At 69.6% G+C, this 56,926-nt stretch carries 50 protein-coding genes and 2 pseudogenes (2 of these 52 cut by a window edge); 22 read left to right on the plus strand and 30 right to left on the minus strand.

What is annotated here, in order from left to right:
• On the minus strand, positions 1–1,311 hold the 5' portion of the coding sequence (locus tag WS92_RS10160) for a VRR-NUC domain-containing protein (RefSeq protein WP_059930085.1). It extends 384 nt beyond the left edge of the window; only the first 1,311 of its 1,695 coding nucleotides appear in the window; the start codon lies at positions 1,309–1,311; the stop codon falls past the left edge of the window.
• A 567-nt stretch (positions 1,312–1,878) separates the two neighbouring features.
• Between WS92_RS10160 and rbsK the strand changes: the two genes are divergently transcribed.
• Positions 1,879–2,811, plus strand: a complete 933-nt coding sequence (gene rbsK / locus WS92_RS10170; RefSeq protein WP_059930089.1) for a ribokinase — start codon at positions 1,879–1,881, stop codon at positions 2,809–2,811.
• A gap of 25 nt (positions 2,812–2,836) precedes the next feature.
• On the opposite strand, the gene WS92_RS10175 is transcribed toward rbsK, so the two are convergent.
• The 3 genes from WS92_RS10175 to WS92_RS10185 form a co-directional block, all read right to left on the minus strand.
• Positions 2,837–3,808 carry a nucleoside hydrolase gene (locus WS92_RS10175; RefSeq protein WP_059930091.1) on the minus strand — a complete coding sequence of 324 codons (972 nt, stop codon included), beginning with the start codon at positions 3,806–3,808 and terminating at the stop codon, positions 2,837–2,839.
• 188 nt (positions 3,809–3,996) lie between these two features.
• Positions 3,997–5,343: an LLM class flavin-dependent oxidoreductase gene (locus WS92_RS10180; protein WP_059930094.1), complete on the minus strand. Its 1,347-nt coding sequence runs from the start codon at positions 5,341–5,343 to the stop codon at positions 3,997–3,999.
• Between the two features lie 96 nt (positions 5,344–5,439).
• Positions 5,440–5,784, minus strand: coding sequence for a DUF3088 domain-containing protein (locus WS92_RS10185; RefSeq protein ID WP_006027474.1), 345 nt, complete (start codon positions 5,782–5,784; stop codon positions 5,440–5,442).
• A 600-nt stretch (positions 5,785–6,384) separates the two neighbouring features.
• Here WS92_RS10185 and WS92_RS10190 point away from each other — a divergent pair.
• The 3 genes from WS92_RS10190 (at position 6,385) to WS92_RS10200 (ending at position 9,321) form a co-directional block, all read left to right on the plus strand.
• The gene (locus WS92_RS10190) at positions 6,385–7,269 is read left to right on the plus strand and encodes a metal-dependent hydrolase (RefSeq protein WP_009914778.1); all 885 of its coding nucleotides are present in this window, start codon (positions 6,385–6,387) and stop codon (positions 7,267–7,269) included.
• A 77-nt stretch (positions 7,270–7,346) separates the two neighbouring features.
• A complete protein-coding gene (locus tag WS92_RS10195; RefSeq protein ID WP_059930095.1) occupies positions 7,347–7,850 on the plus strand; it encodes a DUF6632 domain-containing protein in 504 nt (167 codons plus the stop codon).
• Between the two features lie 169 nt (positions 7,851–8,019).
• Complete coding sequence (locus tag WS92_RS10200; RefSeq protein ID WP_059930097.1) at positions 8,020–9,321, plus strand: acyl-CoA dehydrogenase family protein; 1,302 nt, start codon at positions 8,020–8,022, stop codon at positions 9,319–9,321.
• 33 nt (positions 9,322–9,354) lie between these two features.
• Here the strand turns inward: WS92_RS10200 and WS92_RS10205 are convergent, their stop codons facing one another.
• Positions 9,355–9,645 carry an H-NS histone family protein gene (locus WS92_RS10205; RefSeq protein WP_043282781.1) on the minus strand — a complete coding sequence of 97 codons (291 nt, stop codon included), beginning with the start codon at positions 9,643–9,645 and terminating at the stop codon, positions 9,355–9,357.
• 150 nt (positions 9,646–9,795) lie between these two features.
• Here WS92_RS10205 and WS92_RS10210 point away from each other — a divergent pair, with 150 nt between their 5' ends.
• On the plus strand, positions 9,796–10,038 hold the full coding sequence (locus WS92_RS10210; protein ID WP_009914773.1) for a helix-turn-helix domain-containing protein: 243 nt from the start codon (positions 9,796–9,798) through the stop codon (positions 10,036–10,038).
• Between the two features lie 581 nt (positions 10,039–10,619).
• Here WS92_RS10210 and WS92_RS10215 read toward each other — a convergent pair.
• The 5 genes from WS92_RS10215 to WS92_RS10235 form a co-directional block, all read right to left on the minus strand.
• Entirely contained in the window at positions 10,620–11,489 is an 870-nt protein-coding gene (locus WS92_RS10215; protein ID WP_059930099.1) for a CmcJ/NvfI family oxidoreductase, read from the minus strand.
• 15 nt (positions 11,490–11,504) lie between these two features.
• On the minus strand, positions 11,505–12,266 hold the full coding sequence (locus tag WS92_RS10220; protein ID WP_059930101.1) for an SDR family NAD(P)-dependent oxidoreductase: 762 nt from the start codon (positions 12,264–12,266) through the stop codon (positions 11,505–11,507).
• Positions 12,267–12,489: 223 nt separating this feature from the next.
• Complete coding sequence (locus WS92_RS10225; protein WP_015603542.1) at positions 12,490–13,698, minus strand: MFS transporter; 1,209 nt, start codon at positions 13,696–13,698, stop codon at positions 12,490–12,492.
• Positions 13,699–13,877: 179 nt separating this feature from the next.
• On the minus strand, positions 13,878–14,903 hold the full coding sequence (locus WS92_RS10230; protein ID WP_059930322.1) for a VTT domain-containing protein: 1,026 nt from the start codon (positions 14,901–14,903) through the stop codon (positions 13,878–13,880).
• 190 nt (positions 14,904–15,093) lie between these two features.
• Positions 15,094–16,134: a zinc-dependent alcohol dehydrogenase family protein gene (locus tag WS92_RS10235; protein WP_015603004.1), complete on the minus strand. Its 1,041-nt coding sequence runs from the start codon at positions 16,132–16,134 to the stop codon at positions 15,094–15,096.
• 249 nt (positions 16,135–16,383) lie between these two features.
• Between WS92_RS10235 and WS92_RS10240 the strand changes: the two genes are divergently transcribed.
• From WS92_RS10240 to WS92_RS10250, 3 genes are all read left to right on the plus strand, one after another.
• Positions 16,384–17,223, plus strand: a complete 840-nt coding sequence (locus WS92_RS10240; protein WP_059930103.1) for a universal stress protein — start codon at positions 16,384–16,386, stop codon at positions 17,221–17,223.
• Positions 17,224–17,342: 119 nt separating this feature from the next.
• Complete coding sequence (locus WS92_RS10245; protein ID WP_006027487.1) at positions 17,343–17,837, plus strand: universal stress protein; 495 nt, start codon at positions 17,343–17,345, stop codon at positions 17,835–17,837.
• Positions 17,837–18,673, plus strand: coding sequence for a universal stress protein (locus WS92_RS10250; protein ID WP_006027488.1), 837 nt, complete (start codon positions 17,837–17,839; stop codon positions 18,671–18,673). Before WS92_RS10245 ends, WS92_RS10250 begins: the two co-directional genes overlap by 1 nt.
• 267 nt (positions 18,674–18,940) lie before the next feature.
• Here the strand turns inward: WS92_RS10250 and WS92_RS10255 are convergent, their stop codons facing one another.
• Positions 18,941–19,399: a universal stress protein gene (locus tag WS92_RS10255; protein WP_015603350.1), complete on the minus strand. Its 459-nt coding sequence runs from the start codon at positions 19,397–19,399 to the stop codon at positions 18,941–18,943.
• Between the two features lie 463 nt (positions 19,400–19,862).
• Here WS92_RS10255 and WS92_RS10260 point away from each other — a divergent pair, with 463 nt between their 5' ends.
• On the plus strand, positions 19,863–20,510 hold the full coding sequence (locus tag WS92_RS10260; protein ID WP_006027491.1) for a response regulator: 648 nt from the start codon (positions 19,863–19,865) through the stop codon (positions 20,508–20,510).
• 77 nt (positions 20,511–20,587) lie between these two features.
• Here WS92_RS10260 and WS92_RS10265 read toward each other — a convergent pair whose 3' ends face one another.
• Both WS92_RS10265 and WS92_RS10270 read right to left on the minus strand, forming a co-directional pair.
• Positions 20,588–20,827 (minus strand): hypothetical protein, encoded by a 240-nt coding sequence (locus WS92_RS10265; protein WP_009914763.1) that lies wholly within the window; start codon positions 20,825–20,827, stop codon positions 20,588–20,590.
• Positions 20,828–20,887: 60 nt separating this feature from the next.
• On the minus strand, positions 20,888–21,178 hold the full coding sequence (locus WS92_RS10270) for a DUF1488 family protein (protein WP_009914761.1): 291 nt from the start codon (positions 21,176–21,178) through the stop codon (positions 20,888–20,890).
• Between the two features lie 221 nt (positions 21,179–21,399).
• Between WS92_RS10270 and WS92_RS10275 the strand changes: the two genes are divergently transcribed.
• A complete protein-coding gene (locus WS92_RS10275) occupies positions 21,400–21,849 on the plus strand; it encodes a hypothetical protein (RefSeq protein ID WP_006027494.1) in 450 nt (149 codons plus the stop codon).
• A gap of 127 nt (positions 21,850–21,976) precedes the next feature.
• Here the strand turns inward: WS92_RS10275 and WS92_RS10280 are convergent, their stop codons facing one another.
• Positions 21,977–22,165 (minus strand): DUF2964 family protein, encoded by a 189-nt coding sequence (locus tag WS92_RS10280; RefSeq protein ID WP_009914759.1) that lies wholly within the window; start codon positions 22,163–22,165, stop codon positions 21,977–21,979.
• 351 nt (positions 22,166–22,516) lie between these two features.
• Between WS92_RS10280 and WS92_RS10285 the strand changes: the two genes are divergently transcribed.
• From WS92_RS10285 to WS92_RS10295, 3 genes are all read left to right on the plus strand, one after another.
• The gene (locus WS92_RS10285) at positions 22,517–23,254 is read left to right on the plus strand and encodes a helix-turn-helix domain-containing protein (RefSeq protein ID WP_059930105.1); all 738 of its coding nucleotides are present in this window, start codon (positions 22,517–22,519) and stop codon (positions 23,252–23,254) included.
• 425 nt (positions 23,255–23,679) lie between these two features.
• Positions 23,680–24,846: an FAD-dependent monooxygenase gene (locus WS92_RS10290; RefSeq protein ID WP_059930107.1), complete on the plus strand. Its 1,167-nt coding sequence runs from the start codon at positions 23,680–23,682 to the stop codon at positions 24,844–24,846.
• Positions 24,847–25,149: 303 nt separating this feature from the next.
• Entirely contained in the window at positions 25,150–25,464 is a 315-nt protein-coding gene (locus WS92_RS10295) for a DUF4148 domain-containing protein (protein WP_059930323.1), read from the plus strand.
• A gap of 152 nt (positions 25,465–25,616) precedes the next feature.
• Here the strand turns inward: WS92_RS10295 and WS92_RS10300 are convergent, their stop codons facing one another.
• The 3 genes from WS92_RS10300 to WS92_RS10310 all read right to left on the minus strand — a co-directional run bounded on the left by WS92_RS10300 (position 25,617) and on the right by WS92_RS10310 (position 29,656).
• Positions 25,617–27,551, minus strand: coding sequence for a collagenase (locus tag WS92_RS10300; RefSeq protein ID WP_059930109.1), 1,935 nt, complete (start codon positions 27,549–27,551; stop codon positions 25,617–25,619).
• Between the two features lie 411 nt (positions 27,552–27,962).
• Complete coding sequence (locus tag WS92_RS35700) at positions 27,963–28,259, minus strand: hypothetical protein (protein ID WP_059930111.1); 297 nt, start codon at positions 28,257–28,259, stop codon at positions 27,963–27,965.
• 239 nt (positions 28,260–28,498) lie between these two features.
• Positions 28,499–29,656: an aminotransferase class V-fold PLP-dependent enzyme gene (locus WS92_RS10310; protein WP_059930113.1), complete on the minus strand. Its 1,158-nt coding sequence runs from the start codon at positions 29,654–29,656 to the stop codon at positions 28,499–28,501.
• An 11-nt stretch (positions 29,657–29,667) separates the two neighbouring features.
• Here WS92_RS10310 and WS92_RS10315 point away from each other — a divergent pair, with 11 nt between their 5' ends.
• Entirely contained in the window at positions 29,668–30,375 is a 708-nt protein-coding gene (locus WS92_RS10315) for a class I SAM-dependent methyltransferase (RefSeq protein WP_059930114.1), read from the plus strand.
• Here WS92_RS10315 and WS92_RS10320 read toward each other — a convergent pair.
• The 8 genes from WS92_RS10320 to WS92_RS10355 all read right to left on the minus strand — a co-directional run bounded on the left by WS92_RS10320 (position 30,339) and on the right by WS92_RS10355 (position 38,662).
• Positions 30,339–31,232 (minus strand): TauD/TfdA dioxygenase family protein, encoded by an 894-nt coding sequence (locus WS92_RS10320; protein ID WP_006027502.1) that lies wholly within the window; start codon positions 31,230–31,232, stop codon positions 30,339–30,341. The genes WS92_RS10315 and WS92_RS10320 overlap by 37 nt on opposite strands.
• On the minus strand, positions 31,225–32,838 hold the full coding sequence (locus tag WS92_RS10325; RefSeq protein WP_059930116.1) for a hypothetical protein: 1,614 nt from the start codon (positions 32,836–32,838) through the stop codon (positions 31,225–31,227). The genes WS92_RS10320 and WS92_RS10325 overlap by 8 nt, the downstream gene beginning before the upstream one ends.
• Positions 32,835–33,746, minus strand: a complete 912-nt coding sequence (locus tag WS92_RS10330; RefSeq protein WP_171845205.1) for a diiron oxygenase — start codon at positions 33,744–33,746, stop codon at positions 32,835–32,837. Before WS92_RS10330 ends, WS92_RS10325 begins: the two co-directional genes overlap by 4 nt.
• A complete protein-coding gene (locus tag WS92_RS10335) occupies positions 33,743–34,666 on the minus strand; it encodes an O-methyltransferase (RefSeq protein WP_059930119.1) in 924 nt (307 codons plus the stop codon). The genes WS92_RS10330 and WS92_RS10335 overlap by 4 nt, the downstream gene beginning before the upstream one ends.
• Positions 34,663–36,849: a class I tRNA ligase family protein gene (locus tag WS92_RS10340; RefSeq protein ID WP_059930121.1), complete on the minus strand. Its 2,187-nt coding sequence runs from the start codon at positions 36,847–36,849 to the stop codon at positions 34,663–34,665. The genes WS92_RS10335 and WS92_RS10340 overlap by 4 nt, the downstream gene beginning before the upstream one ends.
• Entirely contained in the window at positions 36,846–37,316 is a 471-nt protein-coding gene (locus WS92_RS10345; protein WP_006027507.1) for a gamma-glutamylcyclotransferase family protein, read from the minus strand. Before WS92_RS10345 ends, WS92_RS10340 begins: the two co-directional genes overlap by 4 nt.
• Before the next feature lie 98 nt (positions 37,317–37,414).
• Complete coding sequence (locus WS92_RS10350; RefSeq protein ID WP_059930123.1) at positions 37,415–37,972, minus strand: hypothetical protein; 558 nt, start codon at positions 37,970–37,972, stop codon at positions 37,415–37,417.
• A gap of 135 nt (positions 37,973–38,107) precedes the next feature.
• A complete protein-coding gene (locus WS92_RS10355; RefSeq protein ID WP_061083840.1) occupies positions 38,108–38,662 on the minus strand; it encodes a GNAT family N-acetyltransferase in 555 nt (184 codons plus the stop codon).
• Positions 38,663–39,055: 393 nt separating this feature from the next.
• Here WS92_RS10355 and WS92_RS10360 point away from each other — a divergent pair, with 393 nt between their 5' ends.
• The 3 genes from WS92_RS10360 (at position 39,056) to WS92_RS10370 (ending at position 48,809) form a co-directional block, all read left to right on the plus strand.
• The gene (locus tag WS92_RS10360; protein WP_059930127.1) at positions 39,056–45,082 is read left to right on the plus strand and encodes an alpha-2-macroglobulin family protein; all 6,027 of its coding nucleotides are present in this window, start codon (positions 39,056–39,058) and stop codon (positions 45,080–45,082) included.
• Positions 45,083–45,089: 7 nt separating this feature from the next.
• A complete protein-coding gene (locus WS92_RS10365; RefSeq protein WP_059930128.1) occupies positions 45,090–47,480 on the plus strand; it encodes a transglycosylase domain-containing protein in 2,391 nt (796 codons plus the stop codon).
• 93 nt (positions 47,481–47,573) lie between these two features.
• Positions 47,574–48,809 carry an MFS transporter gene (locus WS92_RS10370; protein WP_059930130.1) on the plus strand — a complete coding sequence of 412 codons (1,236 nt, stop codon included), beginning with the start codon at positions 47,574–47,576 and terminating at the stop codon, positions 48,807–48,809.
• 227 nt (positions 48,810–49,036) lie between these two features.
• Here WS92_RS10370 and WS92_RS35705 read toward each other — a convergent pair whose 3' ends face one another.
• A complete protein-coding gene (locus WS92_RS35705; protein ID WP_171845213.1) occupies positions 49,037–49,192 on the minus strand; it encodes a response regulator in 156 nt (51 codons plus the stop codon).
• A gap of 33 nt (positions 49,193–49,225) precedes the next feature.
• Positions 49,226–50,037 (minus strand): annotated as a pseudogene (locus tag WS92_RS10380) (ATP-binding protein); the annotation flags it as partial.
• 245 nt (positions 50,038–50,282) lie between these two features.
• Here WS92_RS10380 and WS92_RS10385 point away from each other — a divergent pair.
• The 5 genes from WS92_RS10385 to WS92_RS10405 are packed head-to-tail and all read left to right on the plus strand — an operon-like array spanning position 50,283 to position 55,546.
• Positions 50,283–50,978 carry a TetR/AcrR family transcriptional regulator gene (locus tag WS92_RS10385; protein WP_015603517.1) on the plus strand — a complete coding sequence of 232 codons (696 nt, stop codon included), beginning with the start codon at positions 50,283–50,285 and terminating at the stop codon, positions 50,976–50,978.
• 10 nt (positions 50,979–50,988) lie between these two features.
• Positions 50,989–51,984: an HlyD family secretion protein gene (locus WS92_RS10390; protein ID WP_006027514.1), complete on the plus strand. Its 996-nt coding sequence runs from the start codon at positions 50,989–50,991 to the stop codon at positions 51,982–51,984.
• Entirely contained in the window at positions 51,981–52,925 is a 945-nt protein-coding gene (locus WS92_RS10395; protein ID WP_059930134.1) for an ABC transporter ATP-binding protein, read from the plus strand. The genes WS92_RS10390 and WS92_RS10395 overlap by 4 nt, the downstream gene beginning before the upstream one ends.
• The gene (locus WS92_RS10400; protein WP_059930136.1) at positions 52,922–54,058 is read left to right on the plus strand and encodes an ABC transporter permease; all 1,137 of its coding nucleotides are present in this window, start codon (positions 52,922–52,924) and stop codon (positions 54,056–54,058) included. Before WS92_RS10395 ends, WS92_RS10400 begins: the two co-directional genes overlap by 4 nt.
• 27 nt (positions 54,059–54,085) lie before the next feature.
• Entirely contained in the window at positions 54,086–55,546 is a 1,461-nt protein-coding gene (locus tag WS92_RS10405) for an efflux transporter outer membrane subunit (RefSeq protein ID WP_059930138.1), read from the plus strand.
• A 118-nt stretch (positions 55,547–55,664) separates the two neighbouring features.
• Here the strand turns inward: WS92_RS10405 and WS92_RS10410 are convergent.
• From WS92_RS10410 to WS92_RS10420, 3 genes and pseudogenes are all read right to left on the minus strand, one after another.
• Positions 55,665–56,286: pseudogene (locus WS92_RS10410) on the minus strand (GNAT family N-acetyltransferase).
• Complete coding sequence (locus WS92_RS36505) at positions 56,241–56,840, minus strand: SDR family NAD(P)-dependent oxidoreductase (RefSeq protein WP_059930142.1); 600 nt, start codon at positions 56,838–56,840, stop codon at positions 56,241–56,243. The pseudogene WS92_RS10410 and the gene WS92_RS36505 overlap by 46 nt, the downstream one beginning before the upstream one ends.
• Positions 56,841–56,880: 40 nt before the next feature.
• A protein-coding gene (locus WS92_RS10420; RefSeq protein WP_006027521.1) for a DUF488 domain-containing protein crosses the window boundary here: on the minus strand, positions 56,881–56,926 show its 3' portion. The gene runs 344 nt beyond the window's last position; only the last 46 of its 390 coding nucleotides appear in the window; the start codon falls outside the window, past its right edge — the gene reads right to left on this strand; its stop codon occupies positions 56,881–56,883.

Below are 56,926 nucleotides of genomic sequence, written 5' to 3' on the forward strand. Positions count from 1 at the left end.
GCCGTCGAGCTGCGCGAGGCATGCGTCGAACTGCGCGGCGCGGCGCGCGCGGAAATCGGGCGCGTGCAGGTCGGCCGGCCCGCGCTGGAACGGATGGAAGAACGCGCCCGGCACCGCGGCGAACACGGGCTCCCAGCACAGCAGCCCGAACAGCGAGTTGATCAGCGCGTTCTCGACGTAGAAGACGGGCGCGTCCGCGCGGCTCAGGTGATCGCGCGCAACGTATTCGACCGGATACGGCACGCCCGGATGCGCGAGCTCGATGCCGTCGCGCGGAATCTCCTGCGCATGCGCGGCGCGCACGGCCGGCAAGCCGACGCGCCGCCGCAGCCGCGGCAGCATCCGCGCGATCTGCTGCGCCTCCGCTTCGTTTTCGGGCGTGCGCGCCGCTTCGTCGGCGAGCGCGAGCGCCGCGCCGAAGCGTTCGCAGCGTTCGAGCACGCGCACGCGCCGCTGCCGGCTGCCGGGCCACGCGCTCGAGGCATACGCGGCGAGCGCGCCGCCCCAGTCCGTGCGGCGCTCGCACGCCTGGCCGATCGCAAACGCCAGCTTCGCGCGGCGCATCGCGAGCCACGCGTTCCCGCAGTCGACCGCGGCCGCCGCGTCGACGAGCGGCGCAAGCGGCGCGTCAACGGGCCAGGCTTCGAGCTGCTCGCGGCATGCGTGCAGTTGCAGATACGCGTCGACGTCGCCGCGCCGCTGGAACGCGCGCGACGACGGCGCGAACGCAACCGTCTCGTACTGCAGCAGCCCAAGGTCGGCGAGCACGAACTCCGACCAGTCCTGATGCAGATTGCCGAAGAACATCAGCCGCAGCCGGTTGCAGAGCGCATCGACCGTCACGCGCAGCACGCGATCGTCGATCGACGGCAGCCATCGCGCCCACGGGCGCTCGCCGTCGTAGCGCGCGCGCAGCGCGTCGAGCCAGTCGGTCTTGCGGATCGCGCCGCTCGCGGGCGCATCGGGAAACGCGTCGCGCAGCTCGGGCTTCGTCGCGAGCGCGAACAGCGCGTCGAGCGAAAGCGCCGGCTCCGGATCGATCCAGCCGAGCGCGACGAGCGGCGCCGCGGCCGCGTGCGGACAGCCGATCTCGTCATAGACGAGCTTGCTCGCACGAAACATCGGCCCCTTGCGCATCAGCATCCGCACGAGCAGCGCGCGCGACGCGCGCGGCAGCGCGCCGAACGCGGCGACGAACGCGTGCTCATCGGCGTCGAGCACGTCGTCGTAGCGCTCGACGAGCCACGCGAGCGCACGCTCGAAGTTCGACAGGTAATAGAACGCGGGAGGAGACGACGGATCGGGCGGCACGGGCTTCGGCGGTCAGGATCGGCCGATGGCGCCGCCCCGATTACGGGGACGGAAAACCTCGGCCAGACGGGGCATCCGCGAATGATAGCGCACGGCCGGCCGCCGGCGCGCGCGTGCAATCGCTTCGCGCCGCGCGGCTTCGCGAAGCGTGCCGCCCGCGCGAGCGCGAAGCGCACCCGCGATGCGGCGCCCGATGCGGCGCGCCGTTCAGAACCCCCGTGCTGCACCCGATCGAACTGTCCGAGCCGCTCGCGCATGTGACGCCCGGCACCGGCTTCTCGATCGCGATGTCCGGCTGGCCCGGCGCGCCAGGCGACACCGTCCGGCTCGGCCATCGGCCACGTCGAGCCGGCGCGCCCCGCTCGCCCAACCGGCCGCCGCACGCGTCTCCGACAGGCGAATGCGAGCGCCCGTATCGATCGCTCCGCGTCGCGTTCGCAAAAACAATTGAGCGCGCGCCGTCGATGTGATTCCATTCGAATGCGACCGCCGCAAGGCGCCCGCCCGACGCGCGTTCGACGCGCGTTCAACAATCACGACAACACTTCCCTTCCGAGGACACGACTGATGGAGACGATCACCGTCATCGGCAGCAACATGGTCGATCTCGTGACCTACGTCACGCGGATGCCCGCCGACGGAGAAACGCTCGAAGCGCCGAACTTCGAGCTCGGCTGCGGCGGCAAGGGTGCGAACCAGGCGGTGGCCGCGTCGAAGCTGGGCGCGCGCGTCGCAATGGTGTCGAAGGTCGGCGACGACCTGTTCGCCGAGGACACGCTGCGCAACTTCGAGCGCTTCGGCGTCGACATCGAGCACGTGCGCCGCGTGCCCGGCGTATCGAGCGGCGTCGCGCCGATCTTCGTGAGCCCCGATTCGCGCAACCGGATCCTGATCGTCAAGGGCGCGAACCGGCACCTGCAACCGGCCGACATCGACGCGGCCGCCGCGCAGATCGAGGCGAGCCGCCTCGTCGTGCTGCAACTCGAGATCGACATCGAGACGGTCTACTACGCAATCGATTTCGCCGCCGCGCGCGGCATCCCGGTGCTGCTGAATCCCGCGCCCGGCGTGCCGGATCTCGACTTCGCGCGGCTGGCGAAGCTCGAGTTCCTCGTGCCGAACGAGACTGAGCTCGCGCTCGTGTCGGGCATGCCGACCGATACGCCCGACGCGATCGAGCGCGCAGCGGGCTCGCTGGTCGAGCGCGGGGTGAAGCACGTGATCGTCACGCTCGGCGAAAAGGGTTCGCTCCTCGTGTCGCGCGCGGGCGTCGTGCGCGTGCCGCCCGTTGCCGTCGACGCGCGCGACACGACAGGCGCGGGCGACGCGTACATCGGCTGCTTCGCACGCCACTACGCGGCGGCGCTCGACGTGCCCGCCGCGATGCGGCTCGCGTCCGCGTATGCCGCGCATTCGGTGACGGGCTTCGGCACGCAGAAGTCGTACGCGGATGCGGCGACGTTCGAGCGCTTTCTGCAGGCGATCGGCTTCGGCACGTGACGGGCGGCGGATCGCGCGCCGCCCGTCAGCCGATTAGCGTCTTGCGGTAGAGCGCGAGCATCGCGTCCGCGTCGACGCCGATGCACACATCGCGCGACGGCCGTCCGTCCCAGTCCGGCGCGGGCACGGTCATCGTCGCCGGCTTCTGGATCGTCTCGCCGGCCGCGATGCCGCTCGTCAGCACGCGCACCGGGCCCGTGCGCGTCCTGTACAACTGAGGCGCGACCACGTATGCAACCGCCGACGAATCGTGCACATAGATCCCGGCGAGCCCCGCGCTCGCGCGATGGAACGCCTCGTAGTGGCGCGACACGTCCCACACGAAGCGGCCGGCGTCGCCCGCTTCGTCGCGCAGCGCGGCCAGATACTCGGTCGTCATGATCGTGGCCTGGGTGACGTCGAGCCCGACGATCGCGAGCGGCCACGACGCCGACATCACGATGTCCGCCGCGTCGGGGTCGCCCGCGATGTTCGCCTCGGCGGCGGGCGACACGTTGCCGAGCACGCCCGCCGTGCCGAACGCGCCGCCCATGATGACGACCTGCTTGACGAGCGTCGCGACTTCCGAATCCTCGGCGAGCACGTGCGCGAGGTTCGTGAGCGGCCCGACCGCGAGCAGCGTGACTTCGTGCGGATGCGCGCGCACCGTGTCGATGATGAAGCGATGCGCGGGCCGGGCGTCGAGGTTCGGCGCGCGCGCGGCGTCGACGGACAGGGCGAGGCCCGTGTTGCCCAGGCCGTCGTCGCCGTGGATGCCGCCGAGCGGCTCGGGCGCCGGCCGCCGCAGCGGCGCGGCCGCGCCGCGCGCGACAGGCACGCCGGGCGCGAAGCGGCCCGCGAGATAGAGCGCGTTGCGGGTCGTCGTGTCGATCGTTGCGTTGCCGAACACGCTCGTCACGCCGAGCAGCTCGATGTCCGGATGAAGCGCCTGGAACACGAGCGCCATCGAATCGTCGACGCCCGGGTCCGTGTCGTAGATGATCTTCTGCAGGCTCATGGGTATCTTGTAGTGAGCGCGGCATGCCGCCGCCGCGCGAGGGTGGGAAGCGTCGAATGATACCCGTGCCGCCGTTTCGCTGCGCGACGGTTTGCGCGCCGCGCGGCGAAACGGCGAAACGGCGAAACGGCGAAACGGCGCACGCGGAAACGGTCAATGAACAAAGGCCCGCCCGGGCGAGCCGAGCATCACGCGCGTTCGCGCGCCCCCGCGTTCACCGGCCGAGAAAGACCGAGATGGTCGCGCAGCGTCGCCCCTTCGTATTCGGCGCGAAAAAGCCCGCGCCGCCGCAGGATCGGCACGACGCCGTCGACGAAATCCTGCAGCCCGCCCGGCAGCACGTCGGGCATCAGGTTGAAGCCGTCGGCCGCGCCGGCGTCGAACCAGTGCGCGATGTCGTCGGCGATCTGCTCGGGCGTGCCGACGATCACCCGATGCCCGCCGCCGCCCGCCATCGCGCGGATCAGCTCGCGCACCGTGTAGCCGTGCCGCTGCGCACTCGCGAGCGTCGCATGAAAGAACGTGTGGTTGCCGTTGCCGCCGTCCGGCAGCACGAGATCGTCGGGCAGCGGCGCATCGGGCGCGAGCCGCTCGACCGGCACGCCGAGCGTGCCCGCGAGCCGGTTCAGGCCGTAGCGCAGCGGAATCAGATCGATGAGCTCGTCGCGGCGGCGCAGCGCATCGGCCTCGGTCGCGCCGACGATCGTCGTCAGGCCCGGCAGCACCTTGATGTCGTCGCGGCCGAACCCGGCCGCCGCCGCCTTCAGCTCGCGCGCGTAGCCGAGCGCCTCGTCGAGCGATTGCGATGCCGAGAACACCGCCTCCGCGTGCCGCGCCGCGAACGCGCGCCCGTCGGCCGAGCCGCCCGCCTGCACGAGCACCGGATGCCCCTGCGGCGGACGCGGCAGGTTCAGTGGCCCCTGCACGCGGAAATGCGCGCCGCGATGCGCGATCGGCCGCACCTTCGCCGTATCGACGAAGCGGCCGCTCGCCTTGTCGCCGACGAGCGCGTCGTCGTCCCAACTGTCCCACAGCGCCTTCACGACATCGACGAACTCGGCCGCGCGCGCATAGCGCGCCGCATGGTCGGGCACCGCGTCGAGGCCGAAATTGCGCGCGGAGCCGGCGTCGGCCGTCGTCACGACGTTCCAGCCGGCGCGTCCGGCGCTCGCATGATCGAGCGACGCGAAGCGGCGCGCGAGATTGAACGGCTCGTTGTAGCTCGTCGACGCGGTGCCGATGAGGCCGATGTGCGTTGTCGCCGCGGCGATCATCGCGAGCAGGATCGTCGGTTCGAGCGCGGTGATCGGGCGGAAGTCGATCTGATCGACGATCGATGCGTTGTCCGCGAGAAACACCGCGTCGAACTTCGCGGCCTCGGCGATCCGCGCAACGCGCACGTAATGCGAGACGTCGACGAACGCGCGCGGATCGGCTTCGTCGGTCCGCCACGCGGACGGCACGAAGCCCGAGTGCAGGATGTTGACGTTCAGATGCAGTTGACGGCGCGGCGGCCGCGTCAGGACGTATGTCATCGATGAAGGCGAGCAGCGGCGCCGGGACGACGGCGCCGTGGCGACACGCGGAGCCGGATGCCGCGACGCCGTCGGACCGCGGCGCGGCGGCGCCGTTCAGTGCAGCTTCGGAAAGCCGTGCCGTTCGGCGAGCAGTTCGAGAATGCGGCGCGAATCGGTGACGAAACGCTTGCCGCCGAGCGCGAGCGCGTCGTCGGGCGGCGGCGCGTCGTCGCCGAGGACGAGCACCGGCAGCCCCTGGTGATCGGCATCGAGCGCAGCGATCGCCGCTTCGCGCGGCCTCGCGAACGGCAGCCGGCGAATGTCGAGGCGTGCCTGCCTCGACGGATCGCTCGCAAGCAGGCCCTCGATCGGCACGCTGCCGGGACAGACGAAACGCTCGCCCGGGTGTTGGGGATCGGCGAATCCGGGTTCCAGCAGGAGCAGCAGATCTCGGCTCATCGGCGGTCGGCCTCGCACGCGAGGCAAGTCGTTGGGAATGCCGGCGATTCTCGGCCGATCGAATGCGCGTCGCCACGAATTTATCCGCAGATCGATATGCGCGGCGGCGCTAAGCGCGCGGCGGCGAGATCGCCTGCAACGGACGACGTGGCGCGACGCCGGGATTCGTCCGGCGCCTCGCGCGGATTCGCGAGGCGCGACGCGACGTCGTGCGCCGCACGCTGCGCTGCCGTGTTGCAACGCAATGCGATGGACCGCGCCTCGCTGCCTGGCGAATGCGGCAACGCACCATGCACCGGCCGCGCGCCGATACGCGCGAGCGTTCTATTTCGCGCCGGCCCACGAGTCGCCCCCGAGCCGGCCACCCGCCCGCCACCGACCGACAGCCTTGCTTCTTCGCCGCAAATAATTACATCGAACACTGATTCAGTTGACAGAGATCAAATCGCAGCGTAGCGTTCGTTGAATAACGATCGTTATTAAAAAGAGCCGCCACGATTCCGCGAACGGAACGTGGACGGCTCTACCGTCCGTGTCCGCCCGCGATGCGCCGCATCGATGCGGACGCGCCGTCGATTCGTATTGATATGGAGAGACCCGATGCCTGCCATTGTCCGTCGTGACGTTCGCTTCGCCCTTCCGCCCGATCGCATTGGCGATTGGCACGTGAACGGCGTGGCCAACACGCATTACTTCAACGCGTTGTCGCTGATGTTCCCCGCGGGCGAGCGCTTTTTCATCGACTCGGTCCGTCACTACCGCGACCGCATTCAGGACCCCGAACTGCTGAAGCAGGTTCAGGGCTTCATCGGGCAGGAAGCGATGCACAGTCGCGAGCACGTCGAGTTCAACGACGTCGCCGAAGCAGCCGGTTATCCCGCGCATCGGCTCGACCGCGGCTTCTGGAAATTCACGGGACTGATGCGCAAGCTCTTGCCGCCGCCGCTGCAGCTCGCACAGACGATCGCATTCGAGCACTACACGGCGATCATGACCGACATGCTGCTCAGCAACTTCGAGCATTTCCACGACTCGGCCGACGCATACGCGAACATGTGGCTGTGGCACTCGATGGAAGAGACCGAGCACAAGGCGGTCGCGTTCGACGTGTGGAACGCGGTGATGAAACCGGGACCGACGCGCTATCTGATGCGCGTCGGTTCGATGCTGCTCACGAGCGCCGTGTTCTGGGGCACGAACTTCTATTTCCACATGGCGTTCATGAACGCGCACCGGCGGATGCACGGCAAGGTCACGGGCAAGTGGGCGTTCGCGCGGTTCTTCGTGAAAGGCTTCATCCATCTGGTGCCGAGCACGCTCGCCTACTTCAAGCCCGGCTTCCATCCGTGGCAGCACGACAACCGCAGGCACTTCGCGCAGCTCGAACGGCTGCTCGCGAACATCGATGCCAGCAACGCGCGATATGCGGCGCAAGCGGCGCCGCGGCGCATCCCGCTGCATCCGATGACCATGCAGGCGAGCTGAACGCCGCGTCTTTCGCAGTCGCGAGCGCATCGGCCGCGCGCCGAAACGCTCGCGCCTCGAACGATCTCACCCAAACAGTGCATTTCACTTCGACTTCGTCTCAGGGGCGCGGCCGGCCGCAAGCCTCCCCTTGGCTATCGCTGATCACCCGCCTGCTCGGCGTCAGCTTCGTGCTGTTCTTCGGCACGGCGATCGTCACGATCCTGCTCGGCATCGACCATCGGATCGCGAGCGATCCCATCGGCCTGCTGGCGCTGCGCCTCGTGCGCTGGGGCGGCGCGCACGGCGGCGGCGAGCACTACGAACTGATGATCTCGGCCGTCTATGTCGCCTGGGGCGTCTTTCTGTGGGAAGCCGCCAGCGATCCGTTCGAGCACAAGCTGTTTCTCGACTTCACGGTCGTCGCGAACGCCGCCCACTTCGGGCTGATGTTCGTGCAGGGCCTGGTGATGCCGGGCGAGCGCATCCACCTGGTCGGCGACGTCGCGCTCGGCTGGTTCGCTCTCGCGCTCTTCGCCGCGACGTGGATTCCTGCGCGAAGCAAGGCGGCGAAGCGGCACGCGGCGAGTTTCGGCCGTTGATCGCTGCCGTGGGCGCGCAGTCGCGCACCTTGCGCGCGCGAGCGAAAGCGCGGCATGCCGCGCGCGCCCGTTCGCGCCGCATAAGCATCGCACGATTCGTTCGTTGTCCGGGCGGGCGCGCTCCGTTTAACGTGGTTGTTTTTCGCGCCCATCCCTGCCAGGACCTCCGATGGCCATTTCCAGCCCCGATTCCACGCTGCGGCGGACCACGACGCCCGCCGCCCCGTCGCACGCCGACGCGCACGACAGCAAGATCGCCGACGCCGCGCGCCTGTTCGACGACGATCCGCTGATCCGCCGCTTCGCCCCGATATTCGACCGGATCGCGCAAGACGCGGTCGCGCGCGACCAGCATCGCGAGCTGCCGTACGAACCTGTCGAGTGGCTGCGCGCGGCGGGCTTCACGAAGCTGCGCGTGCCGACGGCCGCGGGCGGCGACGGCATCGGCCTCGCGCCGTTCTTCGCGCTGCTCTCGCGGCTCGGCGAAGCCGATCCGAATCTGCCGCAGATCCTGCGCGTGCACGGCGGCTTCGTCGAGATGCTGCACGAGAGCGCCGACGACGCGCTGCGCGACCGCTGGTTCGCGCGCATCGCGCGCGGAACGATCGTCGGCGGCGCGACCGCGGAGCGGGCCGCCGTCACGAGCAACACCGTGCGGCTGTCGCGAGAGAACGGCAAGCTGTATCTCGACGGCGAGAAGTACTACACGACAGGCACGCTGTACGCGGACTGGATCGACGTGACCGCGAACGACGGCGATACGGACCTGCGCGTGCTCGTGCCGGCCGGCGCGCCGGGCGTCGAGCGCCTCGACGATTGGGACGGCTTCGGCCAGCGCCTGACGGGCAGCGGCACGACGCGCTTCACGCGCGCCGAGGTCGCGCCGGACGACATCTATCGGCGCTTCGATGCATCGCAGCCGCGCAGCAACAGCCTGCTGACCGCGTATTTCCAGACGCTGCATCTCGCGAATCTCGCGGGCATCACGCGCGCGGTGCTGCGCGACGCGGTCGCCTTCACGCGCGACCGCACGCGCACGTTCGGCGTGCCGGGCGCGTCGAGCCCGCGTCACGATCCGCTCGTGCAGCGCGTGATCGGGCGGCTCGCGAGCCTCGCGTATTCGACGCAGAGCCTCGTCGCGGCGATCGCACGCACGCTCGACGACCTGTCCGCCGCGCGAGCAGCGGGCAGCGCGACCGAAGATGCATACGTGCGCGTCGACATCCAGGCATTCCAGGCGCAGCAGATCGTGCTCGCGCAGACGCTCGAGGCCGCGACGCTGCTGTTCGAAGTGGGCGGCGCATCGGCGACGAGCGAGACGCGCCGCTTCGATCGCCACTGGCGCAACGCGCGCGTGCTCGCTTCGCACAATCCGGCGATCGTTCGCGAAGCGGCGATCGGCAACTACTATCTGAACGGCGTCGGGCACAACGAGCGCTTCGGGATCGCACGTGCGGACGCCGCGCGCTGACGCCGGCGACGCCGTGCGATCGCAGCCGGCGCGCTAATCGACCAGGAACCGCTCGCGGTCCTGCCCGGCGATCCAGGCGGGTGCGCGGCCGCGCCCTGTCCATGTCGCGCCCGTGTCCGGATCGCGATAGCGCGGCCTCGGCAGCGCGTCGACTTTCTTCGGCCGCCCGAGGCGAGGCGGGAACAGATCTTTTTGCGTGAGACCGTACGCGACGATCTTCTTGCGCAGTTCGACGAGCACGTCGGGCAACTCGACCGCGCGCGCGGTCTTCGCCTGCTGCTTCAAATCATCCAATTGGGCAAGCAATTCCTTGTATGTTGCCATTACCATTTCCCCGTATGATTCCACTGCCTCTTTTCGACCGACAATCGAAAACCATGTTGTTATGTTAAAGAGTGCCGAAGTCAGTTTTCGGCTATCATAGCGCAATTAGGCCAAGGTGGACTATTTCGATTCAGCAGGGAGCATTCGCCCATGCTCCCTTCCATTCATCACCCTCGTTATGTCGTGCTGCGCACGCATTTGCGCGCGCTGAGAAGAGCAGCCGGCCTCACGCAGACGCAATTGGCCGAGCGCCTGAGCATCGACCAATCCTATCTCTCCAAGATCGAACGCGGGGAACGCTATGTCGATATTCTCCTTTATCTCGATTGGTGCCGTCATTGCGGCATCGAGCCCAACCACGCCGTATCTGAATTAATCGACGCGGGCGTTTGAATGGCTCATGCGGCTGCATCTCGTCATTTGAAACGATTTGAATGCCGCGCGGCGTGCGCCGCTTCGTTTGACCGCGCGTTCGTTCGCCTGTGTTCATCGCGTCGCGCGTCGTGCAGCGTATCGGCCGTCCGTCGCGAGCGCAGTGGCGCGCCGGTCCGCCTGGCTCGCGTAGTAGTGCACGGTAGACGCGGCGCTCCACAGAGCGTCTCGCGAAGCGGCAACCGCGCGACACCGCGCGGTCGCGGATCGGATCGACGCTCGCGCGATCGGTCACGCACCGGAATCGAATCGCTTCATTCTTCCGTCGCATCGAAACGATGCGGCGAGGCACTTCGCTCCCGTATCGCCTCGCGACGCGTCGCCCGCTGCCGGGCCGTCCGTTCGCCGATCGCCGCGACGCGCACGCGTAGCGTCGACTGCTCACGAGCCCGAATGCGCACGCGACGGCAATGGCGGCGAACGGCGAATGCATGCGACGCCGCAGCGCGTGGCCGGCCCCGATCGGTCGACCGAAGTTCTACTCCATTCGCCGCATCGTCATCGCCGCACGCGCGCCGCCTCGCGCACGCCGGCCGCCCGGCTTACCGCCCGGCCTCGGCCGCCGGCCAGAACACGAGCGCCCGCACCTCGATGCTCCGGCGCGGCGCGGCCGTCTCGGGCGTCGTCGGATCGTCGAACGCGGTATGCGCGGTGAGACGCGCGCGGCCATCGTCGAGCGAATCGTAGATCTTCAGCAGCAGCACCTCGTCGCGGCGCAGCCGCGGAAAGTAGAACCAGCGGTGCGCGGGATTCGCGACGACCGAATAGGTCTCGCCGACCTTGTCGCGATAGACGAGATCGCTCGGCACCAGGTCGTCCGGCGCGATCGTGCGCGCATCGCACAGCGCGAGCGGCAGCCGTTCGACGACGTCGAGCGGACGCCAGACGTTGACGATCGCGAAGCGGTGCCGCAAGCGCGCGGCGGCCTCGTCGGCGCCCAGATGGTCGCGCACGCGGCGCGGCGCCGACACGAACGTCTGGTCGTTGTGCACGCGGCGCACCGGCTCGCGCAGCGTGGCCGTCGCGCGCGAGCCGTGCGCGCTGTCGCGCAGCGTGTGATCGAAGATGACGACCTTTTCCGCGCCCGTCGCCGCGCGCAGCAGCGCATCGACTTCCGCGTAGTAGGTCGAGCGGATCGCCGCGTCGTCGGCGAAATCCGCGAGCGCGGTGCGATGCGCAACGAGCTCGAAGCCGCTCGCATCGAGCCCGAGCGCGCCCGCCGCCGCAAGCGGCCGCGCGTCGCGGATCTTCACGCGGCGCGACGCGAGCTCGCCCGTCGCCCACGGCGTGCCGGGCGGCGGCTCGAACGTATACGACACCGGACGCGCGGCGCCCTTCGCCAGGTAATTGACCTCTGCTTCGATCTCGCCGCCTTCCTGCACCGGCGGCCATTCTTCGATGACCGTGCTCATTGCGACTGCTCCTCGTCAAAACGCTTCGTTGTACGGACGCAGATCGAGCTCCTGCGTCCACGCGCTGCGGTGCTGCACGTGCAACTGCCAGTAACTGTCGGCGATCGCGTCGGGCGACAGCAGCCCGTCGGCGCCCGCTTGCGCGGCGCGCTCGGGCGCCGCGCTGCGCAGCCGCTCGCCGTCGATGCCGCCGTCGATCACCGCGTGCGCGACGTGAACGCCGCGCGGGCCGAACTCGCGCGCGAGCGTCTGCGCGAGCGAGCGCAGCCCCGCCTTCGCCGACGCGAACGCGGCGAACGGCGGGCGGCCGCGCAGCGACGCGGTCGCGCCCGTGAACAGCAGGCTGCGGGGCGCGTCGTCGCCTGCGTCGAGCAGTTGCGCGAGCGCCGCCTTCGCGAACAGGAAGCCGCCGATCACGTTCGTGCGCCACGCGTTCTCGAATTGCGCGACGCTCAGTTCGAGCGTCGGCGCACGGAGCGCGTTGCCCGCGTTGAACACCGCGGCCCGCAGCGTGCCGAGCGTGCGCACCTCGATCGCGAGGCGCTCGACGTCGGCCTCGCTCGCGATGTCGCCGCTCGCGACGTGCGCGACGCCGCCCTGCGCGCGGATCTCGCCCGCGACCGCGGCGAGACGCTCGTGCGTGCGCCCGGTCAGCACGACGGCGTAGCCGCCGCGCGCGAAGCGCCGGCCGACGGCCGCGCCGAGCCCGGCGCTCGCGCCGACGCCCGCGATCCACGCGAGCGGAATGGAACTGGATGACACCGTATCGATCGTCATATCGGCGAACCCTATATCGTCTGTTGCGCGTGCGAAACGAAGAAAACGAGATATGTTTATCGGAACGACTGCGAACGCGCTCGTTGGTGGAGCGTTGAGCATAGTGCCTTTTTAAAACCCTGTCGGTCGCGCAGTTTTGTCGGTGTTTTGCCGGTTCTTGACGGGGGTCTGGCAGGTGAATGGCAACGCAAGCGGACGAGCGAGCGGCGGCCTTCGCCCACCGTCAGGCCGCCCGCCGCGGCCGCCGCCGAACGAACCCGCACATCGCGAGCGCGACGGCCGCGAGCGCCGCGCCGGTGAAGAACGTCGTCGGCGCGCCGTGGTGCTCCCACAGCCAGCCGGCGAGCGCGCTCGCCGCCAGCATCGCGATCCCGCCCGCGAGATTGAACACGCCGAACGCGGTGCCGCGCAGTTCCGCCGGCGCGGTTTCCGCGACGAGCGCGGCGAGCATCCCCTGCGTGAAGCCCATGTGCAGCCCCCAGACGGCGACGCCCGCGAACAGCGCCGTCGGCGACGCGCTCGCGCCCAGCAGCAGATCGGCCGCGATCAGCAGCAGCATGCCGGCCGCGAGCGGCGCGCGCGCGCCGAACGTGTCGGACACGATGCCGACCGGATACGCGGACGCCGCATACGCGACGCTCATCACGACCATCACGGCCGGAATCCACGCGATGTCGAGCCCCGCCTGCTGCGCGCGCAGCACGAGGAACGCCTCGCTGAAGCGCGCGAGCGTAAACGCGGTGCCGATCAGCACGACGAACCAGTAGCGTCCGGAAAACGCGCGCAGCGCGCGCCAGTGAAGCGGCGAGCGGAATGTGCGCGCGGCGGCGGGCGCGGCGGCGGGCTCGTCGACGCCGAACAGGATCAGCGCGATCGCGGCGAACGCCGGCACGACCGCGAACCACAGCACCGCGCGGATGTGATCGGCGAACGCGAGCATCAGCACGATCGCGAGCAGCGGCCCCGCGAACGCGCCGACGGTATCCATCGACTGGCGCAGCCCGAAGCACGCGCCGCGGATCTCGGGCGGCGCGACGTCGGCGACGAGCGCATCGCGCGGCGCGCCGCGGATGCCCTTGCCGACCCGGTCGAGCAGCCTCGCGGCGGCAACCGTCGCCGGCCCGGATGCGAGCGGAAAGAGCGGCTTCGTCAGCGCGGCGAGCCCGTAGCCGAGCAGCAGCAACGCCTTGCGCCGGCCGAGCCAGTCGCTCAGCGCGCCGGAGAAGATCTTGACGATCATCGCGGTCGCCTCGGCCGCGCCTTCGAGCACGCCGAGCGCCGCGACGCTCATGCCCATCGTCGTCACGAGATAGATCGGCAGTAGCGCATGGATCAGCTCGGACGACACGTCCATGCACAGGCTGACGAAGCCGAGCGCCCACACGGTGCGCGGAATCGGAGGACGGCGGGAAGGAACGGAATGCGCGGGCATTAGCAGGCTCTCGGGCAACGATCGGGACAAAACGGGAAAGAATGCGTGCGATACGTCGAAGCAATATATCGAAGTATCGAAGCAATGCGCCGAAGCGATGCATCAACGCAATGCGGCGCCGGAATCTCCGGGCAGGCGCGGCAGGATCGATCCGCCATGCCGCGCCGATCGACGCGCGGCTAGTCGGTCAGGCCGGCGCGCATCGGATAGCCGCCGCCGTCGGCGGGCTCGGCGGGCGGCGGCGCGACGTAGCGCGCGGCGTCGAAGTCCGCGGGCAGCGGCTCGACCGGATAGCCCTGCTTCTCCCACGCGTCGAGGCCGCCCTTCAGCGCGAGCGCGTGGCGGATGCGCTTGCGCTGGAGCTGGCTGACGATGCGCTTCGCGGTGGCTTCGTTCGGGCACACGCAGTACACGACGACCGGGCGCGTCATCAGATCGGGATGCAGCGACTCCGGCGAATCGAGATCGAGCGGATACGCGCCCGCGATCCGGTACGCCTCCTTCTCGCGCACCGCGCGCGGCCGCGCGTCGAACACGACGGGCGGCGCCGCCGACTTCAGCATCGCATCGAGCTGCTGCGGGCTGATGCGAATCTTCGCGAGCCAGCGGCGAAAGCGCATGCGCATCGCCCAGCGGTACAACAGGAACGTGACGAAGATCGCGGCGAACGCGTCGAACAGCGTGCCGCCGCTCGCGCTCACCCACTGCATCAGCCGCACGATCTCGTCGTGCAGCACCGCGCCGCCGAAGAGCCACACGCTCGCCCATAACGACGCGCCCGCGACGTCCCAGAACAGGAACACCCACACGGCGACGGCCGTCGTGCCGAGCAGCGGCGCCGACACGAGCCCCAGGCCCGGCAGGAACTTCGCGAGCACGAGAAGCGGCGCGCCGTGCTTTTCGAACACCTTGCGCGCGACGCGCAGCGTCGCGTCGAGCGACAGCGAGAAGCGCACGAGCGCGTTGAGGAGCCGCCGGCCGCGCGCGCGTCCGGCGAAGAACCACATTGAATCGGCGAGCACCGTCGCGGCGACGGCCGCGACGAGCATGCTCGCATAGGATGCCTGCCCCATCGCCGCCATCGTGCCGCCGACGATCAGCATCGGCACGGCCGGCACGGGCATGCCGAGCTGCGTGACGAGCACGCTGGCGAACACGGCCCACGGACCGAGCGACGCGGGAACAGCCTGCGGAAAATGCCACACGAAACGCACCTCGAACGCGACGAATGCCGAGCCGGGTGGCGTCGGCGCCCGCGGAGAACCGCGGCGCCCGCCGCGGCGCGTGCGCGGCGTGGATCGGCATCCCGCATTCTAAACGCGTTTCGTGACGGGCTCGCGCGAGGGCGCGAGCGCATGCCGCCCGGGCGCGCCTACCCGGGCACCCGGTGCACGCCTACTCGGACACTTCGACGATGACCTTCAGCGCGCGCGTGTTCGCCGCATGACCGAACGTCTCGTATGCCTGCTCGATGCCGGCGAGCGGAAAACGGTGCGTGATCAGCCGCTTCGGGTCGAGCCGCCCCGCGCCGACGGTCTTCAGCAGCATCGGCGTGCTCGACGTGTCGACGAGCCGGGTCGTGATCGTGATGTTGCGGTCCCACAGCGTCTCGAGATGCAGATCCGCCTTCACGCCGTGCACGCCGACGTTCGCGATCACGCCGCCCGGCGCGATGATCTGCTGGCACAGCTCGAACGACGCCGGAATGCCGACGGCTTCGATCGCGCAGTCCACGCCGTCGCCCGTCAGCGCCTTCACCTCGGCCACCGCGTCGACCTGGCCGTTGTCGATGCACGCGGTCGCGCCGAAGCGCTGCGCGACGGCGAGCCGGTTCGGGTCCGGATCGATCATCACGATCTGCGCGGGCGAATAGAACTGCGCGGTCAAGAGCGCCGCGAGCCCGATCGGCCCCGCACCGACGATCGCGACCGTGCCGCCCGGCTGCACGCGGCCGTTCAGCACGCCGCACTCGAAGCCCGTCGGCAGGATGTCGGACAGCATCACGAGCGCCTCCTCGTCGGCGCCGGGGGGAATCCGGTACAGGCTCGTCTGCGCGTGCGGGATCCGCACGTATTCGGCCTGCGTGCCGTCGATCCGGTTGCCGAGAATCCAGCCGCCCGTCGCGCAGTGCGAATACATCCCGCGCCGGCAGTATTCGCACTGCCCGCACGACGAGATGCACGAGATCAGCACGCGGTCGCCCTCCTTCAGCGTGCTCACCGCGGCGCCCGCGCGATGCACGACGCCGACGCCCTCGTGGCCGAGAATGCGCCCGGGCTCGCAGCTCGGCACGTCGCCTTTCAGGATATGCAGGTCGGTGCCGCAGATCGTCGTGCGCGTGACGCGCACGATGACGTCCGTCGGTGCGACCAGCTCGGGCATCGGGCGCTCGTCCAGCGACTTGCGGCCGGGCCCGTGATACACCAGCGCTTTCATGTCGTGTTCTCCGCTCGCGGGGCGTGGAATGCCCCTCGCGCCTCACTCTAGGCGCGCCGCGCGCACGCCGGTTGACGCGCATCAAGCGCCGCGGCCCACGCGGATGCGACGCACGCGCGCAGCACGCGGGCCCGGCCGGGCGGCCCGACGGGCTTTGATCTGAGTCAAGCGCGCCGCCCGCGCGCTTCATAGACTGGGGACATACGTCCAAAACGGCGCGCGACGCGCCGGAACCTAGGAGAACGAGCGATGAGCTACAAGAGCATCCTGGTCCACCTCGACACGAGCGATCGCGCGCGCACGCGGCTCGAAACGGCGCTGACGCTCGCGCGCCAGTTCGGCGCGTACCTGAGCGCGATCTTCTCGATCTACACGCCCGAGCCGACGTCGTTCTACGTGATGGCGGGCACCGCCGACTACTTCGCCGACCAGGAAAAGCGGCGCGGCGAGAAGCGCGCGGCGCTCGAGCGCCTGTTCCATGCGGAACTCAAGCGCGCGAACGTCGAGGGCCAGTGGATCGTCGCCGAAGCGCGCGCGAACGAAGCGGTGCCGCACTACGCGCGCTACGCGGACCTCGTGATCGCCGGCCAGGCCGATCCGGACGACCCGGAAACCTACGTCGACGACAGCTTCCCCGACACGCTCGTGCTGTCGGCGGGCCGCCCGGTGCTGCTGTTGCCTTACGCGGGCATGCCGTCCGCGATCGGCACCCGCGTGCTCGTCGCGTGGGACGGCAGCCGCGAGGCGACGCGCGCCGTCCACGACGCGGCGCCGTTCCTCGCGCTCGCGACGAAGACGACGATCGTCACCGTGAACGGCGCCGGGCAGGAGCCGCCCGGCGCGCGGATTCCGGGCGCCGACATCGCGCTCACGCTCGCGCGGCATCACGCGAACATCGACGTGCGCGACCTCGAACGCTCGCGCGACGCGTCGATCGGCGACTTGCTGCTGTCGCACGCGTACGAATCAGGCACCGACCTGCTCGTGATGGGCGCATACGGCCACGCGCGCTGGAAGGAGCTGATCCTCGGCGGCGTGACGCGCACGATCTTTGCGTCGATGACGGTGCCGGTCCTGATGTCGCACTGAGCGGCACGACAGCGCGCGCGTCCGATGCCGCCCGAAGAGGCGCGCGGGCGGCGAGCCGAGCCGAGCCGCGCGGTGCGCGGTGGGCGCGGGCCGAACGAAACGGGTGTTGGGAGACAGACATGTATTCGATCATTCTTGTCGCGCTCGACGGCAGCGAGACCGCGTCGCATGCGCTCGACTCGGCGCTGCAGCTCGCCGTCGACACGGGCGCGCGGCTCGTGCCCGTCTATGTCGTCGACATGCCGGTGTTCGCATTCGACACGCCGGGCTACGATCCGTCGATCCTCATCGATGCGTTTCGCGAGGAAGGCCGGCGCGTGCTCGACGACGCACAGGCCCGGATGACGCGGCGCGGCGTCGCCGGCGCGCCGCGGCTCGTCGAGGTCGAGCCGCCGGGCGAGGACGTCGCCGAACGCCTCGAGCGCGCGGCGCGCGAGATCGGCGCGAGCCTGATCGTGATGGGCACGCACGGCCGGCGCGGCGTTCGCCGGCTGATGCTCGGCAGCGTCGCCGAACGGCTGCTGCGGCACGCCCGCTGCCCGGTGCTGATGATTCCGGCCCGCGGCGCGCCGGCCGCCGACGCGAACGCCACTCATCCGACGGAGACTGCGTGATGAAATTCAAGACTTTGCTCGTTCATGTCGACGACAGCCGCCAGAGCGGCGCGCGCACCGAGTTCGCGCTCGACCTCGCGCGGCGCTGGGACGCACACGCGATCGGCCTGTACGCCGTATGCCAGGACCTGATGCGGCCGCTCTTTCGCCGCGACGAGAGCCTGCGCCTCGCGGCGAACGAGGCGCAGCACGCCGCGAGACGCGACGCCGCGCAGGCGCGCTTCACGGCCGCCGGCGAACGCGCGGGCGTCAACTTCGAATGGCGCGCGCCGGCCGGGCCGCCCACCGACGTCGCGACGCTGCACGCGCGCCATGCGGACCTCGTCGTGCTCGGCCAGCCCGATCCGGGCGACGACGCGGCGTTCATCGAGCAGCACTTCGTCGACGACGTCGTGATGAGCTGCGGCGTGCCGGCGATCGTGCTGCCGTTCACGGGCGCGATGCACACGTTCGGCGAGAACGTGCTGGTCGCGTGGAACGGCAGCCGCGAGGCGGCGCGCGCGGTCGCGGATGCGCTGCCGATCCTGAAGCGCGCGCGCTTCGTGACCGTCGAAAGCGTGATGTACCGCCGCAAGACGGGCGCCGATCTCGCGCCCGCGGGCATCGACGTCGCCGCGTATCTCGGCCGGCACGGCATCCAGGCATCGTTCTCGACGTCGGCGCACGTGCCGGGCGTCGAGACCGGCGCGGCGCTGTTGAACCGCGCGGCCGACCTGCACGCGGACCTGCTCGTGATGGGCGCTTACGGCCATACGCGCGCGCGCGAACGCGTGCTGGGTGGCGTGACCCGGACGATGTTCGAATCGATGACGGTGCCCGTGCTGCTGTCGCATTGAGCGACACTGCGGCGGCGGCGTCGGGCGGAACCGGTGCCGGCGCGGGCCGGCCGCGCCCGTCTCGGGCGCCTTCCCTTCATTGCTGCCGGGCGAACCCGCGCGTCGATCACGCGACGGTCGCCCCGCCCGAAGGCCGGCGGCGATCGCGACCGCCGCCTCGTGGCGTCAGGATATCGCCGCGTGGCGACCTCCGCGCTTCGCCGATCCGATTGCCGCGCCCGCTTGCCGCAACGCAGCATGCGAACACCGTGCGCCCCGTGCGCCGCGTCAGGCGGCGGATTCGTCGTGGCGGCGCAGCAACACGGGCCGGTCCGCGATCCGCAGCAGCGATTCCGCGACGCTGCCGAGCAGCAGCCGACGTATTCCGTGGCGCCCGCGGGTGCCCATCACGATCAGATCGGCGCCGCACTCGGCGGCCGTGCGCATCAGCACCGCCGCGACGTCCTCGCCATACGAATCGATCGCGCGCACCGAGCCCTCGATGCGATGCTGCGCGAGCCGCGCCTTCGCGTCGGCGAGCACGCGGGTCGCGATGTCGGTCGCCGGGCCGTCGTCGTCCTGCGGCTCGAGGTACGCGGCGTCGACGTCGACGAGCTGCGGCTTGTGCTCGACGACGCACACGGCCGTCACCGTCGCGCCGAACGTCTTGGCGACCTTGATCGCTTCGTCGAGCGCGACGCTCGCGCTGCGGCTGCCGTCGAGCGCCGCGAAGATTCTTTTGTACATGGTCGACACCTCCGGAAAACACCGTTCGATCGCGTGCGGGCACGCCCTGCCGAGAGTCTCGCGCGCCGCGGACGGCCCACCGTTGACGAGGATCAAGCGTGCGCTCGGGCGGCGCGCATGCGGCGGCGCCGCAGCCGCCACGTGCGCGCTTCGATCCCATTGGCCAAAAGCAGCCAAATCGAGCACAATTTCATCTCAATATTGATGATAAGAGGCTGCGGCCCACTTGCGGGCGTCCGCGCGTTCGGGACGCCGCGTCGCGGCCGCCTCGACCGGGGAGCAAGACCTTGAAGACCGCTCTGACGACGGCTCGAAACGAACGCGCGCGCGCCACGCCACGCGCCGGCCCGCCCGCGCGGTTGCACGCCGCCGCGCCCGCGGCGGCCGGCGCACGCGGCGCCGGTTCGGCCGCCCGCTGGTCGACCTCCCCGATGCAATCGACTCGACAGGAAGATTTCCACCCATGATCAAGGTTCTGATTGCCGACGACCACGCGCTCGTGCGCGACGGTCTGCGCCATATCCTGCAGAATGCGTCCGGCTACGAAGTCGCCGGCGAAGCGTTCGACAGCGCGACGACGATCGCGCTCGTGCGCTCGACGCCCGCCAATGTGCTCGTGCTCGACCTGTCGATGCCGGGCCGCAACGGCGTCGAGCTGATCAAGCAGATCAAGGAAGAGAAGCCCGCGCTGCGGATCCTGGTGCTGACGATGCACGCGGAGCAGCAGTACGCGGTGCGCGCGTTCCGCGCGGGCGCATCCGGCTATCTGACGAAGGAAAGCGCGAGCTCGGAGCTCGTCGGCGCGGTGACGAAGGTCGCCTCGGGCGGCGTCTACGTGAGCCTCGCGATGGCCGAGCGCTTCGCGCAAAGCCTGAACGAGCCGGCGGAGACGCTGCCGCACCATCGGCTGTCGGACCGCGAGTTCGACGTGTTCCGCCGGATCGCGTCCGGCCAGACGCTCACGCAGATCGCCGACGAGCTGTGCGTGAGCGCGAAGACGGTCAGCACGTACAAGACGCGGATTCTCGAAAAGATGCAGATGCCGCACGAAGCGGCGCTCGTGCGCTACGCGTTGCGGCACAAGCTGATCGACGATCCGGACGAGGATTGACGCACGCCCCCGTGCCCGCGCGCCTCGATGAGCGACGCAGCCGGGCGGCCGGCCTGCGGGCGCGCGGCGCGGCCGCCTTACAAATTGAATGCTTTCGACATCTTCAGCTCGATCCAGGTCATGCCCGCGCGCAGCCCCTCGATCATCGCGTCGCGCTCGGCCGGATACGTGCCGCCGTGCCGGAACGCGTGCCGGAACACGCCGCCGCCCGGCGCACTGTGCATCACCTTGATGTCGCACACGTAACCGCCCTGCACCGGCGACGTCGTCACTTCGACCGTCCAGTCGCCGTCCTTGATGTTGCCTGACAACGTCATGTCGCTCTCCAGCCGGATCGGCCGACGCGGCGCCGCGCGACGCCGCGCGGCATGCGTGCGCTATTCGTAAAGGAATCGAAAGAACCCGCTGTGCAGCAGGACCGGCTTGCCGCCGATCTCGTCGAGCATCCGGCGCGCGGCATGCTCGATCTTGCCGCGATGCAGGTCGAACGCCGCGAGCAGATCGTCCTCCTTCAGCGACGCCGCGCCGAAATGATCCTCGAGCGCCTCGGCCGTGATCGCGCATTGCACGTACTCGCCGTCGACGAGCGCCGGAAATGCGACGACGAGATCGCGCGCGCAGTACTCGGGCGGCGGATCCAGAGGAAACGAAATCTTCATGACGGGCATGACAATCTCCTGTAGCCACTGCCGGCACGCGCAGCGGACCATCGATGCTTCAGCATAGAGCCGCGCCGCGCCGCCCGCTTGACCCACGTCAACCGGCCGCGCGCGGCGCGCGGTTGATCTGCGTCAACACGCCGGCGGGCAACGGGGCGATGATCGTTTCGTCGCGTGCGCCGTCGCGCCCTTCGTGCCGGCCTCGCACGCGCCGAACGATGGGGCGGGCCATGACACTGAAAGCGAATCTCGAAGGCGTGCGCGACACCTATCGCCTCTGCTTCGTGCGCAATCCGTGGGCCTACTTCACGTGCTTGCCGCTCGATCGCCAGTGCGGCGACCGCTGGAGCGAGGCGCCTTACGAACTGTACGCCGGACCGCCCTACGGCGACAGCCCCGACCAGATCCTGCGCGTCGCGTTCGACGGCCCGCTGCTGCCGCCCGAGGCCGGGCGCGGCGGGCTCACGTGCAGCGTCGTCGACATCAACGAAGGCCTCGCGCCGTGGCTTCGGACCGAAAGCTACTTCGGCGGCGAGCCGCTCGCGATCGCCGCGGGCGCGACGCTCGGCGCGTTCGTCGAGACGATCGAGAAAGCGGGCGGCACGGTGTTCGTTCCACTCACGTGGGGCGCATTGCCGGACGCCGGCAAGCGCGCGCATGCAATGGTGGTGACGAACTGAGCGATATGCGGGCGCGGCCGTCGCGGTGATCGCCGTGCGCGCGCGACGCAAACGCGTGTGATCGGATCGCGCCTCCCCATCCGCGAGCGAACCTGCCGACCGATCGGGCCCGCGCGCCGCGACGCCGTCAGCGCTCGTCCTTCGCCGTCGGATTCAGCAGCACGACGAACGCGGCGACGCCGACCGACAGCGCGATCACGCCATAGAAAAACTCGGCGCTGCTGTCGAACAGCAGGCCGCGAACGGCTTCCATCATCCCCGCGAGCGAAATGAACACGGCGATGGTCGCGAGAACGACCCGATATTTGCGCACCATGACGGTCTCCCGGCTTGCGTGTATGCGGCCGCCGTCCAATGTCGACACCGCGCGCCGGCGTCGTCACGCGCGATCGACGCTCGTGCTTCCCGTCCAGCCTTTCGGTATGATCGCCCGTCGCACGATCGCGGCCTTGACCTGAGTCAAGCGCCGCCCGCCGTTGCGAGCTGCGCGAACGACGCACCGGCGCCGCGTAGAAGTGCGCTTCCAGACGCGCAAAAAGCCAAAAGCGTCGCTGTACAATGCTCGGGCATCACCGCCGCGCCGCGCCCGCGCAACGGGCACGGCCGACGCAATCGCAGGCGCCGCGCGCCTTGTGTCGAACGGCAACCGTAGCCTCGTGGGAGATTCATGGATTCGGACATCATGCATATCGGCGGACGCATCCGCCGCCTGCGCCGGGAGCTGAAAAAAACGCTGCTCGAAGTCGCCACCGAGGCAAACCTGTCGGTCGGATTCCTGTCGCAAGTCGAACGCAACCTGACCGGCATTTCGATTTCTTCGCTCGTCAACGTCGCCAAAGCGCTGCGCGCGCCGCTCAGCGCGCTCATCGACCAGCCCCGTCAGGATCGGCCGGATTCGCACGAGGGCAGCCGCGAGTCGTACTCGATCCGTCCGACGCAGCAGCGCTACGAGCGCCTGTCGACGACCTTCGCGGGCAGCCAGCTCAACGCGGTCAAGGTATCGATGATGGAAGGCTATTCGTCCGAATGGGTCGCGCATGCCGGCGACGAATTCGTGTTCGTGCTGTCGGGACATGTCCGCTACACGGTCGGCAAGCAGGACTATCCGCTCGGCCCCGGCGATTCGCTGCACTTCAATGCGCACGAGCGGCATCGCGTCGTGAACGTGGGCAACGAGCCCGTCGAGCTGATCGCGGTCGGCACGCTGCCGCTCTTCGGCGACGGGCAGCCCGCGTTTCCGTCGCTGCCGGGCGGACAGAAGCCGCCGCGCACGCGCGCCGCGCACAAGAAAATCGAGCCGCCGCCTTCGGCGCAAAAAAACGAACGGCGCAAGGAGGCGCCCGTTCCGCGCGCGGTCTCGACGAATGACGCCGCACACCGCGTCGCGAAAAAAACCACGCGCTGAATGCCGCGCAAGCGACGCCGGCGCGCCGGTCCGCGCCGCCGCTGCGGCTCCCGCCATCGCACGCATCAATTCAATCAGCACATTCGTTTCAACGCGGCGGAAATGAATGGATTGAATTTTCAATAAATCAAAACAAATAAATCCCCCGCCGAAACGCCTCGCCCATCCATTTACAATCATATTTATTTGCGTATTTTTTGCATCTTTAATACGATTTCTGGCGCGGCCGGCGAGCGCCGCCGACGATGCATTTCCTTCGCGACGCCCGATGATTTGGCGACTCAAAATCCACGAATAAATCAATGGAAAAATCGAAGCGGCCCATCAATCTCTTTCATAGACCTGCGTTGCAATTCGCCTGACCGGGCCCATCCGGCGTCGGGACCGACCGTCGACGGCGACCACTGGAATCAAACGAACCCACTATGAAAAACAATCAAGTCGATGTACTGATCAACGGCAGCGGCATTGCGGGCGTCGCACTCGCGCACCTGCTCGGAACGCGGGGCCACAGCGTCACGGTGGTCGAGCGTGCGGCGCGCAACCGCGCGCAGAACGGCGCCGATTTGCTGAAGCCTTCCGGCATCGGCATCGTTCGCAAGATGGGGCTGCTCGACGACGTGTTCGCCGCCGGCGGACTCAGGCGCGACGCGATGAAGCTGTTCCACGACAAGGAGCCGATTGCGTCGCTCGACTACCGGACGTCCAGCGCGCTCGGCTTCTTCATCCTGATTCCGTGCGAGCAATTGCGCCGCTTGCTGCTCGCGAAGCTCGACGGCCTGCCCAATGTGCGCCTGCGCTTCGAGACGTCGATCGAGCGGATCGAGCAGGACGCCGACGGCACGGTGACGTCGCTCGCGTTGAGCGACGGCGAGACCGTCGCGCCGACAGTGCTGATCGGCGCGGACGGCGCGCGCTCGATGATCCGCAGCGACGTGCTGCGCGCGCATGCCGAGCGCGTTCCGTATGCGGCGCCAATGGCGTTCGGCACGATCGCGCTCACCGACAGCGTTCGCGAATGCAACAGGCTGTACGTCGATTCGAACCAGGGGCTCGCCTATTTCTATCCGATCGGCAACGAAGCGACGCGTCTCGTCGTCAGCTTTCCGGCGAGCGACATGCAAAATTATCTCGCCGACGCGACGCGCACGAAGCTGGTTGCGCGTCTGGCCGAATTCGTCGGCGACGAGAGCGCCGACGCGATGGCGGCGATCGGCCCGGGCACGGAATTTCCGTCGATCCCGCTCGGGCGAATGAATCTCGACTGCTATCACAAGCGCAACGTCGCGCTGCTCGGCGACGCAGCGCACAGCATCCATCCGATCACGGGCCAGGGCATGAACCTCGCGATCGAGGACGCGGGCGAACTCGGCGAGTGCCTCGACCTGCACCTGAGCGGACAGATCGCGCTCGCCGATGCGCTCGACCGGTTCGAGCGCATCCGGCATCCCGTCAACGAAGCGGTGATCTCGTACGGCCATGCGCTGGCGACCACGTACCACGATCGCGCCGCGCTCCTCGCCAACTTCCGGTCGCAATTGCAGACGAGCGGACGCGACGCCGCGTTGCTGGGCACCGACGCCGAAGCGTGATCGCCAGCGTTCCGCGCGATCGGATCAGCACGCTGCCGCGGGGCCGCGGCGGCGGCGAAGCTGAAACAAGTTGTATCGACGGTCCGTGCGGCCGGGCGCGGCGCAAACGGGACGCGGCCCCGCGCCCGGCGCTCGTCGAGCCGGCCGGTTGCGCGGCGCGCGATCGCGGATCGCCGCGCGTCGCATCACACACCGCAACATCCGATACGATGCCGTTAACCCTCTCTTAAGGCGGATTTGCCAAGCTTGAGTCACCGGCTGCGAGCATGTTCGCCCGCGGCGGGACAGATGGAGGTACGCATCATGAAAACCGCTCTGCAAATGGCCGCGCTTGCCCTGGCGCTCGCCGTTCCGGCCCTGTCGTTCGCGCAGCCGTCGACCGAGGCGCCGATGACGCGCGCGCAAGTGCGCGACGAACTGATCCGGCTCGAAAAGGCCGGCTACCAGCCTTCGAAGAACCAGTATCCGGCCAACATCCAGGCGGCCGAGGCCCGTCTCGCGCCGGCGAACGGCGCGGACACCTCCGGCTATGGCAGCGGCGGCGGCGGCGCGATGCAGTCCGGGCAGCGCGTATCGCCGACGTCGGGCGGCTGGGACACGCCGTATCGTCACCGTTGACCGATGATGCGGGCCTGCGTGCGCAAATCGCGCACGCAGGCCCGCATCGAAAGCGATCGATCGTCATGCCGATCGCCATCGCGCGCTGAAACCGCCGCACGCCGTTCGCATCGCGGCCATCGCGCGTTCGCGCGCGTAACGGCCGCGTTCGCTCAGCGCTTCGCCGGCAGCGGCGGCTCGCCCGCCGTCGTCGCATTGCGCGCCCAGTCGACGAACTCGCTGTCGTAGCGGTTGCCGATGTACGCGACATAGTTCGCGTAGCCGTCGTAATCGCCCACCCGGAAGCGCGACACGATCGTGTCGACGTCCGCGCGATGGCGCTCGAACATGAAGCGCGTCGCCATGTAGCCCCACCGGTATGCGCGCGCGACGTAGTCGCTCGACGAATACAGCGTGCCGAGCACGTCCGAGAACCGGTACGCGCCCGTGTGCGCGGCGTCGATCGATTCCTGGTTGTCGTTCTTTCTCGACAGATATTCGGCGACGCCCTCGATCCACCAGACCGTCGGCTTCGCGGTGCTCGCCGTGAAGTCGCCCGCCATGTCGTAGCGGCCGTCGAGATAGTGCGTGAACTCGTGCTCGAGGTTCCAGACCTTGAACTCGGGCCGCAGCCACGACGCCTCGTGCGCGATGAAGCGCGCCTGGTTGCCGGGCGCGGACGGATCGCCTTCGAGATACATGCCGCCGTTATCGGTGCTGATTCCGTAGATCACCGAAGCATATTTGCGATAGTTCGCGTAGTCATCGAAGATGACGAGCTCGATCGTGTCGTTGCGATCGCCCGCCACCGGCTTGCGCCCGGTCTGCATCATCCTGTGGAAGTAATCGTCCTGCCGCGCGACCGCCGTGCATACCGACTGCAACTGCGGCACCGTCATGTCCTGCGCGAGAATGCGCACGCTCGCGCTGCACGCGTAACGATACTTGAGCACCGCATCGGTCAGCCGCTTCTTGTAGTCGCACGTGCCGTAGTCCGAGCAGTCGCCCGCGTCGCCGTAGTCGACCGCTTCCGCCGCCGCGAGCCACAGATCGCTGTCCGCGCCCGTCATGCTCGTCGACGCGAGCATGTCCTGGATCATCTTCTTCACGCGCGGCTTCTGCGCCGGATAGCGGAGAAAGCGAAACGTTTCGCGCGCCGCGTCGGCAAGCTGATACGCGGCGCTCGTGTTCGACAGGCTCGCGCGGTTCGCGGTGACGAAGCGGTTGAGCGTCTCCGGCAGCGTCGCGTCGCTGTCGAGCATCGGCTGCGCGCCGCTGCGCTGATGCGCGTAGAAAAACACCGTCAGCAAGCCGGTGAAGCCGCCCGCCGCGCTGCGCTGCAGCAGCGGCGCCGCCGCCTGCGGATTCGTCGCGCTCACGGTGTACGACGCGATGCGGCTCTTCAGCGTGGGCAGGTAGTACGCCTCGTCCTTCATGTTCGTGATGAGCTTCATCAGCTCGTTCGCGGTACTCGGCGCGCGCGCGTTCTCACGGTAGAGCGCCTCGCCTTCGAGGCTTTGCTTGATATACGGACGCAGCCACACCGCGAGATTCGGAATCGGATCGGCAATGCCCGATACATCATATTGGTAATACGCGGCGCGCAGATAAATCAGCGAATTGACCAGAATCAAATTGCTCGCATCGTACCGATATATATCCTGTACGAAACGACTCGCGACGGCATGCACGTTTTCGGCATTGAAAATCTGCGTGGCCAGCGTTTTATCGACTGAGAACAGGCCGTAATGGCATTCGTAATCGGGCAGGTTCGCGACGTAATCGGCGAGCGCCGCGCCGTGATACTGGGCCATCACCGACATGTCGCGGCAATCGGCGCCCGGCGCGCTGCGTTTGCTGCGCCTGGCCGGCTGCTTGCGCTGCGAAGGCTTGGTCAGCGCCGCGCGATCCTGCTCGCTCAGCGGCAGGTTGTATTCGGCCTGCTCGGGCGAAACCGGCAGATTCTGCGGCACGCGCGGCATGCGCGCCTGCTTTTGCTGCGCCGGCTGCGTATTGGCCGACGCCGTGCCGATCAGCCCCGCGAATACCGACAACATCACGGCGGCCGACCAGCGACAGGTTTTGCGAGACAGCTCCGCTATTGGCATTTGATTTGCCCTCGGTTATTTTGGAGCGCCGAAGATATAACATCGCCCATCAACAAGTCAATTTAATGAAAGGAAGACAGGTCAATTCATGTTGATTGAATTATTTACCCGTTGGAATCGATTTTTACAATAATTCGATTAACCACCCGAATTTCCGGAGCGACATCCGCAATACGTCCGCGATTCGCGACGGACCGGCGCGCCACGTCGTGACGACGGCGTGACGCAGGACATCGAAAAAAATCGGGGGAGTTTCGCGTCGCCGTGCTGGCCGCGCATGCGGCGCGGCGACGTGAGCCGAGACGACCGCCTGCGCGGCCGCCTCGGCGTCCAGGGCGTCAGTTCCAGGGTGTCAAATCCAGGGCATCAGGCATTGCGCCGAAACTCAGCCGTCCACGCCACTCGGCCCGATCAGGTCCGCACTGGCTGCGACAGGGCTGGAATCGACTGCGAGACCAGTGGCGCCGCGAGCGCAACTGGCGCCGCGTGCGCGCTCAACTGCGTCGCAAGCTGCACGCCGGCCGGTGGCGCCGTCGCGAGCGGCACCGCCGCCGGTGGGGCCGCCGCCGGTGGGGCCGTCGCGGGTGGAACACCCAGCAATGGCACCGCGCTGCTCGCCAGCGTCGCCGAGGCTTCGCTCAAGCGCTCGACGACTGGCGCCAGCGACGCATGAACCGCCTTCAACTGCTCGTCATCTAGCATTCCCATAGCATCATCACCTCCTTTATTTGTCGACGGACAAATGGTGGCGCACCTGACGGGATTCGAACCCGCATTCCCCAGCCCCCAAAACTGGTACTTTTGAAGCCTGCGATTCACGGCCCTCGGCCCGGCTCACTGCCTGCATTGACGCCCTGGAAAGCTGCAGGCGGGTATCGCCCGGCCTACTTCCGCTTCACGTTCGGCCCCATTGTCCGATTAAGCTACAGGTGCAATTCCCGAATCCTTCAATGCCGCAGCAGTTGCTTCAGACTGCTCAGCAATCGATCGACATCGTCCGGGCCGTTGTAGCCCTGGATCGAAATCCGCATGCGGGGCCGGCCGCCGAAACGGTCGACCGACACGTCGATCCCGCATTCGTTGCGCAACCGGTACAAGAGCGCGATGTCGTCCGTTTCCGGCGGCAGTTGTGCGCAGACCATCTGGCCATGCCATTCATGCGCGCCCGGCGGATGGTAGAGCGGCTCGCGCGTCAACGCGGCCACCTCGCGCTGCGCGTCGCTCGCGAGCGCGATGCAGCGCCTGCGCACGCTGTCCCAGTCGTGCTCGCGCTGGAACGCGATCGCGCTCGGCACGCTCAGGAAGGCGGAGATGTCGCGGCTGCCCTGCCACTCGTGATACTCGACGAACTTCGACGGCCCTGGGTTCTTCGGCTCCCAGCCCCAACTGACGACGAGCGGTTCGACGAGCGGCTGCACGTCCGGTCTCGCATACAGGAACGCGCTGCCCTTCGGCGCGCAAACCCATTTGTGCAGGATGCCGACATAAAAATCCGGATCCATCGCGCGCAGCGACAACGGCAATTGCCCGGGCACGTGCGAGCCGTCGACGATCGTCAGGATGCCGCGCGCACGCGCACGCGCGCAGATCGCCGCGACCGGAAACACGAGCGCGGTGGGCGACGTCAACTGGCTGATCAGGATCGCGCGCGTGCGCGGCGTCACGTCGCGCCAGAAATCCTCGACGAACTGCGCGTGCGTCGTCACCGGCAGCGAAACCTTGTGCCGGACGATCCCGAAACCCCGCTTTTGCGCGGTGAAGCGCCACAGTCGCTCGATGCCGCCATGTTCGTGATCGGTGGTGAGCAGTTCGTCGCCCGGGCCGAGCGGGATGCTGCGCGCGATGATGTTGACGCCCGTGGTGCCGTTGCTGACATATACTAGGTTGTCGCGTTCGGTATCCACGTATTCGGCCAGTATCGCTCTCGCCTGCGCCATGCGTTCCGTGAAGCGGCGCGACAGGAAATCGACCGGCTCGCGCTCGAGCTCGTACTGCCATTGCACGTGACGCTCGAACACCGGCCGCGGCGTCGCGCCGTACGCGCCGTGGTTCAGATAGGTCACGCCCGGGTCGAGCAGAAACAACGATTTCAGTGAGTCTGTCATGGCCTTGTCCGATGTTCGAAAATCCGGTCGGCAATCTGGCGGCTGAAGCTCGCCGCCTCGCGCGCGCATGGCGCCGAGGCGGCCCGGGCCTCGCGATCCGCGTCGCGCTCGACCGGCTGTGCGACGCGACGCTCGAACGGCGCCTGAACATCCGTAGCGGCGGCCTCGTGCCGATCGAGTCGCTCGTCGCCGAATGGCAGGACTGCCACGACTACTACCCGAGCTCGATCCGCGCATTCAACCGCGTGCTGCGCGACCTCCATGTCGCGCGCGACGACGTGTTCGTCGACTACGGCTCCGGGATGGGGCGCGCGATCGTCCTCGCCGCGCGCTTTCCGTTTCGCGAACTGATCGGCGTCGAAACGTCCGATCGCCTGCATCGCGCGGCGCAGGCGAACGTCGGCCGCGCGCTGCCCGACGCCGATCGCCGCCGCATCCGTCTGCTGCATTGCGACGCGCGGCGCTTTCGCTTGCCCGATGCCGCGTCGGTGCTGTACTTCTACAATCCGTTTCATGGCGACATCCTCCGCGCCGTGTTCGCCGACATCGAGCGATCGCTGCGGCAACATCCGAGACGGCTGAGAATCGTGTTCAACAATCCGTCGCATTTCCGGATCATCGAGTGCGATTACGGCTGGCTGCGCAGGCACCGGGAATACGCATTCGAATATCCGATCGCGGTCTACGAAACATCCTCCTGCGCGCGCTCGCGCGCATAGAACGGCCGGTCTCCCGCGATCGTCGTCCGATACATCGTGCGCCGGTAGCGCGCCATGTCGTAGTCGGTCGCGCGATGCGCGAGGCAGCGGTTGTCCCACATCAGCAAATCGCCCGCGCGCCAGCGGTGGCGGTAGCCGAACCGCGCCTCGTCGAATGCGATCGCGTGCAAATGCGCCATCAGCGCTTCGCCGTAGCGCCGCTCCATGCCCACGATGCGCCACGGCACGACGCCGCCGATGTAGAGCGCGTTCTGCCCCGTTTCCGGATGCGTCCTGACGACGGGCTGCAGCATGTCCGGCCACACCCGCTTCTGGTCCGGCGGCGGGGCCGGCCGCCGCGGATAGTGGAACGGCAGCGTCTGCACGCGATCCATCACGAACGTGCGGCCGTCGATCCGGGCGCGCAGCCACGCGGGCAGCGCGCGATAGGCGGCCGTCATGTTGACGAAGCACGTGTCGCCGCCCTCGGCCGGTGTCTCGTCGCCGAACAGCAGCGTGCCGGCGGGCGGGCACGCGAGGAAATGGCCGTCCGTGTGCCAGTAGCGGCCGCTGATCGCCGCGCCGATCGGCTTGCCGTCCTTCACGATGTTCGACAGCACCAGCACGTCCGGTTGCCCGTCGCACGCGTTCTCCGCGCGCGTATAGACGACGGGCTCGCCGAAACGGCGCGTGAACGCGACGAGCCGCGCCGGATCGAGCGCCTGGCCGCGAAAGACGAGCAGTCCGAAACGCAGCCACGCCGCGCGGATCGCGCGCACGGTGTCCGCATCCAGATCGGCGCGCGCGTCGACACCGTCGATCTGCGCGCCGAGCGCCGCGGACAGCGGGCGGATGCAAAGCGTCGAGCCGTCAGACATGGATCGCTCCGAGGTGCGCGGGCACCGCTTGCGCGGCGAGCTCGCGCATGCGCGCAAGCCGCGCCGACGCCTGCGCGACGTCGAGATTGATCGCGAGCGCATCGTGACCGTCGCGGCGCGCGAGATTGGGCAGGATGACGAAGCCCTGCGGCCGCTCGCGGCTGAAGATCAGGCCCGCGCGCGACCATGTGTCGACGCACGCGCGAATCTCCGGAATCTCGAACTCGCCCCGGTAGCCGAAACTGCTCACCGAGCGCACGTCGATGCCGGCCGCGCGCAGCCAGGCCCGCACGGCGAGCGGCACATAGACGGCCGTCAGCCGCGGATTGCAGTCGCCGACGAACCAGTACCGCCCGTCCGCGCCCATGCATCCGTCGAAATTGACGGGCCCGCGGTAGCCGCGCGCCGCCAGCGCGTCGAGCAGCGCGCCGCATCGCGCGACCCACTCGCGCGCGCGGCAATCGTCGAGCAGGCCGTCGTCGACATGCAGGCCGAGAAACTGGCGCCGCTGCGCATCGCGATACAACTGCGCCGCCACCGCAACGACGCGATGGCTGCCGTCGTCTTCAATGTAGAAGCTCGCGCCGACGCTCGCCGGGCTGCCCCACGTGCCGGCGGGAGGCTGCAACGCCGGCTGCACGATCAGCGGCAGGCCGGCGCGGCGCCGCGCCTGGCGCCGCCGCAGGTCGACGAGCGTCGCATCGCTCAACGCCACCGTCTCCATCGACGGCGGCAGCGCGCACTCCGAGCGCAGCTCGCGCACGTGCGCCGGATCGTCGAAGCCGTCGGCGAGGAGCCAGCGCCGCACCTCGGCGGCGAACGCCGGCGCGCGCTCGGCGAAGTTCGCCTCCGACAGGATCGCCGATACGTTGCCGCTCGAATCCTGCGACGACTTCAGAAAGAGCCCGCTCGAGGGCGCGCGCCGATCGCATTGCGCGGCGAAACGCGCCGCGAGCGCGGCCCAGTCGCGCATGCGCAGGAACGCGTCGGGCGCGAGCACGGCGCTCGGCGCGAGCGGCGGCCCGCCGCGTATCGCCGCGTCGCGCACGAACGCGAGGAAGCGCGCCTTGTTGTGCCACGCCTGCGCGAGCGCGGCGACGCGCTCGCAGCCCGTGCGATCGAAATCGACCGCGACGCCGCGGCCGCGCAGCAGATCCGCCAGTTCGCCCAGCATGCGCGCGGTGGTCGGCGCCATCTGGTTCGCGACGAAGCCGATTCGCGCGCCGTCGCGCGCGAGCGCGTGCGCCGCGCGATCGAACGAGTCGGTCGCCGACAGCGACAGCGTCCGCAAATCGCATCGCACGTGGACGGGCGCCGGCAAGCGCGGCGCCGCGACGCCGTGCGCGGCGGCGAGACGCTGCAGCCGCTCGTCGAGCGTCGCGAGCAGGCGCGCGTAATGCCGCCCGTGCGCGTCGTCGAGCACCAGCAAGACGCTCGGCAAGCCGAGCAGGCCCGTGTAGACGAGAAAGCGGTCCTGGCAACGGAACGCGAACGTGTTTTCGGCCTCGCCGCTGTCGAGAATCAGGCCGCCGCCGACGAGAGCGAGCGGCCGCTCGCCGCGCCCGAACGCGAAGCCGGGAAACGCGTGCGTGCCGGCGGCGCTCATGCGCCCCCCGGCGCGACGGCGGCCGATTCGCATGCGTCGAGCGCGCCCGCGACGCGCAGCGCATGCAGCGTCTGCCGGGTCGACTGCGCGCGGCGGCGATGCATCGCGTCCGGCGCGCCGCACGCCGACATCGCGCGGTCGATCTCGCACGCGGTGAGGCCGGCGTCTTCGAGCGCATCTGTCGTGATGCGCGCGTCGGCAAACAGGAACGCGTCGATGAGCCCCGGCCACAGCGGCCGCAGCGCGTCGCGAACGCCGGCCGGCCATTGCGGCCACAGCAGCGTCAGCAGCCGCGAGAAATAGGCGCTGTGCCGGGCTTCGTCCAGATAGTGCCGGCGGAGAAACGTCCGCACGTCCGGCTGCAGGCCGTCGTCGCGCCAGTCGTCGCGAAGCGTGTGCGTGATCAGCGTCTCCGCGACCACGGCCGCACAGAAGCGCAGCACCGGCGCATCGACGCCGGGCAGCGTCGCCACGAGCCGGTCGACGTGCCGCAGGAAGCCGGGCGCGCGACGCGGCCTGTCCGCGCCCGTCGCCGCCCGAACCCGCGTCATCAGCTCCTGCGCGAGCAGCGCATGATATGCCTCGTCGCACTGCACGCGCAGCGCGTCGGCCACGACTTCGTCGCCGTAGTCCGCGTGCAGCGCGCGAGCCGCGATGTCGCGCGCCACCTGCGAGATCAGCGCGTTCTCGAGCGCGACGGTGAAGCTCAGGTGCGCGATCAGCAGACCGCCCGCCGCGCGCTCCCGTCGCGCATCGCGCGCGGCGAGACCGGACAGCGCGCCGCCCGCTTCGTCCGCGATCCATGCGCCCGCGCCGCCCGTCAGCCACGCGCCGGCCGGCATCGACCGCACCGACGCCGCCCGATGCCAGTCGTCGAACGGCGAGCGATAAGCGGCGTCCATGATCACGCCCGATCCCGCATCGACGTGCGCATGCCGACGCCGACGCCTTCCGTCGTCGGGCATTCGACGAAGCAGTCGTACTCGCGTGCGACGAGCTCCACGAACGGCGCGAGCTCGTCGCGATTGCGGGCGATCACGTCGTCGAAGAACGCGCAGCCCGAATGGTCGCGAAAGAGGATGTTGTGGCAGACGAGCAGCGAGCGCGGCGCGAGCCGCGGCAGCGCCGCGCGCAGCAGATGCGCGTAGATGCCCTTGCCGCGCCGCGTCGGGTCCCGGTGATCGCGCGGCAGCTCGGCGTCGAGCACGACGAGATCGAACGGGCCGCCGCCGCGCGCGAGATAGTGCTCGCCGGTGTCGCAGACGACTTCGACGCGCGCGTCCGCGTCCGGATAGAGCCGCGCGAGGCTGCGGCGCGCGACGTCGGCGACGCGCGGATCGGGATCGACGAGCACCGCGCCGCCCCCGCATGCGACGATCGCGGGCAGCGCCCACGCGGCCCAGTAGCCGTAATAGCTGCCGAGAAACACGGCGTTGCGCGGCCGGAAAGCCAGCGCGACCGCGAGCAGCAGGCGCCCTTCCTCCGGATAGATATAGGTGCCGAGGCCCTGATGATCGAAGCCGCGCCCGATGCTCGCCGCGACCTGCGCGCACACCGCCGGAAATTCGGCCGGCCACGCGAGGCCCGTCGGGGCCAGCCCGGCGAACGCATGCTCGACGGCCGCATCGATCGACGCGGGAAAGCGCTTCGCGAAATGCACGTCGTTGGACGGCACGCCGCGGCCGACGAGTTGCGTTCGAACGCGCTCGAGAAACGCCGCGAACTCGGCGCGCGACTGCGCGCCCGCACGAAAGCCGCGATACTCGGGCGCGTCGCGCAGCACGTCGTCGACGAGATCGAATAGGGGACCACTGAACGTAGTCGTCATGCGAGGGCCTCCCCTTGCTGTTTCGCCGCCTCGGCGGGCGATTGCGCGGCGCACGCGCCGGGCCATGCGGCGCCCGCCACCATTCCCGCGCCACCGAGCGCCTGCCAGAGCGCCTCGGCGACGTGCGGCGCGAACGGCCCGAGGTACAGCACCAGTTGCCGGGTCGCGTCGGCGAGGATCGCGACGTCTTCGGCGCGCAGCGGCTCGCGCTTGCGCATCGCCGCATCGAACGCCTGCAGGCGCTCGAACAGGAACGCGAGATTCTTGAGCGCGAGGTGATAATCGTGCCGCCGGAAGTCGTCCGCGATCCGGCGGCCGCCCGTCGCAAGCCAATCCCTCATCCGCCGATGCAGCGGATCGGGCCGGCCCGTGGCCGGCGGATCGCCCACATCATGCGCGGCGGCGACGCCGGCTTCGGTCTCGACGACCCGGTGGACGAACGCCCACAACCGTGCGAGGAACGCGCGCTGCCGGCGCACGAGGTCGTCCGACCAGTTGACGTCGTTCTCGGGCGCGGCCGCGCCGATGATCGCGAGGCGCAGCGCATCGGCGCCGTAGCGCTCGACGATCGACCGCAGGCTCACCGCATTGCCCGCGCTCTTGCTCATCTTGCGGTCGTCCTGCTTGACCATGCCGAGCGCGAGCAGCGTCGTCACGGGCTCCTCGACATCGGCGATGCCCATCCTGCGCAACGCCCGCGCGATCATCCGCACATGGAAGAAGCAGGTTCGCACCTGGTCCGCGCCGCCGATCATCAGATCAACCGGCAGCCACGCGTTCGCGTCCTCGCGGTCGAACGGATCGTCGGCATCGACGCGCTTGCATATCCAGTGGTACCACCACGGGCTCGAATAGGCTTCGAGCGTTTGCGCATCGCGCCGCGCGCTCGCGCCGCAGCGCGGACACCGCACGTCATGGAAGGCCGCGTGGTGCTCGAGCGGATTGCCGGGCCGGCTCAGATCGACATCGTCAGGCAGCCGCACGGGCAATGCGTGCTCGGGCACCGCGACGGGGCCGCACGCCGCGCAATGCACGATCGGCACGGGCGGCCCCCAGTAGCGGTTGCGGGCGATGTTCCAGTCCTGCAGCCGGTAGCCGACGAAGCGCTCGGCCTGCCCCGCGGCGAGCATCGCATCGATGTCGCAGACAGCGTGCGCGACGATCGCGTGCCGCTCGGCCAGCGCCCGGTCTGCCGCCACCGCATCGGGACGGCCGGCGCGCGCCGTATCGTCGGGCGTGTCTTCGACGACGATCGGCAGATCGACGACGCCCGTCGCGCCCGCCGCCTGCGCGCGCTCGGCCAGCACGATCGTCTCGCCGGGCCGGGCCCCTTCGCGCGTCGCGGCGGCGGCCAGCGGATGCCGCCGCCCCACGACGACGAACCGCAGCCCGGGCAGCCACGCGGCATCGTCGAGCTGCAATTCGAGCCCGTGCGCGCGGCCGCGAACGGGCAGGCGCAAGCGCAGACCTTCGCGCCGGCCGATCCAGTCGCGATGGATCTTCTTCACGTCGTCGGGCCAGCCCGCGAGCCGATCCAGCCCGTCGAGCATCTCGTCCGCGAACGTCGATTCGCGCACGAACCACTGCGGCCGCACGACCGTGCTCACGAGGCTCTTGCAGCGCCAGCAGCGCCCTTCGTCGACGAGGCTCGCGGCGAGCGTCACGTCGCACTGCGGGCACCACGCGGCGGGCGCGTCGCGCCGGAAGCAGTGTCCGGCCTCGAACAGCCGCAGGAACACCCACTGGACCCAGCGGTAGTACGCCGGCACGTGGTATTGCGTGATGCGCCGGCTGTCGTGCCCGAGCCCCAGCCGGACGAATTGCGCGGCCATCGCCTCGCTGCATTCGCGCGCGAGGCGCTCGGGCGCGCAGCCCGCCTCTCTCGCCGCCAGCTCGGTCGGCAGGCCGAACGTGTCGAAGCCGGTCGTGTACAGCACGTTGTAGCCCTGCATCCGCCGAAACCGCGCGTCGGCGTCGGCGAGCACGTAGTTCCGCGCGTGCCCCATGTGCAACTGGCCCGTCGCGAACGGCGGCAACTCGACGATGAACCACTTCGGCCGCCCCGGCCGCGGGTCCGCGTCGAACAAACGCGCGTCGCGCCACGCGTTCTGCCAGCGCGGCTCGAGCGTCTGCGGCCGATACGGCGGCGCGTTGCGCGCACCGGCCGCGCGCGGGGCGCTCATGTCCAGCACTCCACGGCGCGCACGTCGTCGAGATACGCGCGCGGCAGCAGGTCGGCCGCGGCGAGCAGATGATCGAGATAGTCGCGCGTCGGCCTCAGGTTCGGGCGCACCATCGCCGGATTCGCGACGTAGGTGACGGCGCGCGTCAGGCGGCCCGTCGCGCCGTCGCGCACGAGCACGCCGGCGCGACGGTAGTGAAGCGGAACGAGCTCGATCGAATCGAGCGCATCGAGCGCGCGTTCGCTCATCGCGTTCAGCGTGCCCTCGACGCGGCCATCCGCCGCCGCCTCGATGTTGGCGAAGCCGATCCAGTCGTGCCGCGACGAGACCTTGTTGAAGATCAGCCGGTAGCCTTCGACGACGCCGGGCCGCCGGTCGATCAGCGCCTCGCCGAAACGGGACAGCCGCTCGCTCAGCCGCGCAAGGCTCATGTTGGAACCGTAAGCGAAGTAGCAAACCTGGCTCATCGTGTCCCCCGCGCTGATCCGACCGGTTCGTCACGGGCGGATGCCCGGCTCACCTTCGCATCGCGCCCTTCGCCGCCAGGCGGGCGGCCTCGCTCGCCTCACCGCTGCGTCGCGACGCGATCGCGCTTCACGCGCCGCATGTGTGTCGGGCCGGCGTGCTGCCAGCCGCCGCGCGAACGGAGGCGGTGATAGAAAAAGAAAATGGGATCGAAGCTCGCGATCTCGGATGCGCCGCGTTCGCCATCGGCTTGCGGCAGCGGCGCGCGCGCCTGCCTCGATGTGCACGCACGCCCGATCGCGCCGCGCACGCCGTCTCGCGCGCCATCCGGCGGCATCGCACCAACCATGACGATCGGGACGACCGGGACGATCGCCGGGCATCGGGCGTGCCGATGGCCGGCGCGCGTCGCGTTCGAAGCGCTCGCGCGGCTTCGCGCGCTCGGATAGTTGCGGCATTCGGTGTCCGCGCCGGCGCGGAGCGCGTCGCCGTTCGCGACGCTGCGCATGCGCGGGCGCTTTGCAGCGACATCGTCGCGCCGCCGCGCGCTTGCGTTGCAATCGGGGAGCCGCGTGTCGTCGTTCTTGTCGCCGCCTCCGCGCTCGCATGGCGGCGCGTCGAGCGGCGGCCGATTCCCGTCCTGCCTGGTCGTGTTCATGATCTGCCCTTGTCCCCGTGGCTTTTTGCGTCGGACCACCGGACACAAGCTAGATCGGCAAAATGCGCAAATCCAGCTACCAGTTCTGGTAGGCCGCGCGCGCATTCCACCGCAGGAAACGTCTTGCGCGGCTTCTCAACCGAAATCGACGATCAGCGCGTGATATTCGCGCTCGCCGGACGTGAAGCGGCGAACGGGCCGATATCCGAGCTTGGCGACCGCATTGACGGAGCGCGCATTATCGACGGCAATGAAACTGATCGCATTTCCGAATTGCGGTTTCGCCGATGTGATCGCGAGTGCGATCATTTTTTCGAGCAGGCCTTTTCCGCGCGCCACCCGGCTCAGGCACATCGGCCCGAACAGGCACATGGTTTCCGCTATGTTTTCCGACGCATATTCACCGCTCCGTTCGAACGATTCGACCAGCGCATCGATGATCGCGTTGCCGCGCCACGCAGCGAGACGGGAAATGCAGAAAAACCCGGCGAATTCGGCCTGCTCGTACGCGACGACGATGCCGGTGTCGGACGCGAGCGCGCCGATCCGATCCTCGGGAATCTCGGCGGACAAAAAGCCGTTCTTGCGCTCGGCTTCGCTGAGATTGCCGATTTGATTCGCTTTTTGCAGAGAAAGAATATTCGGATAATCGTCGGCACGAGCCATTCTGACTACGGTCGTTTCGGTCATTTCGCCTGTTTTTTGTTTTAAGGAAGGACTGCGATTCTATAGACGATTTCACTTCGCAATTTAGAATGTTCATACGAATTCAACGATTGCGGATAGGTCTTCGCGTCGATTGCTTGCCGCGGGAAAAAAGCCAACCCGAAACGCCGGGCCGTTGATTCGATTGCCGTTTGCCGAAACCGCCGATGCGATGCGCATCCGGCATGCGGACCACATTTGTGCGCACGTAAGCGTGTAAAAGTGTTTTTCATTCGGCGTGGCGGACATCGGCCAGCGATTCCGGGCGCGCGCGCGAGCGCCGGCTCGCCGCCCCTTTCCGCGCCGTTTTCGTTCACCCGGCTCGGTTAGAATTCCGTGCAATCAAACCGAAAGCTTCCGTCAGAGGGCAATCGAGCGATGAAGCACGACGACAAGCGGAACAAGCCAAACAAGCCGAACCCACCGATCCTCCGGCTGCTCTCGCGCATCGGCGCCGTCGCGGCGCTCGGCGCCGCCGCCGCGCTGTCGCTGCAGGCCGACGCGGCGCGCACGACGAGCGTGTCGCCGCAAGGCGCCGTTGCCGAAGTCCGGCAGACCGTCGTCAAGTTCGACGAGGCGATGGTCGCGTTCGGCTCGGCATCCGCGCCGGACCCCGCGCGCGTCGCGTGCGCCGATCCCGCCGCCGCGCGCGGCCACGGCCGCTGGCTCGACGACAAGACCTGGGCCTACGATTTCGAGAGCGACCTGCCGCCCGGCGCGCGCTGCACGGTCGCGCTCAACGACACGCTGCGCTCGGTCGCCGGCAACGCGGTGACGGGCCCGCGCCGCTTCGCCTTCCAGACGGGCGGCCCGTTCCCGGTGTCGGTGCGGCCGGGCGCGCGCGAGATCGAGGAGCGGCAGGTGTTCGTCGTCAAGCTGAACGGCCCGGCCGACGAGCGCTCGGCGCTCGCGAACATCTGGTGCGAGGCGGCCGGCATCGGCAACCGCATACCGGTCGCCGCCGCCGACGCGCTGACGCGCGCCGCGCTCCTCGATCACTTCCACTGGAAAAAGGACGCCGCGCGCGTGCTGACGCTCGCGTGCGCGCAGGCGCTGCCCGCGAGCGCGAAGATGCAGCTCGTCTACGGCCGAGGCGTCGCGAGCCCGAGCGGCGTCGCGAACGACACCGAGCGGCGCTACGATTTCACGGTCCGCGCGCCGTTCGCCGCGAGCTTCTCGTGCGAGCGCGAGAACGCGAAGGCGCCGTGCACGCCGCTGCGCCCCCTCACGCTGTCGTTCAACGCCCCCGTCGCGCGCAGCGCCGCCGACAAGATCCGGCTGCACGGCCCGGACGGCGCGATCGCGCCGCGCTTCAAGCCCGACGATCGCTCGGAGGAGGTCACGAGCGTCCAGTTCGCCGCGCCGCTGCCCGCGCAGGCCGCGCTGACGATCGAGCTGCCGCCGGCGCTGCGCGACGTGACGGGCCGCGCGCTGTCGAACGCCGACCTGTTCCCGCTCGCGACGCGCACCGCACCGATGCCGCCGCTCGCGAAATTCCCGTCGGGCACGTTCGGCATCGTCGAGCGCTTCGCCGAGCCGGATTCGCCCGCGCTCGTGCCCGTCACGCTGCGCAACGTCGAGGCCGATCTGCGCGTCGCGGGGCTGAACGCGGGCGGCGCGCAGTTCTCGAACCTGAAGGTCGAGAACGACAACGAGATCCGCCGCTGGATGCGGCTCGTCGAGCGTTTCGACGGCCGCGCGATGACCGTCGAGTCGATCGACAAGCTTCGCCCCGGCCTGCTCGCGCGCGGCCAGCATCCCGTCTACGCGCCGCTCGCCGCGGGTGAGAGGCCGCCGAAGCCGCAGCGCCGGCAGATCGACATCCGCTCGCTGTCGCTGCTCGCGGGCGAGCCCGGCGTACAGACGCTGACGCTGCCGAAGGCCGACCCGAAGGCGCTGCGCCCGTTCGAGATCGTCGGCGTGCCGATCGACAGGCCGGGCTTTCACGTGCTCGAACTCGCGTCGCCCGCGCTCGGCCGCTCGCTGCTCGCGAAGCCCGCGAAGATGTACGTGCGCACCGCGGTGCTCGTCACGAATCTCGGCGTGCATCTGAAGCTCGGCCGCGAGAACAGCGTCGTCTGGGTGACGACGCTCGACAAGGGCAAGCCCGTGCCGAACGCGCAGGTGCGCGTGTCCGACTGCAATGGCGACGAGATCGCGGCCGGCAAGACGAACGCGCAAGGGCTCCTCACGATCGACACGCCCTTCGAGCCGAAGCGCGCATGCGATTATTCGAAGGGCGACGGCGACTATTTCGTATCGGCCCGCGTCGACAATCCGAAGACGGGCCCGGACATGGCGTTCGTGCGATCGAGCTGGAATCGCGGCATCGAATCGTGGCGCTTCGATGTGCCGACCGACATGAGCGGCACGCCGACCGTGCGCGCGCATACCGTGTTCGACCGCACGCTCTTGCGCGCGGGCGAGACGGTGTCGATGAAGCACTTCGTGCGCGCGCAAACGCTGCAGGGCCTCGCGTTCCCGCCGCGCTATCCGTCGCGCGCGACGATCCGCCATCTCGGCAGCGGCCAGACCTATCGCGTGCCGCTCGCGTGGGCCGCCGATCACACCGCCGACACGCGCTTCGCGCTGCCCGCCGCGGCGAAGCTCGGCGAATACGGCGTCGAGCTCGAGGACGGCCCCGAGGACGCGCCGAGCGCGAGCTACTACGGCGGCAGCTTCCGCGTCGAGGCATTCCGGCTGCCCGTCTTCAAAGGCTCGATCGGCGTGCGCGACGCGCAGGCGCGCCCGCTCGTCGGCGCGAAGGACGCGCCGCTCGCGGTGCAGATCGATTACGTATCGGGCGGCGGCGCGTCGAACCTGCCCGTGCAGGTGTCGGCGCTCGTGAAGAGCGCCGCGCCGCCGTTCGCCGAGCGCTACCCCGACTTCGGCTTCGCGCCGTACCGCCCGGAAACGGACGACGCCGCGGCCGACGACGACGCGCAGGACGGCGAGGACGGCGGCAGCGCATCGCGCGGCAACGATCCCGACGCGACGAAGCTCGTCGCCGACAAGATCGCGCTGACGCTCGATCGAACCGGCTCGGGCGCGCTGACGTTGAAGGGCCTGCCCGCCGTCGACGCGCCGAAGCGCGTCGCGCTCGAAGCGACGTTCGCCGATCCGAACGGCGAAGTGCAGACGATCCGCGGCGACGCGATGCTGTGGCCGGCCGCGGTCGTCGCCGGCATCAAGGCGGGCCACTGGGTGTCGGTCGGCCAGCGCGTGCCGGTGCAGGCGCTCGTCGTCGATCTGCAGGGCAAGCCGCGCGCGTCGGCGGCCGTCGAGATCAAGGGCGTCGCGCGCGTGACGACCTCCTCGCGCAAGCGGATGGTCGGCGGCTTTTACGCATACGACAACCGGAGCGACACGCGCGAGCTCGGCGTGCTGTGCTCGGGCAAGACCGATGCGCAGGGCCGGCTGTCGTGCGACGCGACGCTTTCGCAGGCGGGCGACGTGCAGTTGATCGCGGTCGCGAAGGACGGCGACGGCCGCGCGTCGAACGCGTCGACGTCGGTATGGGTCACGCGCGAGGACGAACTCTGGTTCGGCGGCGAGAACACCGACCGGATCGACGTGATCCCCGAAAAGACTTCATACGAGCCGGGCGAGACCGCCCGCTTCCAGGTGCGCATGCCGTTCCGCTACGCAACCGCGCTCGTCGCCGTCGAGCGCGACGGCGTGATCGAGACGCACGTCGTCGAGCTGAACGGCAAGAATCCGACCGTCGATCTGAAGGTCGGCGACACGTGGGGGCCGAACGTCTACGTATCGGTGCTCGCGCTGCGCGGGCGGCTGCGCGAAGTGCCGTGGTACTCGTTCTTCACGTGGGGCTGGAAGGCGCCGCTCGAATGGGCGCGCGCGTTCTGGCGCGAAGGCCGCCATTACGAGGCGCCAACCGCGCTCGTCGATCTGTCCAGGCCCGCGTTCCGCTACGGCCTCGGCGAAATCAAGGTCGGCACGGGCGCGCACCGGCTCGGCGTCGCGGTGACGACCGACGCGGCCCGCTACCCGGTGCGCGGCACCGCGCACGTGCGCGTGAAGGTCACGCTGCCCGACGGCAAGCCCGCGCCCGCCGGCACGCAGATCGCGCTCGCCGCGGTCGACGAGGCGCTCCTCGAGCTGATGCCGAACCGCAGTTGGGACCTGCTCGACGCGATGCTGCAGCGGCGCGCGTACGGCGTCGAGACGGCCACCGCGCAAATGGAGATCGTCGGCCGCCGCCACTTCGGGCGCAAGGCGGTGCCCGCGGGCGGCGGCGGCGGGACGGCGCCGACGCGCGAGCTGTTCGACACGCTGTTGCTGTGGAATCCGCGCGTCACGCTCGACGCGAACGGCGGCGCGAGCATCGACGTGCCGCTCAACGATGCGCTCACGCGCTTTCGGATCGTCGCGATCGCGGCGGCGGGCGCGGACCGCTTCGGCACCGGCAGCGTGACGATCCGCAGCACGCAGGACCTGCAACTGATCTCGGGCCTGCCGCCGCTCGTGCGCGAACGCGACGCGTTCCGCGCGCAGGTGACGGTGCGCAACACGACCGGGCGGAAGATGGACGTCGTCGTGACGCCGCGCGTGCCGGGCGTCGACGTCGCGCCGCAGAAGGTGTCGCTCGCGCCCGATTCCACGCGGGAAATCGCGTGGACGGTCACGGTGCCCGACGCGGCGGCGGGCGGCGGCGCGGCGGCGGGGGCGCTGAACTGGCGCATCGAGGCGGCCGAGCAAGGCGGCCCGCGCGCGGCCGACGCGCTCGCGCTCGCGCAGAAGGTGGTGCCGGCGCTGCCCGTGACGGTCCAGCAGGCGACGCTCGCGCAAGTCGACGGCACGCTGGCCGTGCCCGTCGCGCCGCCCGCCGGCGCGGCGCTCGACGCGCACGGCGCGCCGCGCGGCGGCGTGGCCGTCTCGCTGCAATCGAAGCTCGCCGACGGCCTGCCGGGCGTGCGCCGCTGGTTCGAGCGCTATCCGTACCGCTGCCTCGAACAGCAGGCGTCGCGCGCGATCGGCCTGCGCGATCCGGCGCAATGGCAGGCGCTCGCCGCACGGCTGCCGCTCTATCTCGACCGCGACGGGCTCGCGAGCTACTTCCCGCCTTCGTCCGACGATGCGCACTACGGCAGCCCGTCGCTGTCCGCGTACCTGCTCGTGCTCGCCGACGAGGCGAGCCGCGCCGACGCGCGCTTCGCGCTGCCCGAGGACGTGCGCGCGCAACTCGAATCCGGGCTCGCGCACTTCGTCGAGGGGCGCATCGAGCGTGATGCGTGGGCGCCGCGCCAGGATCGCGACCTGCGCAAGCTCGCGGCGATCGAGGCGCTGTCGCGCCACGGCGCCGCGCAAGGCCGGATGCTCGGCTCGATCGAGATCGCGCCGAACCAGTGGCCGACGTCGGCCGTCCTCGACTATCACGCGATCCTCGCGCGCGTGAAGGACATCGCGCAGCGCGACGAGAAGCGCGCGCAAGTCGAGCAGATCCTGCGCGCGCGGCTGACGTATCAGGGCACGCAGCTCGTGTTCTCGACCGCGCGCGACGACGACCTGTGGTGGCTGATGACGGGCAACGAGACGAACGCGGCGCGCCTCGCGCTCGAGTTCGCCGGCGACGCGGGCTGGAAGGACGAGATGCCGCGCGTCGCGGCCGGCCTCCTCGCGCTGCAGAAGAACGGCGCGTGGCAGACGACGACCGCGAACGCGCTCGGCCTGCTCGCGATCGAGCGCTTCTCGCGCGCGTACGAGAGCGCGAGCGTCGCCGGCACGACGAAGATCGCGCTCGGCGGCGATGCGCGTTCGGTCGCGTGGTCGCAGACCGCGGGCGCGAAGCCCGCCGTCGCCGCGCGCGGCGTGACGCTGCCGTGGCCGCGCGGCGCGCGCGCGCCGGGCGCGCTGTCGATCGTGCAGGAAGGCAGCGGCCGCCCGTGGGCGACGATCGAAAGCCTCGCCGCGGTGCCGCTGCGCGCGCCGTTCGCGGCCGGCTACCGGATCGCGAAGACCGTCACGCCGGTGTCGCCCGCGGTCAAGGGCGTGCTCACGCGCGGCGACGTGCTGCGCGTGCGCGTCGACATCGACGCGCAAAGCGACATGACGTGGGTGGTCGTCAACGATCCGATTCCGGCCGGCGCGACGATCCTGGGCTCCGGGCTCGGCCGCGATTCCGAGGCCGCCACGCAAGGCGAGGGCGAAAAGTCGCCCGATGGCGCGCGGCCCGCGTTCGTCGAGCGCGACTTCGACGGCTATCGCGCGTACTACGACTATCTGCCGAAGGGCAAGCTCACGGTCGAGTACACGGTGCGCGTGAACAACGCCGGCACGTTCGGGCTGCCGCCGACGCGCGTCGAGGCGCTGTATGCGCCGTCCGTGTACGGGCTGTGGCCGAACCCGCCGATGACGGTCAAGCCGGCCGACGCGGGCAAGCCGTGAGCGGGCGATGAACGGGTTCGCATCGATGCTCGCGCGGCTGGCCGCGCCGTCGGCCATGCGCCGCGCGCTCGCCGCCGCGATGCTCGCCGCGCCGCTCGCCGCGCATGCGCTGCCGGCCTACGACGACGTGCGGCGCGACTGGCGCAGCTCCGACTGGGTGCTGCTCGCGCGCGACGGCGCGCCGCTTCAGCGCACGCGCGTCGACCTCGCCGAGCGGCGCGGCGACTGGATCGCGCTCGCCGACGTGTCGCCCGCGTTTCGCGAGGCAATCGTCGTATCGGAAGACAAGCGCTTCCACGCGCACAGCGGCGTGGACTGGCGCGGCATCGCGGGCGCCGCGTGGGGCAATCTGTGGAACGAGCGCACGCGCGGCGCGTCGACGGTGACGATGCAACTGGCGGGCCTCCTGAGCGACACGCCGCGCCGCTCGGGCCAGCGCTCGCTGCCGCAGAAGGCCGTGCAGGCGATGAACGCGCTGCGGCTCGAACGCGGCTGGCGCAAGGACCAGATCCTCGAGGCGTATCTGAATCTCGTGCCGTTCCGCGGCGAAACGGTCGGGCTCGACGCGATGTCGCACGCGCTGTTCGGCAAGGCGCCGTCGGGGCTCGACGTGCGCGAATCGGCGGTCGCCGCCGCACTCGTGCGCGCGCCGAACGCGTCCGCCGCGAAGGTCGCCGAGCGCGCGTGCCGGATCCTGCGCGACATGCGTGCCGAGCAGCCGTGCGAATCGCTCGACGGCTACGTGCGCTTCGTGACGTCCGCCCCGCCGCCCGCCGCGCGCGACGACGGCGAAGCGCTCGCGCCGCACTTCGCGCGGCGCGTCGCGGCCGAGGTGAGGCCCGGCGCGGGCGCGCGCGTGCGCTCGACGCTCGACGCGCCGCTGCAGCGCTTCGCGCGCGACACGCTCACGCGCGCGCTCGCCGAGCTGAACGCGCCCGCCCATCGGCGCAACGTGCAGGACGGCGCGGTCGTCGTGATCGACAACGCGACGGGCGAGATCCGCGCGTGGGTCGGCTCGTCGGGCGCGCTGTCCGCCGCGCGCGACGTCGACGCGGTGCTCGCGCCGCGCCAGGCCGGCTCGACGCTCAAGCCGTTCCTCTACGCGCAGGCGATCGACGAGCGGCGGCTGACCGCCGCGTCGCTGCTCGACGACGCGCCGATCGATCTCGCCGCGGGCGGCGGCCTGTACATCCCGCAGAACTACGACAAGCACTTCAAGGGCTGGGTCAGCGTGCGCACCGCGCTCGGCGGGTCGCTGAACGTGCCGGCCGTGCGCACGCTCGTGCTCGTCACGCCGCACCGCTTCGCGCGCACGCTGACGGCGCTCGGGCTGCCGCTCGCCGAAGAAGGCGACTACTACGGCTTCAGCCTCGCGCTCGGCAGCGCCGACGTCACGCTGCTGTCGCTCGCGAACGCGTATCGCGCGCTCGCGAACGGCGGCGTCGCGCGCGCGACGCTCGACGTGCCGGGCGGCGGCGGAAACGATGCCTTCAGGTCGCCGCGCTCCGCGTCGAGCGTGTCGAGCGTGTCGAAGTCGGCGATTGCGACGTCGGCGGCTACCAGGTCGGCGGCTTCCACAGCGGCGGTTTCCACGACAGCCGCTTCGAAGCCGGCCGCGTCCAGGCCGGCCGCGCCGCCCGCGCGCGCCACGGCCGGCACGCGCGTATTCAGCGAGGCCGCGAGCTACATCGTCACCGACATCCTCGCCGACAACAACGCGCGCGTGCGCACGTTCGGCTTCGACAGCCCGCTCGCGACGCGCTTCTTCTCCGCGGTCAAGACGGGCACCAGCAAGGACATGCGCGACAACTGGGCGGTCGGCTACACGTCGCGCTACACGGTGGGCGTATGGGTCGGCAACGCGGACGGCTCGCCGATGTGGGACGTGTCCGGCGTCACGGGTGCGGCGCCCGTGTGGGCCGCGATCGCAGGCTACCTGCACCGCGATCTCGCGAGCCGCGCGCCGCGGCCGCCCGCGGGCGTCGAGCAGCGCCGCGTCGCGTTCGAGCGCGACGTCGAGCCCGCACGCCTCGAGTGGTTCGTCGCCGGCACCGCGCTCGACACGGTGCGCCTCGCCGCGCCCGCGACGACCGGCGCCGGCGGGCCGCGCGCGCCGCTTTCGATCGGCGCGCCGACCGACGGTACAATCTTCGCGATCGATCCGGACATTCCGCCGAAGCATCAGCGGATCTGGTTCGAGCGCGCGGCGGGGCGCGCGGCGCGCTTCTCGTGGCGGCTCGACGGCAAGGTGATCGGACACGGCGACCGGCTCGCGTGGATGCCGTGGCCGGGATCGCACCGGCTCGAGCTCGTCGACGCGCGCGGCGATGTCGCGGACGCGGTCGGCTTCGAGGTGCGCGGCGCGTTCGCGAGGACGGCGGCCAATCCGAAGCCGTGACGCGGCGAGCGGCCGTTCTCGTGGCAACGCATGTGCGTTCCGTATGTCAACAGACCCTGGGATGGCCGCGAGCAATGCGCCGCGGAGGCCGCCATGAACCGACCAGATTCCTATCGTTCGCTGCTGAACATCCCGGGCTTGCCGCCGCTGCTCGTCGCAGCGATCTTCTCGCGCCTCGCCGGACGGATGTTCGTCCTGACGCTGGTGCTTTTCGTGCTGGCGCGGTTTTCGTCGCCCGAGTGGGCCGGATGGCTGACGTTCGCCGCGATCGCGCCCGGGCTGATCGTCAGCCCCGTCGCCGGCGCGATCCTCGATCGCGTGGGACCGACGGCCGCCGTCGGGATCGACTTTGTCGCGAGCGCCGTCTTCGTCGCCGCGGTCGGCGTCGCCGGCTGGGCCGGCTCGGCCACGCCCGCCGCGCTGGCCGTCCTCTCGATCTTGTATTCGCTCACCGGCCCGCTGGGTGCGGCGGGCACGCGCACGCTCCTGCCGCGCCTCGTGCCGCCCGCCGCGCTCGACAGAGCAAACGCGCTCGACACCGCGATCTATGCGATCGTCGACGTCGCGGGACCCGCGCTCGCCGGCGCGATGGCCGCCTCGCTGGGACCGGCGGCGGCGATCCTCGTGATTGCCGTCGCGTATGCCGTCGCGGCGATTTGCCTGTCGCGCGTGCCGCGCCTGCCCGGATTGGCCGCAACCCGCGCGTCGCTGTGGAAGCAGGCGATCGAAGGCATCGGAATGGTGGCGACGCAACCGACGCTTCGAGGGCTCGCGATCTCTTATTCGTTGTACCAGATCACGTGGGGAGCGCTCATCGTCGTGGTCCCCACCTTTGTCGCCGCGCACTTCTCCCGCGCGTCGGCAAGCTCGATCACCGGCCTGATGTGGGCCGCAGTCGGCATCGCGGGCGGGCTGGGGGCACTGCTTGCCGGCCGCCTGCGGACGGACGGCCGCGAGCGCAAGATCATGGCCGCCGGCATGGCCGTCACCGCGGCGGCGGCGTGGCCCGTCGCGGGCGAATTCGGGCTCGCCGGATTGATCGTCGCGCTGGTCCTGGCCGGCATGGCGGCCGGCCCTGTCGACGTCGCGCTGTTGACGCTGCGTCAGCGGCGAACGGCCCCTCGGCAGCTCGGCCGCGTCATGTCCGTCTCGATGAGCCTGAACGTCGCAGGATTTCCGGTCGGGTCCGCCATCGCGGGCATGCTGATCGACACTTCGTCGTCGGTCGCGCTGATGGCGGCCGCCATCGCGTCCGCGATCGCGGCGCTCGCGACTTCGGCGATCCCGCACGACATCGGCTCCGTTCAGGCCGGAAAGGAATCCGGCTAGAAGGGTCTGTTCATGCGCATGACGGGCTTGCGCCGGCCCCGCCGTCGGCGTCCGATCGAATTCCGGCGCGCAGACGCCGGCGCTCATGCCGCCGCCCGGCCCGCGGGCCCGAACAACCAACAACCTCGCGCCCATGCCGGGCGCCCTGCTTCGCGGCTCGCCCGCGCACCGTTCGCGCCCGATGCGCCGGCCCGCGTCGCGCACACTTCCCCCGCGACGGCGCGCACTCACAGCGCATCGAGAAACTGCTCGAGCACCGCCTTCATCTTGCGGATCGCCGCGTCCGGCAGCAGCATCACGAGCTTCGCGACGAAGCCGATCGCGCCGAACGCCTTCACCCGGTCGACGGCGCCCGTCTGGACATCGGCCGGCACGACGATCACGAACGCGTTCAGGCCGTCCTCGCGAATGCGCTCGAGCCCCGCGCCCTTGCCGACCGGCTTCGTCGTGAAGAACGGATCGAAGATCCGCTTGAGGTTCTCGGGCGCGATCCCGCAGCCCGCGTCGGCGACCTCGAACCAGATCCGCGCGGCATCGCCCGCGTCGATGCCCGCGCGGATCGTGATCGCGTCTTGCGCACGCGCGCGAGCCCTTCCTTCGATTCGTCGGCGAGCGCCGGCGCGAGCTGCGGCTGCCGCTCGGCGACGAGCCGCCCGACCGCGTGCGCATGCGCGATCAGCGCGTCGAGATAGCCGCCGAGCATATTCACGTTCGACAGCACGAACCCGACCGGATTGTTGATCTCGTGCGCGATGCCGGCGGCGAGCTGGCCGATCGCCGCGAGCTTTCCCGACTGCAGCAGTTGCTGATGCGCGTGCGCGAGCTGGCGATTCAGGTCCGACAGCTCCGCATGGCGCGCGGTCAGCTCGGCGAGCGCATCGGTCAGCCGCTTCTCGCGGTTTTCCAGCGCTTCGTGCGCGATGCAGATATCGGTTGCGTCGACGATCGTCACGCCCACCGCGCCGATGCCGCCGCCTCCGTCGTCGAGCGGGACGAAGCTGCAGTTTTGCCGCATCGCGTCGATCGTGCCGGTGATCGGGCGCGAATGGTCGAAGCGGAACAAATACGAACAGACCTGGCCGATCGCGTTCTCGCGCGAGCAGCCCGTGTGGTACTGCATGAAGCCGTTCCACGCGAGGATGCGCATGTCGCGGTCGACCGAGAACACGCCGCAATTGAGCCGCTCGACGATCGCTTCGGACATCTGCATGCTGGCGGATTCGGACATGGCGCGGGTTCGGTTCGTGCGGAATCAGGTGAGAATCGGACGGAAAGCGGCCGGCGCATCGCGCAGGACCGAAAAACCGCTTCCCACAACCCGGATGACGGCCGCATCGAATGGCCGCCCCATACGGGGAATCCCTGCCCGCATCGGCGCGGGAGCGCGCGCACGGCAACGGCCCGGGCGCATTCATTCCACGTTGAATTTTCCCGCCTTGAATTTAACTAACTCATCAATTAATATCCAGCTCCATGAGCACGAAACGTCACCCAGCCAAGCCACGCGGCCGCCGCCCTTCGGTCGAGAATTTCGACGTGCGCGAGCATCTGCTCGACACCGCCACCCGCCTTTTTTCCGAGCGCGGCATCGCGGCGACCACCATCGCCCAGATCGCCGCCGCCGCCGGGGTCACGTCGGCGCTGGTTCATTACTACTTCACCAATCGCGAAATCCTGCTCGACGCGATCGTCGAGGAACGGCTCGCCCCTTCCATCGGCTTCGTCTGGGACGCCGTCACCGGCGATTCGAACGCCGATCCGTTCGTCATGACGAGCGAGCTCGTCAGCCGCCTGTTCGACGTGACGCGCCGCATGCCGTGGCTGCCGCCGCTGTGGTTCCGCGAGGTCGTCAACGAAGGCGGCATGTTGCGCGAGCGCATGATCACGCGCATCCCGTTCGACAGCATCAAGCGCTTCGGCGCCCGCGTCGTGCGCGCGCAGCAGACGGGCGCGGTGAACCCCGGGCTCGACGGGCCGCTCCTGTTCAGCTCGATCGTCGCGCTCGCGATGCTGCCCCAGGCGATCGCCAAGTTGCTGCAGAGCGTTCCCGGCTTCCCGGCCATCGAAAGCGAGACATTGCAGCGGCACGTCACGGCGCTCCTGCTGAACGGCCTCACGCCGCCCGGCAAGCGCGCGGCCGCGGCAAGGCCACGCGCCGCGCATCCATGAGGTCCACGCCATGAAGCGTTTCCGCCCGCGTTTGCGCCCGTTTGCGCGCGCGCTCCCGATCGGCGCAGCGTCCGCCGCATCCGCCGCGTGCGTCATGCTCGGCGCGTGCTCGCATCGGGACGAGACGGCCTGGCAAGGGTATGTCGAAGGCGAATTCGTGTATCTCGCCTCGTCGCAGTCCGGCAAGCTGACCCGGCTCGACGTCGCTCGCGGCCAGCACGTCGACGCGAACGCCGTCGTCTTCACGCTCGAATCCGTCGACGAGGCGAATGCGCTGCGGCAGGCGCAGCAGCAACTCGCCGCGGCGAGCGCGCAATTCGCCGATCTCCGGACGGGCAAGCGGGCGCCCGAAGTCGGCGTGACGAGCGCGCAGCTCGCGCAGGCCGTCGCGACGGCTCGCAAGGCCGAATTGCAATCGGCGCGCGACGAAGCGCAGTATCGTGCGGGCGGCATCCCGAAGGGGCAGCTCGACGATTCGCGCGCGGCCGCCGACGCGGCTCGCGCCCAGGTGCGGGAGCTGACCGACGCGGTCGAGGTCGCGAGGCTGCCGGGGCGGCCGCAGCAACTGCTCGCGCAGGCCGCATTCGTCGAAGCGGCGCAGGCGGCGGTCGCGCAGGCGCAATGGAAGCTCGATCAGACGCGCGTCGCCGCGCCCGCCGGCGGGCGCGTGTACGACACGCTCTATCGCGTCGGCGAATGGGTGCAGGCAGGCAGCCCCGTCGTGCAGATGCTGCCGCCGCAGAACGTGAAGGTGCGCTTCTTCGTGCCGCAGGCCGTGGTCGGATCGCTCGCGCCCGGCCGCGCGCTGACGATCCGCTGCGACGGCTGCGCGTCGGACGTGGCGGCCCGCATCACCTACGTGTCGAGCTCGGCCGAATACACGCCGCCCGTCATCTACAGCAACGAAAGCCGCTCGAAGCTCGTGTTCATGGTCGAGGCGCGCCCTTCCGTCGACGATGCGCAGCGCCTGCATCCCGGCCAGCCTGTCTCGGTGACGCTGCGATGAACACGCGCGACGCGCCGCTCGCGATCGACGTGCGCAACCTCAACAAGCGCTTCGGCGACAAGCATGTCGTCAACGATGTGTCGCTGCAGGTCGCGCGCGGCGAGATTTTCGGTTTTCTCGGGCCGAACGGCAGCGGCAAGACCACGTCGATCCGCATGATGTGCGGGTTGCTCACGCCCGACTCGGGCAGCGGCACGTGCCTCGGCTACGACATCGTGCGCGAGAGCGCGCAGATCAAGCGCAACGTCGGCTACATGACGCAACGTTTCTCGTACTGGGACGACATGACGGTTCGCGAGAACCTCGATTTCGTCGCGCGCATCTACCGGATGCGCAACCGCAAGGAAAAGATCGAGCGCGCGCTCGAGCACCTCGGGCTGCAAACGCGCGCCGCCCAGTTGACGGGCGCGCTGTCGGGCGGCTGGAAGCAGCGGCTCGCGCTCGCCGCGTGCATGCTCCACGAACCGGAACTGCTGCTGCTCGACGAGCCGACGGCGGGCGTCGATCCCACCGCACGCCGGGACTTCTGGGAAGAGCTGCACCGGCTGGCCGCGCAAGGCATTTCGGTGCTGGTCAGCACGCACTACATGGACGAAGCGGAGCGCTGCCACAAGCTCGCCTACCTCGCATACGGCAAGCTGCTCGCGCAGGGCAGCGCGCAGGACATCACGGCGTCGCAGGCACTCGTGACGCGGGCGATTCACGGCGAGCGTCTGGCCGAGCTGTCGGAGCGGTTGCGCAAGACGCCCGGCGTCGACCAGACGGTCGTCTTCGGTTCGTCGCTGCACGCGAGCGGGCGCGATCCCGCAGCGCTCGAAACGGCGATCGCGCAGGCGACGGCCGGCCTGCCCGTGCGGGTGGAGCCGATCGAGACCGGGCTCGAAGACGTCGTCATCTACATGATGGGCCGCACCGCCGACAACTACGGGGCGTCATCGTGAGCGAACTCTTTTCCGTGACGCGCTGGTGGGGCATCGTCCTCAAGGAGTTCATCCAGTTGCGGCGAGACCGCATCACGTTCGGCATGATCATCGGCCTGCCCATCGTGCAACTGGCGCTGTTCGGCTTCGCGATCAACACGGACCCGAAGCATCTTCCCACCGCGACCGTCATCAGCGATCAGAGCCCGTTCTCGCGCAGCTTCGTCTCCGCGATGAAGCAGTCCGGCTACTTCGATTTCGTCGCGACGCTGCCGAACGACGACGCCGGCCGGCGCGCGCTCGCGCGGGGCGACGTGCAGTTCGTCGTATCGATCCCCGTCGATTTCTCGCGCCGGCTGCTGCGCGGCGAACGGCCCGCGCTGCTCGTCGAAGCCGACGCCACCGATCCGACCACGACGCAAGCGCCGCTCGCCGCGCTGCCCGGGCTCGTGCAGTCGGTCGCGGACAGGGACATCACGGGGCCGCTCGCGCATCTGAACGGCGGGGCCGCCGCGTTCGACGTGCGGATCCACCGGCTCTACAACCCGGAAGGCATCACGCAGTACAACGTCGTGCCGGGCCTGATGGGCGTGATCCTGACACTGACGATGGTCATGATGACGGGCCTCGCGATGACGCGCGAACGCGAACGCGGCACGATGGAAAATCTGCTCGCGACGCCCGTGCTGCCCATCGAGGTCATCGCGGGCAAGCTCGTCCCGTATATCGCGATCGGGCTCGTGCAGTCGTCGATCATTCTGGCGGCGGCGCGCTACGTCTTTCAGGTGCCGTTCGTCGGCAGCCTCGTCGCGCTCTATGTCACCGCGCTGCTTTTCATCGCGGCGAACCTGACGGTCGGCATCACGCTGTCGTCGATCGCGCAGAACCAGTTGCAGGCGATGCAGCTCACGATCTTCTACTTCATGCCGAGCCTGTTGCTGTCGGGCTTCATGTTCCCGTTCGCGGGCATGCCCGTGTGGGCGCAGTGGATCGGCAACCTGCTGCCGCTCACGTACTTCAATCGCCTCGTGCGCGGCATTCTGCTCAAGGGCAACGGCTGGGCGGACCTCTGGCCCTCGGTGTGGCCGATCGCGATCTTCACCGTCGTCGTGATGGCCGTCGCCGTGCGCTTCTACAGGCGCACGCTCGACTAGGGCGTGACATATGGAGAAGGCTCGACGATGAAACCCTGCCTGCCGCTGTTCGCGTTCGCGTTCGCGCTGTGCGGATGCACGGTCGGCCCGGACTTTCGCCCGCCCGCCCCGCCGGACGTCTCGACGTATGCGCGCGAAGCGCTGCCCGTCACGACGCGCGCCGCGAACGCCGCGCAAACGCTCGCCGCCGCCCCGGCCGCCTTGCCCGCATGGTGGACGCGGTTTCGATCCGACGCGCTGAATCGTCTCGTCGACACGGCACTGCAACGCAGCCCGACGCTCGACGCGGCGCGCGCGAGGCTCGCCGAGGCGCGCGAGGACTACATCGCACAAGCGGGCGCATCGCTGTTTCCCGCGATCGACGCCAGGCTCTCGGGCGCGCGCCAGAAAGTCGATCCGGCCGCGTTCGGCATTCCGAACGTGCCGAAGCCCGGGCCGTTCACGCTGCTCAACGCATCGGTGAGCGTGTCGTATGCGCTCGATGCGTTCGGCGGCAATCGGCGCGCGCTCGAAGCGCTGCTCGCGCAGGTCGATTTCCGGGCTTACGAGCTTCAGGCCGCTCGTTTGACGCTCGCCGGCAACGTCGTGTCGACGGCGATCCGGCGCGCATCGCTGCAACGGCAGATCGCGCTGACGCAGCGGCTCATCGACGCGCAAGCGCAGCAACTGGCGATCGTCGAAGCGCGCTACGCGGCGGGCGGCGTCGCGCGGCTCGACGTGCGAGCGCAGCGAACGCTGCTCGCGCAGACGCGCGCGTCATTGCCGGCGTTGACGACGCAGCTCGCGCAGGCGGACCACCTGCTTGCGATCCTGCTCGGTGCGGCGCCGTCGAAAGCCGATTTCGGCGACCTCGCGTTCGATGCGCTGCATCTACCCGACACGGTGCCCGTCACGCTTGCGTCGACGCTCGCTCGCGAACGTCCGGACATCCGCGCGTCCGAGGCGCTCCTGCATCAGGCCAGCGCGAACGTGGGCGTCGCGACGGCGAACCTGTATCCGCAATTCGTGATCTCGGCGAGCGCCGGCTCGCAGCGCACGCGCATGGCGGATATCGTCGACGGCATGAACATCTGGAACATCGGCCTGAATCTGACGCAGCCGATCTTTCATGGCGGCGAGCTGCGCGCGAAGCGCCGCGCGGCGCAGGCCGCTTACGACGCCGCATTCGCATCGTACCGACAGACTGTCCTGCAGGCGCTGCAGCAGGTCGCCGATGCGCTCGATGCGCTGAAGGACGACGCGCAGGCGCTGGATGCGCGCGACGCCGCGGCGCTGGAAGCGCAGGCGAGCGTCGAGATCGCGCAGGCCCGCTATGCGGCGGGCGGCGTCAGCCTGTTCGGCCTGCTCGATGCCCAGCGCCAGGCGTCGCAGACGGCGCTCGACAGGACGCGGGCGCAGGCCGACCGGCTCGCCGATACGGCGGCGCTGTTTCAGGCGCTGGGCGGCATGACGCCCGATTCGCCGGCGGATCGGATACGGAAGCCATAGCATCGGGCGCGGACGCGAACGTGCATCGATGGGTGGTCGCGCGCAGCGCGCCGTAACGCGGCGAGCGCGAGCGGGCAACGAGCGGAAGCGATCGACCGGCTCGCTGCCCGGCCGTCGGCTACGCGCGCCCGTTCCGTTCGGGTGCGGCAGCCGGCGGCCGATCGCTCGGGTGCCGTGGGCCGGCGGCCGGCCGCTCGAAAACCAGTATCGGCTCGCCCTTGTATTCGGCGACGGCGACTTCCCGATAACCGAACTCCGCGGCCAGCCGGATCGAGAAACGATTTTCCGGGCCGATCAGGCAAACGGTGCGCCGAGCCGCCAGATGCGCGTCCGCCCAATCGAGCACCGCATGCAACGCTTCGCGCGCGATGCCCTGCCCCCACGCGGCCGGGGCGAGCGCACCGCCCAGTTCGGGCGCATCGCCGAGCGCGGGAACGATGTCGCGCTTCGCATCGGCGAAGCCCACTTCACCGATGAAGAATGAAGAGGCCGGTCTCTTTTTCGCGAGCCATCCCGTAGCCGAAGCCCAGCAATTGCCAATGCCCAACGTAGCGCAACAGGCGCAGCCAGCACTCTTCCGCGGCGAACGGTTCGTCGCGTATCAGACGGGTCACGCCGGGATCGGCCCACAGTGCCCGGCTGCCTTCGAAATCTTCGAGGCGATGGCCGGACAGGATCAAGCGCGCCGTCTCGATCACCGGAGCGGATCGGCCGGCGCCGCCATCGACTTGCTGCTGCATGATCCCTTGCACGTTTGAGCCGTTCCGGACTGGCCGGAGGCCGGCGCGATTCGATCATGGCCCGACGTCGGTTCGCGCGAACCGACGATCGCACGCGCGGTTTGCGTCGACAGACAGCGATCGCCGATCGCGTCGAGCGACGGAGCAAGGGATCGGCGCCGCTCCTGCTGCACGGGTTCGATCATGAAATGCGCGCTCCGACGCGAGCGCGCGGCGGCCTCACCGTCGCAGGTTGACAATGTCGAATCGGGCCGCCACGCACGCCACGTCGCAGTCTTCGCAATAGAGTCCGCCGAGCCCGCCGAGACGCGGCGACGTCGCGGCCCCCATACCTGCGTCGCGGCGCCCTGCGCGGGCGTCTTGAAGGTCGGATCGAGCAGCACGTCAGGCTCGTCGCCCCAGTCGAACGCCATCATCTCGTCGCGTGTCAGATGCCGCTGCAGCGGCGTCGCGATCTTGCCGTGATGCAGCGAAAACGCATGCACGCCGTCACGCGCGCCGAACGCATCGAGTTGCACCGCGAACAGCGCGTCGGCCGTCTTCGATTCGCGCACAATCGACCCGCAGCGACGCCTGCGCCGCCCTCGCCTCCCGTCACGACCGGATCGACGCGCCCCGCTCCTCGAGCAGCGCGCGCAGC

This window comes from Burkholderia sp. MSMB1588 (assembly GCF_001546925.1).
Taxonomy (GTDB): Bacteria; Pseudomonadota; Gammaproteobacteria; order Burkholderiales; family Burkholderiaceae; genus Burkholderia; species Burkholderia humptydooensis.

Coding starts and splice junctions, on each gene's coding strand:
- WS92_RS10315 (WP_059930114.1), top strand. CDS start 29,668: ATGTTCGAAAATCCGGTCGGCAATCTGGCGGCTGAAGCTCGCCGCCTC.
- WS92_RS10185 (WP_006027474.1), bottom strand. CDS start 5,784: ATGAGCCGAGATCTGCTGCTCCTGCTGGAACCCGGATTCGCCGATCCC.
- WS92_RS10175 (WP_059930091.1), bottom strand. CDS start 3,808: ATGAGCCTGCAGAAGATCATCTACGACACGGACCCGGGCGTCGACGAT.
- WS92_RS10190 (WP_009914778.1), top strand. CDS start 6,385: ATGCCTGCCATTGTCCGTCGTGACGTTCGCTTCGCCCTTCCGCCCGAT.
- WS92_RS10295 (WP_059930323.1), top strand. CDS start 25,150: ATGAAAACCGCTCTGCAAATGGCCGCGCTTGCCCTGGCGCTCGCCGTT.
- WS92_RS10365 (WP_059930128.1), top strand. CDS start 45,090: ATGAACGGGTTCGCATCGATGCTCGCGCGGCTGGCCGCGCCGTCGGCC.
- WS92_RS10270 (WP_009914761.1), bottom strand. CDS start 21,178: ATGCCCGTCATGAAGATTTCGTTTCCTCTGGATCCGCCGCCCGAGTAC.
- WS92_RS10280 (WP_009914759.1), bottom strand. CDS start 22,165: ATGGTGCGCAAATATCGGGTCGTTCTCGCGACCATCGCCGTGTTCATT.
- WS92_RS10325 (WP_059930116.1), bottom strand. CDS start 32,838: ATGAGCGCCGCCGGCACGCACGCGTTTCCCGGCTTCGCGTTCGGGCGC.
- WS92_RS35700 (WP_059930111.1), bottom strand. CDS start 28,259: ATGGGAATGCTAGATGACGAGCAGTTGAAGGCGGTTCATGCGTCGCTG.
- WS92_RS10355 (WP_061083840.1), bottom strand. CDS start 38,662: ATGACCGAAACGACCGTAGTCAGAATGGCTCGTGCCGACGATTATCCG.
- WS92_RS10235 (WP_015603004.1), bottom strand. CDS start 16,134: ATGAAAGCGCTGGTGTATCACGGGCCCGGCCGCAAGTCGCTGGACGAG.
- WS92_RS10395 (WP_059930134.1), top strand. CDS start 51,981: ATGAACACGCGCGACGCGCCGCTCGCGATCGACGTGCGCAACCTCAAC.
- WS92_RS10275 (WP_006027494.1), top strand. CDS start 21,400: ATGACACTGAAAGCGAATCTCGAAGGCGTGCGCGACACCTATCGCCTC.
- WS92_RS10250 (WP_006027488.1), top strand. CDS start 17,837: ATGAAATTCAAGACTTTGCTCGTTCATGTCGACGACAGCCGCCAGAGC.
- rbsK (WP_059930089.1), top strand. CDS start 1,879: ATGGAGACGATCACCGTCATCGGCAGCAACATGGTCGATCTCGTGACC.
- WS92_RS10335 (WP_059930119.1), bottom strand. CDS start 34,666: ATGACGACTACGTTCAGTGGTCCCCTATTCGATCTCGTCGACGACGTG.
- WS92_RS10255 (WP_015603350.1), bottom strand. CDS start 19,399: ATGTACAAAAGAATCTTCGCGGCGCTCGACGGCAGCCGCAGCGCGAGC.
- WS92_RS10350 (WP_059930123.1), bottom strand. CDS start 37,972: ATGAACACGACCAGGCAGGACGGGAATCGGCCGCCGCTCGACGCGCCG.
- WS92_RS10310 (WP_059930113.1), bottom strand. CDS start 29,656: ATGACAGACTCACTGAAATCGTTGTTTCTGCTCGACCCGGGCGTGACC.
- WS92_RS10260 (WP_006027491.1), top strand. CDS start 19,863: ATGATCAAGGTTCTGATTGCCGACGACCACGCGCTCGTGCGCGACGGT.
- WS92_RS10285 (WP_059930105.1), top strand. CDS start 22,517: ATGGATTCGGACATCATGCATATCGGCGGACGCATCCGCCGCCTGCGC.
- WS92_RS10360 (WP_059930127.1), top strand. CDS start 39,056: ATGAAGCACGACGACAAGCGGAACAAGCCAAACAAGCCGAACCCACCG.
- WS92_RS10345 (WP_006027507.1), bottom strand. CDS start 37,316: ATGAGCCAGGTTTGCTACTTCGCTTACGGTTCCAACATGAGCCTTGCG.
- WS92_RS10300 (WP_059930109.1), bottom strand. CDS start 27,551: ATGCCAATAGCGGAGCTGTCTCGCAAAACCTGTCGCTGGTCGGCCGCC.
- WS92_RS10370 (WP_059930130.1), top strand. CDS start 47,574: ATGAACCGACCAGATTCCTATCGTTCGCTGCTGAACATCCCGGGCTTG.
- WS92_RS10180 (WP_059930094.1), bottom strand. CDS start 5,343: ATGACATACGTCCTGACGCGGCCGCCGCGCCGTCAACTGCATCTGAAC.
- WS92_RS10240 (WP_059930103.1), top strand. CDS start 16,384: ATGAGCTACAAGAGCATCCTGGTCCACCTCGACACGAGCGATCGCGCG.
- WS92_RS10225 (WP_015603542.1), bottom strand. CDS start 13,698: ATGCCCGCGCATTCCGTTCCTTCCCGCCGTCCTCCGATTCCGCGCACC.
- WS92_RS10220 (WP_059930101.1), bottom strand. CDS start 12,266: ATGACGATCGATACGGTGTCATCCAGTTCCATTCCGCTCGCGTGGATC.
- WS92_RS10265 (WP_009914763.1), bottom strand. CDS start 20,827: ATGACGTTGTCAGGCAACATCAAGGACGGCGACTGGACGGTCGAAGTG.
- WS92_RS10290 (WP_059930107.1), top strand. CDS start 23,680: ATGAAAAACAATCAAGTCGATGTACTGATCAACGGCAGCGGCATTGCG.
- WS92_RS10200 (WP_059930097.1), top strand. CDS start 8,020: ATGGCCATTTCCAGCCCCGATTCCACGCTGCGGCGGACCACGACGCCC.
- WS92_RS10405 (WP_059930138.1), top strand. CDS start 54,086: ATGAAACCCTGCCTGCCGCTGTTCGCGTTCGCGTTCGCGCTGTGCGGA.
- WS92_RS10385 (WP_015603517.1), top strand. CDS start 50,283: ATGAGCACGAAACGTCACCCAGCCAAGCCACGCGGCCGCCGCCCTTCG.
- WS92_RS10390 (WP_006027514.1), top strand. CDS start 50,989: ATGAAGCGTTTCCGCCCGCGTTTGCGCCCGTTTGCGCGCGCGCTCCCG.
- WS92_RS10245 (WP_006027487.1), top strand. CDS start 17,343: ATGTATTCGATCATTCTTGTCGCGCTCGACGGCAGCGAGACCGCGTCG.
- WS92_RS10340 (WP_059930121.1), bottom strand. CDS start 36,849: ATGAGCGCCCCGCGCGCGGCCGGTGCGCGCAACGCGCCGCCGTATCGG.
- WS92_RS10320 (WP_006027502.1), bottom strand. CDS start 31,232: ATGTCTGACGGCTCGACGCTTTGCATCCGCCCGCTGTCCGCGGCGCTC.
- WS92_RS10215 (WP_059930099.1), bottom strand. CDS start 11,489: ATGAGCACGGTCATCGAAGAATGGCCGCCGGTGCAGGAAGGCGGCGAG.
- WS92_RS10210 (WP_009914773.1), top strand. CDS start 9,796: ATGCTCCCTTCCATTCATCACCCTCGTTATGTCGTGCTGCGCACGCAT.
- WS92_RS10205 (WP_043282781.1), bottom strand. CDS start 9,645: ATGGCAACATACAAGGAATTGCTTGCCCAATTGGATGATTTGAAGCAG.